Genomic DNA, 48,764 nt, shown 5'->3' with positions numbered 1-48,764 from the left:
CGCACGGCTCGCGTCACTCGTCCGAGTGACCGGTTTGCAGGGTCGGGATATGGACGGTTACGTTCGCCGCGACAACAGCACACAGACTTCGGCCCCCGGCCGGGATTGCCGTCCCGATCGAGGGCCTGACCGATCAGGAAGAGAACACCTTCCCGATGGCTGATCCGCAGTCTAACGCGCCCTCGCGCGCCGACGCCGGAGCTCCGACCTCCGGCGTGATCCACGTCCGCACCCGCCTCATGGCCGACTTCACGGTGATCTCCAACGCCCTCGCCCAGCGACGCGGCAGCGCGGTCACGGTCGGTGTCGCGGCGTACATCTCATCCCTGCCCGATGGCACCCCTGTGACCATCCCGGCCCTGTGCGAGCACTTCAGCGAGGGCGAGATCTTGATCTCCCGGGCGCTCAGGGAGTTGGAAGCGGCCGGGTACCTGGAGCGCCGCCGCGAGCGAACGTCCACCGGGCACGTCCGTACCCGCACGTACTTCTACGACGTCCCCGGCGGCGATCCGGACCCGGACGCGGACGGACCTCCCGAGCCGCCGAAGCCGCGTAGGCCGCGAAAGCAGGGCCCCGCCGCTGCGGTCACACCCGCATCCGCGCCCGCGGAGGAGACGGTGGCCGCGCCAGCGCCCGCACCAGCCGAGACGGAGGTACTGGTCCCGCTCGCTGACGCCGACCCCCGAGCGGTGGCCCTACTCGCCGGTCTGCGCCGGGTCGACCCCCGCCTCATCCTGTCCGCGCAGGAAACCGCCCGCCTCGCCCCGGCCGTCGCCCGGTGGCTCGCGGCGGGACTGCTGCCCACGCACATCACGGACCACCTCACCGCACGGCTGCCGGACCGCTTCCTCACCCGCCCGGTCGGCATCCTCGCCTACCGGCTCAAGGAGACTCCCCTGCTGGTACCAGCCAGAAGCGCGGAACCCTCCGCGCGCCCGGTGGTCGTGCCCATGCGGAACTGCGACGGCTGCGACCGGGGTTTCCGTTCGGCGGAACCAGGCCGTTGCCGGGGCTGCCGGGCTGAGGAGCAACTCCGTGCGGCCGGCTGAGCCGATGACCGGGTGTGCGGTCCACCCGCAGGTGGGAGGCTCGATGTGGCACGATGCGAAATCCGGCGCCAAGAGGAGGTGGGGCATGGTCGACAGGTTCAACGACGGACTTCTGACGCCCGCGGAGACCGCCTCCTATCTTGAGATTCCGCAGTCGACCCTCGCCTCGTGGCTGAAGGGCAAGGCCGCCGGAGCGCCGCTGGTCCACCAGGTCGAGCCGGTACGGAGGGGGCAGCCTTCGGTGCCGTTCATCGCGGTGGCCGAGGCACACGTTCTTCGTTCTCTGCGTTCCCTGGGGCTTCGCATGAGCGAGATCAGGGAGGCGGCCACCGCCGTACGGGACGCCTTCGACACCCCCTACGGCCTCGTGTCCAAGCGGATCGCCACGGACGGCGTGGACATCTTCATCGAGCACGGGTGGGGAGATCTCCGAAGAGCCCGCGACGGCCAAGTCCCCATCCACGAAGTGGTCTCCGACTATCTTCGCTACCTCACCTGGGAGCCGGGCGACGATTTCCCCTCCAGCCTGCGGCTGAGGCAGTACCCGGACTCCGTCCCCGTCGTGATCGATCCGCGGTTCGGCCATGGTCTCCCCGTGGTGGCCGCCAACCGTGTCACGGTCCAGGCCATCACCGACCTGTGGGAGGCCGGGGAGACCGTCGAGGACATCGCGTACGACTACGACATGACGCCTGAGCAGGTGGACGCGCTCTGCCGTGCAGTGGTGCACCTTGTCGCCTGAGTTCTTCCTCGACCGGAACCTCGGTCGCCGTGTCGCGGAAGGGCTGAGAGCCTGCGGGTGGACGGTTCACCGCATCGGGGACGTCTTTCCTGATGACGGGCAGAACGTTCCGGACGAGGAGTGGATCACGTACGGTCTCGACCGGTCCTGGGTCCCGCTGTCGAAGGACGGGCGAATCAAGACCCGGGATCTGGAGATCCAGCCCGTCCTGGAGCGCGAGGCGGTGCTGTTCTACCTGGACAACCAGCAGCTACGCAGCGTTGAGATGGTCGAGCGTCTCGTCGCACGCCGTGATGCCATCCACCGGGCCGTCGAGAAGGGCGGCCCGGCGGCCTACGCCGTACGGCACGACCGTGTTGAGCGCACGTGGCCGTGAGCGGGAGGGCGCCCCTGGTGGCACCCTCCGATGTGTTATGACTTCGCGGCGGGCGCCCAGAGGGCGGCCACGATCTCCATCTGCTTGAGGACCAGGTCGACCGCCTCGCGCTCCTCCTCCGGCGGGTAGTCGAACATCGCCAGCACGCGGCGGATACGGGTGCGGAGCTTGGCCCGGACGGGTTCGCGGGAGAGCCAGTCGACGGAGAGGTTCTTCTGGATGTCCTTGACGAGGGCGCGGGCGATCTTGGCCAGGGTGTCGTCGCCGCCCTCCATCACCTGGGCCATGTCGCGGTGTGCGACGGCGTCGTAGAAGGCCAGCTCGGCGTGGGTCAGCGGCGGGTCGAACCGCTTGCCGCGGCGGGCCTCCGCGGACACCTCCCGTGCCAGGGCGGCGAGTTCGGCGATGACCTGGGCGCTGGTGAGCTGCTGGAGCATGTACCGCTTCATCAGGTCGTTCAGGCGCTCGGTGAAGCTCTCGTTTCGGACGACGTTGTGCTTGGTCACCTCGCGCATCTTCTGCTGGATCATGCGGCGCAGTGCCTCGGTGACCAGGTGCGGGGTCTCGGAGTTCTCCAGCTTGCGCAGCTGCGCCTCGTTGAGGCGGGTGATGTCCAGCCGGCCGATGCCGGCCTCCGCGTACAGGTCGGTGATCTCGTCGGCGTCGACGACCGAGGCGGCGAGGGCTTGGAGATAGCGCTGGACCTCGGCGCTGAGCGGCTCTCCGTTCGCTTCTCGTTGGGCGGCGTCGAGCTTGATCATCCAGGCGCGGACCTCGCTGAAGAAGGAGATGTCACGACGCCAGTCGTCCAGGTCCTCGCAGCGCTCTGCGATCTCCTTGCTCATCGCACAGACACGGTAGAAACGGTCCAGCCGGGCCGCGCTGTCCTTGAAGCGGACGGAGAGCGGCTTGGCGGTGGGCTCGACCTTGTTCCCCGGGTTCTTCGGGTCGCGCAGGAAGTCGGCGGTCAGACGGAGTGCCCGCTTGCGGGTGTCGGGGCGGCCGGTATCGGCCAGCCACTCCTTCCAACGGCTCCCGGCCAGCAGCCCCTTGATGGTAGCCAGCTCGTTCTTGACCTCGGTGACGGCCCGTTCGATGTCCGCGCCGAGGGTCTGGTCCTTGCGGTCCTGGTCCGAGTACTCGCGCAGCGCCTTGGTGAGGTTGTCGGTGAGGGGCGCGTAACCGACGAGCAGACCGTCCTGCTTGCCGCGGAAACGGCGGTTGACGCGGGCGAGCGCCTGCATCAAGTTGGCGCCCTGCATCGGGCGGTCCATGTACAGGGTGTGGATGGGCGGGGCGTCGTAGCCGGTGAGCAGCATCGAGTGGACGATGAGCAGTTCCAGCTCGTCGTCGGCGTTCCTGGCTCGCTTCTGGATGACCTTCTGCTGGGACTTGCGCAGCGAGTGCTTGCGCATGTGCTCGGGGTCGGAGCGGTCGCCGTGGAAGACGATCTTCATGACGCCCTTGTCGACCTCGTCACTGACCCAGCCGGGTCGCCGCTTGGCCAGTGCGTCGAAGACTCGCACGCAGATCTCGCGGGTCGCGCACACGATCATCGCCTTGCCGGGACCACCGATGTCGGGCTTGACCAGCTCGCGGCGCTGCTCCCAGTGGGCGATGAGGTCGTCGGCGAGCTTCGCTATGCGGTCGTCGGCGCCGTAGACGGTGTTCATCGTCGTGGCGTACTTGATGGCGCGGCGGCGCTCGGCGTCGTCCATGCCCTCGGTGAGGGTGTTGGCCTCCTCGTCGAGTGTGTTCGGGTCGACGTCCTTGGGCAGGTCGACCTCGATGACGCGTGGCTCGTGGAACACGCGGACCGTGGCCCCGTCGTCGACGGCGCGCTTCAGGTCGTAGATGTCGATGTACTCGCCGAACACGGCACGGGTGTCGGCCTCGGCCTTCGAGATCGGCGTACCGGTGAACGCGAGCAGAGTGGCGTACGGCAGGGCGTCGCGCAGGTGGCGGGCGTAGCCGTCGAGGCTGTCGTAATGCGAGCGGTGGGCCTCGTCGACGATCACCAGGATGTTGCGGCGCTCGGAGAGGAGCGGATGGGACTTGCCGGCGTCCTTCTCCTCCTTGCTCAGGCCGAACTTCTGGAGGGTGGTGAAGACGATCCCGCCGACGTTGCGGCTCTTCAGCTCGGTGCGTAGCTCCTCGCGCGTGTCGATCTGGTGAGCTTTTGCCTCCAGCAGGGACTCGCTGTCGAGGAAGGTGTCGTAGAGCTGGTCGTCGAGGTCGTTGCGGTCGGTGATGACGACGATGGTGGGGTTATTGAGTGCCGGGTGGCGGAGGACGAGCGCGGCCGTCTCCACCATCTCCTCCGACTTTCCCGCGCCCTGCGTGTGCCAGACGACGCCTGCCTGGCCGTTCGTCCGCGACGCCTCGACGACGGCGTCCACGGCCTTGTTCACCGCGAAGTACTGGTGCGGCTTCGCGATGCGCTTGCCGGAGAGGGGCTCGTCCGGCTTGGGCGGGGGGAAGTTGACGAAGTTGCGGGTGAGGGAGAGGAATCGGTCCTGCGTGAACAGGCCGTGGAGGGCCAGGTTCAGCGCGTCGAGGCCGTCGTAGCCGGGCTCATTGGTGTCGACGGGCTTGCCCTCGTGGTCGACGTTCCAGGGCGCGAAGTGCTCGTACGGCGTGAAGGCGGTTCCGTACTTGGCGGTTATACCGTCGGAGACGAGACAGAGCACGTTGTAGCGGAACGCGATCGGGAACTCCGAGACGTACGTCTGGAGTTGGGCGTGCGCCGACTTGAGGGTCGCGTTCTCGTCGGAGGCGCTTTTGAGTTCGATGACGGCGAGGGGGAGGCCGTTGACGTACAGGACGACGTCGAAGCGGCGGTGGCTGCCGTCGGTGTCCCTGACCGTGACCTGGTTGACGGCGAGGTAGCTGTTCGCGTCGGGATCCGTGAAGTCGACGAGGCGGACGGTGGGGGTTTGCTCGGCGCCGAACTCGTCGGTGTAGGTGAGGCGAATGCCGGTGGTCAGATACTCATGGGCCTGCTTGTTCTCCGGGTACGGCTCGCGGGAGGTGGGGTCGGTGGCGATGCGCGTCGCCTCGTGGACGGCGGTGGAGGTCAGCTCCGGGTTCAGCTTCTCGATGGCTGCCTGGAGCTCGTCGTGGAGGATCAGGTCGTCCCAGTCTCGGCGGTGGCCGGTTCCGGGGGATAGGTCCTTGCCGAGCCTTTTTTCCCAATCAAGTTGCACGAGTTCATCCAGGGCAAGGTGCTCCCAGGTGGCCTCGGTCATTTTGGCGTCGAGGTGGGCGGGCGTGCGCTCGCCGCCGCCTTCGGTGGTCATACAGCGTCCTCCACGATCTTCTCGGCGTCACGGACGCGGAGCTTGCCGGACATCAGTTGGGGCAGGAGGGTGTTGCGGAGGTCAGCCAAGGCCAAAGACTCCCTCAGCGCCTGGTCCGCTCGTTCCTCCAGTGCGTCCAGCTTGGGGCGCAGTTCCTTCTGGCCAGCAGGGCCGGGCAGGGTGAGTTCCAGTTCACCGACTTGGGATCGCCGGAGTTCGGTCTGACCAGTGCTGCCTTCGCCCATCGCCTCGATCTCTGGCTGGGCACGCAGCATGGCAAATCCGGCACAAACGGCGTCGACCTTTTCCTCATCGAAGCGCACGATTGTAATGTGCGAGTCAACAGTCGCATCCAGGTCCAAGGTCCAGCGGGCAACCCGCCCGAGAGTACCAACGCCCGTTGAATTCACCAGCACATCGTTGCGCTGCAACAACTTTGGGGCCTTAACTTTCTCCCGAAGAGTCAGGCGGGAGGGTTCGAGGTTCACACGCCCGTCGCGAACGCACTTCTGATTGAGCACTGTGAGTTCATCTGAAGAGTCCGTGTACTTCGGGGCGACGCCGCGAGTCAGCGCAGTCGTGACTGACTCCACAACTACTTCAGCAGAGTCGTCATCTTGAAGGATCTGAGCATAGAAGGTGAGACCGATTTCACGAGCCGTGACTGCGATGCGCTCATTAAGCGCGATCTTGTCGTCTAGCATACCGACTACAGCAGCAATAGCTCTTTGCTCTGCCAGCTCCGGCAAGGAAATCCGGATCTGAGTGATGTAGTTCCGGTTGAGCATTGGCTGAGCAGCCCCAGAGTTATACCCAGAAAAATCGATCTGATCAAGCAGATAGTAAGTGAACCTGGGGTCATTACCTAGAAAATCTGTGACATAGAGTGCCGTATTAAGTGGCCAGAAATCAACATTACAATACGTCGCTTTCCCCATGGATGCTCCTGCGCGCCCCAGCACGACTCCTGGCGCCTTAGTCATCGCCGTGTCATGCGTACCGCTCTGGCCCGCAGCACCCATGACAGGCACATTTCCGACCCTTCTCTGCGTGCTTGGAAGGTCGTGGCCACGCTGAAGCTTGACCAATTGGTCCAGGGTTGTGTGGCGCCACTCAGCCATCAATCCTCCCCAACTGCTCCCGAACCACAGCGTCCAACCGGGCCGACTCGTCCAACTGCTCGAACAAGTCCTTCGTCAGCCGAGCGATCCGCTCCCCCACCGGCTCCGCGTCTGGGGCGTCCTCGGCCTCCGCTGTCCCCACATAGCGCCCCGGAGTCAGCACATAGTCGTGGTTCTCGATCTCCTCCAGCGTCGCGCTGTAGCAGTAGCCCGGGACGTCCTCGTACGAAAGGCTCTTGTCCCTCGCCGATTTTGTGCCCCGCCACGCGTGATACGTGTCGGAGATCTTCTCCAGGTCCTCCTCCGTCAGGACCCGCTCCGTGCGATCGACCATCGTGCCCATCGAACGGGCGTCGATAAACAGCACACGGCTCCGCCGGTCCTCCAACACCTTGGTGCCCTGTGGTGACTTATCCTTCGTCAGGAACCACAGGCATGCCGGGATCGTCGTCGTACGGAAGAGGTTGCCCGGCAGGGCGATCATGCAGGAGACCAGGTCCGCCTCGACCATCGCCGCGCGGATCTCGCCCTCGCCCGACTGCTTGGACGCCATCGAGCCGTTGGACAGGACCACACCCGCGCTGCCCCGGTCCCCCAGCTTCGACACGATGTGCTGGAGCCACGCGTAGTTGGCGTTCGACTGAGGCGGAACCCCATACCGCCACCGCCTGTCGTCCGTCTTCCTCGCCCAGTCCGACATGTTGAACGGCGGATTCGCCATCACGAAATCGGCCTTGAGGTCCGGCAACTTGTCGTCCGCGAACGTGTCCGCCCAGCGGTCGCCGACGCCCTTCGGGTCCATGCCGTGGATGGCAAGGTTCATCTTGGCCAGGCGCCACGTGCGCTCGTTGGCCTCCTGGCCGTAGACCGCGATGTCGTGGGTGTGGTCCTTGCCGCGCCGCTTCGCGACGAACTTGCCGCTCTGTACGAACATGCCGCCCGAGCCGCACGCCGGGTCGTACACCCGCCCCTCGTACGGCTCCAACACCTCGACGATCAGGCGGACCACGCTCGCCGGCGTGTAGAACTCGCCCGCCCGCTTGCCCTCAGCCCGCGCGAAGCGCTCCAGGAAGTACTCGTACGTCTCGCCCAGCACGTCCTGCGCGGGACGGTCACCATGCCCCGTGAAGCGCGCGTCGCTGATGAGGTCGACGAGTTCCTTCAGGCGCTTCTGATCTACGTTGTCGCGGTTGAAGATCTTCGGGAGGACGCCGGTGAGGGTTTTGTTGGCCTTCATCACCTCATCCATGGCGGCGTCGAGGAGCTTGCCGACGCCGCCCTCCGCGCTTGCCGCGTTCTCGGAGATGTGGTCCCAACGAGCCGTCGCAGGCACCCAGAAGACGTTCTTCTCCGTGTACTCGTCCTTCTCCTCAAGGAAGGCCGCCCGGCGGTGTTCCGGGATCTGGGCCAGCTCGGGGTCGGCAGCCAGTTCCTCGCGGCGTTCGGTGAAGGCGTCGGAGACGTACTTCAGGAAGACCAGGCCGAGCACAAACTCCTTGTACTGGGCGGCGTCCATCGAGCCGCGGAGCTTGTCCGCGGCCTTCCACAGGATGTCCTGGATCTCCTTGGTACTGGAGACACTGAGCAGTTCGCCCTGTCCGGCGGCTGCCGCGGCTCGCTTGCGGGGAGGCATAGTTCCTTCTTCCGACTCATCGGTGGATGGGTGTGGATGGGTTACATACGGTTGCTGGTTCGGGGTTCGCCGAGGGTGAGGGTGCCGTCTGCCAAGCCCGCGATCGTCAGGCGGCGGGCCTCCGCGAGGGCGTCGGCCTGGGCGCGCAGCAGGCGTTCCCGACGTTCGGTCTCGTCCAACAGGGCGTCGAAGCGCAACACCTCGTCCGGGTCGAGGTCGGGGAGCTGGTAGTCCTCGATACGGCGGGCAGGGCGTACCGCGCTTGGGCTGCGGGCGGTGCCACGGGCCGCGCCGAGCAGGGCCGCGAGGACTCGAGGCGTGAGCGGGCGAGCGGCGCTGGCGTTGACGCGGAGGACGCGTGCCGGGAACGCGACGACCGAGAAACCGTCGTGGTCGACGTACACGCCGAGGCGGGGCGTGAGGGTGTAGACGACGTCACCGGGCTCGGTGAGCGCCGCCCGTTCGTACTCCGTCGCCAGCAGCAGGCGGTCGATGCGGCGGTCGCCCACGGGTCGTTCGCCGGTGATCTCCTCGGGACCTAGGACGGTGTGGTGGCCGTCCCGGGTGAGGTGCTTCTCGTCGATACGGTGGCCGGGGAGGCGGGTCACCCTGCGTGCGGTGATCAGCTTGCCGAGGGTGGTGCGCCTGGGCAAGCGGCCGACCCTGCGCATTACGGCACCGCGGTAAGGACCTCGCTCGTCCTCGTACGCTCGAGTGTCAGCTGTCGCGCGCTCCAGGCGGGCTTCAGTCTCGGCAATCAGGGCGGGGCGTTCAGTGACCTTGTCGGACCAGATCACAGAGGCGGGCGGCGCAGGTGGGGTCAGGGGACCGCCGAAGGCCCGGTCCAGGTCAGCGATGGGGACCACACGGCCGTAGCGCGGGTCGTGACCGTCGAGTCCTCGGAAGCCTTCTGCCCGCCAGAGGAGGACGTCCTCGGCGAGCCGCGTGCGCACACCCGGGGTGAGCTGTTCCGAGCTGATGTCGGCCAGTAAGACCATGCCTTCCGCCTCCCGGACGGGACCGCGTGTGAGTGTCCACAGCGCGGGACGGTAGCCGGGGCGGAAGGGCAGGACCCCGCCGGGAAGCGCGATGACCGACTCGACGATGTTCTCGCGCAGGAGGGCCGAGCGGAGCTGGGCGGCCTCGGTGCTCTTCAGTTCGTCGACGAGCGCGTCGGCCGGTCCGAGGACGAGGGCAGTGCAGCCGGGGCGGAGGAGGTAGGCGACGCGTTCGAGCTCCGTCAGGGCGGCGAGTACCGAGCGGTCCTCGCCGGGGCGGTACGGGAGCTGGGTGACGACGAGGTCCGGGTCCGCGAAGCGTTCCTCCAGGTCGGAGCCGGTCTGCACGTCTAGGTCGAGTTCGCTTACGCCCGCCAGCAGGAGGCGGCGGCGGGTGATGCGGGTGAGCCGGTCCTCGGGATCGGCGGCGAGGACGGTGACGCGGTCGCGGTCCTCCGTGTCGCCGAGGAGCGCGGCGAGCAGGTCACCTGCACGGGCGTGCGGGTCGGCGAGGGTGAGGGCCTCGCCTCGCTCGAGGCGGACGCGGAGGTCGGTGAGCTGGGTGAGCAGGCTCCGCAGCTCCGGGGTGACCGCGTCAGCGGCGAGGGAGTCCAGCCCGAGCCGGGAGCGGGCGGCGAGCAGCCACTCGTACGCGCCGCGCTCGTCGTAAGCGGACTCGATCAGGTCCTCGGCGAGGCGGGCGAGCGGGGCTGCCGTGGCGTCGATCGAGCGAAGCTCGCGGAGTACGAAACCGTCTTCGGCGTCGATCCGTTCGGCTCGGCGCATCAGCGCGGACCAGAGGGCCTCGTCGGCTTCGGCGTCGGCCGCGGAGGCCGGAGAGACGTTCGCGTCGTCGCCCAGTGGCCGGCCGTCGAGCTGGCGCAGGCACAGAAGGCTTCCCAGTGTCTCGACCAGCTGCCAGGGTGTGAACCGCTCCCGGAGCGCGATGAGGCCGAACAGGGCTAGCTCGGACCGGAGTTCCGCCGGGTTGGCGTTGCCCAGGCCCGACGCGATCAACCACTCGGACACCTGGGCGCCGTCGAACAGCGGCCTTGCCGAGCTCTCGGACAGGGGAGCGGGGAAGTCCGGGTGGCGGCGACGCCAGGTGGACACGACGGGGCGCTTCACCCGCGCGAAAGCGGCGATCTCGGACATCGACACCGGGAGGGGTGCTGGGGAAGCTAGTGTCGCGTCCGGCGGGTCAGTGATCACGGTGTCCCCCTTCCTCGTCGGTCCCTAGTTGCATCAGTCGCTTCGGCCAGCGGCTTGGTCGGCACTGTCGAACGTTGCCGTCTCCGCTTCTGCGGCCTTCCTGGCCGCACAGAACGATACGACGGCCTCGCGCTCAGTGTCTGCTTGAGATTGATAATGCGGGTTATCAATTATGACTGCTGGCTCCCGGCAAGGTCATCGCAATGATGGCAGTCAACGGTGTTTCAAGGGGTGGCCGTCCCTGTGGCCGGAGGGCAGTGGATCAGGCAACCTTCGTCAATTAGCCTGCCGTCAGAGGCAGTTGACGACCGTCGAGACAGGGGCACACAGAATGGGTGATCTGGCCGAAGCGGTGGCCAAGCTTGAGGAGCAGGTCGAGAACGTCCGTATGCTGCGGCAGATCGTGGAGCGTCTCGACATGGAGATCGCGGCGCGCATGGACGAGATCGAGACGATCGGCGGCGCGGTCCTCGATCTTCACGGTGACCTCGACAACCAGATCGCCGAGCACGACTACATGGCCGTCGAGCAGTCGGTTGCATCCCTGCGGGGAATGGTGGACGTGGAGGAGGTCCTTCCTGCGATCGACGCCGTACTGCTGCTCACTGCACTGCGCGACGACGAACCCGTGCCTGATCTCACTCTGCCTCTGTCGGCGTTCGAGGACAGCGACGCCGGTGAGCATCCTCGCCTCACACAGGAGGACCTGGACCGCGACTTCAAGGCGGACTTGGCAAGAGCGGACCAGCGCTGGGAGGAGTTCTGGGGCGACCACGCCTGGACGGAATCCGACGAGCGGGACTCCCACCTGGCCAAGCACCGTGCCGAAGCCGAGAGGGAAGCGATCAAAGACCGTGCCCGCCGGGCGGCAGCCCATATCGAGAAACTCGCTGACCACATCGGCGACACGCTGTGGCCTGACCTCGTCGAGGCGGTGGAAGCCGGCGACCGCAGGCGCGCGGTGCGAGCGCTGGCGGAAGCGCATGCTGCGGCACGGGAGACCGAACCCGCCTACAAGCTGTACGAGACCAACCTCTCAGTGCAGTACGAGTCGTCGCCCGTGTCTCTCGGCGCCGTGGGAGAGTACCTGAGTGGCTTCGAGACATGGTTGACGGCGCCTGAGGTTGAGTGACCTGAGCAGAGTGCCGTGAACAGCGCCCGCCCGGTGTGCGCCCGCCCGGGCGCCCTCAGCCCGCCAGCGCCTTCAGTCGCCGTACCGCCTCCTCCAGGACCTCCGTCCGCTTGCAGAACGCGAACCGTACGAACGGCGCCCCCGCCTCTCGGTGGTCGTAGAAGACCGCGTTGGGGATGGCGACCACCCCGGCCCGCTCCGGCAGCGCACGGCAGAAGGCGAAGCCGTCGCTCTCGCCGAGGGGGCGGATGTCGGTGGTGATGAAGTAGGTGCCCGCGGGCCGGAAGACCTCGAAGCCCGCCTCCGTCAGCCCCTCCGCCAGCAGGTCACGCTTGGCCAGCATGTCCTCACGGAAGGCCGTGAAGTAGCCGTCGGGCAGGGCGAGCGCCTCGGCGACGGCGTACTGGAACGGCCCCGACGAGACGTACGTCAGGAACTGCTTCGCCGACCGCACCGCCGTGACCAGGCCGGACGCCGCGGTCACCCAGCCGACCTTCCAGCCGGTGAACGAGAACGTCTTGCCCGCCGACCCGATCGTCACCGTCCGCTCCCGCATCCCCGGGAAACCGGCCAGCGGCAGGTGCTCGGCGTCGTCGAAGACCAGGTGCTCGTACACCTCGTCGGTCACGACCAGCAGATCCCGCTCGACGGCCAGCTCGGCGATCACGGCCAGCTCCTCGCGGGTGAGGACCGTGCCAGTGGGGTTGTGCGGGGTGTTGATCAGCAGCAGCCGGGTGCGGTCGGTGACCGCGTCGCGCAGCTCGTCGAGGTCGAGCCGGAAACTGCCCTCATGCGGGCGCAGCGTCACCGGCACGCGGGTGCCGCCCGCCATGGCGATGCAGGCCGCGTAGGAGTCGTAGTACGGCTCGAAGGCGATCACCTCGTCGCCCGGTTCGAGGAGCGCGAGCAGGGTCGCCGCGATGGCCTCGGTGGCACCCGCGGTGACCAGGACCTCGCTGTCGGGGTCGTACGACAGCCCGTAGCGCCGCTCCTGGTGCGCGGAGACCGCGGTGCGCAGCTCGGGGACGCCGGGACCCGGCGGGTACTGGTTGCCGCGCCCGTCCCGCAGGGCCCGCACGGCCGCCTCACGGACCTCCTCGGGCCCGTCGGTGTCGGGGAAGCCCTGCCCCAGGTTGATGGACCCGGTGCTCAGGGCCAGCGCGGACATCTCGGCGAAGATCGTCGTCCCGAACTCGGCGAGACGGCGGTTGAGCAGGGGGCGGGAGGTGGAGGTCATGCCGGTCATCCTGCGCCCAAGCTCTGGAGTTCCTCAACTCTGCTTTGGGCCGTGAGGCGGCCGGGCATCTGACTCCCACGCACCGAGCGGGAGGCGCCCACGGGGGGACGCCTCGGACCGCTTCGGGGGAACGGAAGGAGGCTGACGCCATGACCACAGTCATCGTGGGGGCGCTGGTCGCAGTTTTGTTCGTCGTGATCGTCGTGTCCATCGCTCGCCGCAGCGTAAGTCCCACCCACCGCTCGCACCGTGGCCGGTCGCACTCGAACTCGAGCTCGCACTCGTACGACAGCGGGGGCGGCGCGGCCGGCGGCAGCTGGTGGGCCGGCGGGGGAGGCGGCGGAGGCTCGTCCTGCGGGGGTGGCTCGTCCTGCGGAGGCGGGTCGTCCTGCGGGGGCGGCGGGGGCGGATGCGGTGGCGGAGGCAGCTGACACGGGGCAGCTGAGCTCCCGAGCAGGGGGAACCGCATCCGGACGGAGCGGGGCCGGTACCTGGGACCGGCCCCGCTTTTGTGCGCCCCGGCGCACGCCGGAGTTGAACAGTTGAGCTGATAAGCCCTCTGAGGGATGGAAAGCCCACGAACTTGGGTAAAAACGCTGTGGCGGCGCCACAGTTCATGATTCAGTGAAATTCACCAACGCAGCCCCTCGGAGTCCCGCGGACACCCCTTCTGACCGGCCGACTGGGCTGACCGGGCCGTCCCTCCCGGTGTCGGCCGGGTGCGCCGCCGGAGACCGACACCTCCCTCCCTTTCTTTGCGTGCTTGCGGAGCCGACCCATGCTCACGACCCTGAACACCGCCTATACCGACACGCGCGCGGCCGACCTCGCCTGGGCCCTGGGCCGGGAACCGCAGCCCGCCCTGGCCACGCTCGACCTCGAACTGACCGGCACGAAGCTTCAGTTGAGACTGCTCGGCGCGTCCCACCAGGTGCTCCTCGAGGAGGAGCGCGGCATCTGTTCGGAGACGGTGGCCTGCATGCCCGGCAGCAGCACGCCCCTGCCGCTCGGGGTGGCCAAGCGGGTGGGCGACTGGGAGTACGAGTTCGCGGCCCGGGTCGAGATGCTGTCGCCGGGCCAGTTCGCGGGCCGCGCACAGGAGTTGCTGGCCCTCGTCTCCGACCACCCGCAAGGCCTCGCCGGAGTCTTCCCCGGCAGCCCGCACGCCTTCACCGCGATGCTCGCCCAGCACCACGAGGGACAGGTGCACTGGCGGACCTGGCACGCGTACCCGCAGGACGGGCAGTTGGTGGCCACCCGGACCAGGGTGGGAGTGCGGGCGGTCGCGGCCACGCCACGGCACCGGGCGGGATCTCTGCGGTCCTGACGGTCCTGACCGTCCTGACGGTTCTGACAGTCCTGACGCAAACGTCCCCCGCCTCAACACCACACGTGTGGGTGACCCAGCGTGCCGCAGGCGTAACGTACCGTCGGCAACGTGATCGAACCGCACGCGCCCGCCCCGCCCGGTTCCCCGCCACCCTGGGCCGGCCCCGCGCGGCTCCCGGTCCGGCCGGGCACGGGACGGTTCCTGGTCCTTGCGGGCGTCTTCGTCTGCGCCGCCTGCGGACTCGTCTACGAGCTCGAACTCGTCGCCCTCGCCGCGTACTTGATCGGCGACTCGGTCACCCAGGCCTCCGTCGTCCTGTCCGTCATGGTCTTCGCGATGGGCCTCGGCTCCCTCGTCGCCAAGCGGCTGCGCCCCTACGCGGCGGCCGGCTTCGGCGCCATCGAGGCCGTCCTCGCGCTCGTCGGCGGATTGAGCGCGCTCGCCCTGTACGCCGTCTTCGCCTGGACCGGCGACTGGGGCGGGATGTGGGCCAGTGGCCCCCGCTGTCTCCTCGTCGCCTTCTCCCTCACCATCGGCCTGCTGATCGGCGCCGAGATCCCGCTGCTGATGGAGCTGATCCAGCGCATCCGGCGCCAGGACGCGGGCGGCGCGGTGGCCGACCTGTTCGCCGCGGACTACGTCGGCGCCCTCGTCGGCGGCCTCGCCTTCCCCTTCCTTCTCCTGCCCCTGCTGGGCCAGTTGACCGCGGCCCTGATCACCGGCGCCGTCAACGCGGTCGCCGGGGGCACGCTCGTCCTCGGCCTGTTCCGGCGCGACCTCACCCGCCGCGCCCGCTGGCTCCTGGTGATCGCCAACATCACCGTCCTCGGCGTCCTCGCCTCGGCCGCCGTCCTCGTCGACGACTTCGAGCGCGCGGCCCGGCACGCCGTGTACGGCCGTGACGTACGCGTGGCGCTCCAGACCGGCCTCCAGGAGGTCGTCATCACCGGCGGCACCGACGGCCGCCCCCTCGACCTCTTCCTCGACGGCCGCCTGCGGGTCAGCGGCCGCGACGAACGCCGCTACCACGAGGCGCTGGTCCACCCCGCGATGAGCGGCGAGCACACCCGCGTGCTGATCCTGGGCGGCGGCGACGGGCTGGCGCTGCGTGAGGTCCTGCGCCACCCCGGGGTGCACCGGGTCGATGTCGTCGAGGCCGACCCGGAGGTGGTGCGGTTGGCCCGCCGGGACCCTCCGCTGTCCGCCCTCAACGGGCAGGCGTATGACGACGACCGTGTCCACGTCATGACGGGCGACGCCTTCCAGTGGCTGCGCGCGGCCCCGCGGGCGACGTACGACGTCGTCCTCTCGGACCTGCCCGACCCCGGCATCACGGCCAGCACCAAGCTGTACTCGCAGGAGTTCTACGGCCTCGCCCGCCGTGCCCTGACCCCGACCGGCCGCCTAGCCGTGCACGCCGGGCCGGTCTCCTCCCGGCCCCGTGTCTTCTGGACCGTCGACACGACGCTGCGTGCCGCGGGGCTTCGCACCGCCCGTTACAGCGTCAGGGGAACTGTCACGGAGGTGGGTGTCGGGCGCCGCGACTCCGGCTTCACGGCCGGGCCGGACCGCTCGGCGGGGCCGACGCGGGCACCGGACGACTGGGGGTTCATCCTGGCGGGCCGGGGGGACCGGCCGGCGCTGCGGCTCGGCTCGGGGGAGGGGGCGCCGCGGTTGGGGACGTTGACGCGGGCGGGATTGGTGGCGGATGCGCGGGCGGCGGAGGGGACGCGGGTCGGGGGGCTGGCGGCGTCGACCCTGGTGCATCCGCGGTACGCGGGGTAGCGGGGTAGCGGGGTGGACGGTGGACGGGCGGGAGCCGGGAGCATACGCCCGCGGGAGGGTGGCCGGTGCGAATCCCCGGATGTTCGGGTGCGCTTCTCGCCATGCTGGGTAGGCTCGGGCCTCATGGAGCATGAGGTGTTCGTTCCGGTTGCGGCCGAGCGGCTCAGGGAGGTGCTGGCCGATCCCGTACGGGTCGCCCGGGCGGTCCCCGGGCTCCAGCAGGACGCCGGCGCCGAGCCGGTCGCCGGGCGGCTGAAGGTGCGGGTCGCAGGTCACACCATCACCTATCGGGGTGCCGCTCGGGTGTCCGCGCGGGAGGACGGGTCGTACGCCGTCGAGGGCGACGCGACCGAGGCGCGCGGCACCGGTTCGGTGAAGCTCGCGCTCACGGTGTGGGTTCGGGAGGCCGAGGGCGGCTCGGGGGCCACGGTGCGGTTCGAGGGGTCGGCTTCCGCGGACGGGCGGGTTGCGGAGTTCCCGGCCGAGGCGGTCGAGGCGGCTGTGGGACGGCTGCTGAACCGTTTCGGGGAACAGCTGGGGACGGTGGCGGATCAGGAGAGGGACAGGGACGCGGACGGGACTCCTGCCGACGAGACCGCCGACAGGACCGCTGACGAGACCGCTGACGAGGGCTTGGCGCCGGGGGAGTTCGAGACTCGGGTCACCAGTGACTTCGAGACGACACCGGATGCGGATGATGCTGCGGCGCCCGAGCCGGGGCCTGAGGCGGGCGCGCCTGTGGAGGCCGGTGGCGGTGCCGGTGCCGGTGCTGGTGACGCTGCCGGTGAGCCTCCCGTCGCTGAGGCGGCTCATGCTCGGCGGACGATGATCGGGCGTAGTGCGGAGGAAGTGGACCATGCGCCGCCGCGCGGGCGGTACGCGCCGGTCCCCGCGCCGCAGACGGTGGTGCCGAGTTCGGCGTTGCGGTGGGCGGCTCCGGCTGCGGCGGTGGTGTTGGCTTCGGCGATCGTGGTGAGTCGGGTGATCCGGCGCCGGCGGTGAGGTGCGTTTCCCCGCAGGCCATGAACCCCGCACGCGGAACACGCTCGCCAGTACCGGAACGGGTGCACCTGTGGGCCTCAGTCCGACGTTCGAGGACGAGGCCCTTGGGGCCGAGGCGAGGGGCTGGGGGCGGCAGCCCCCAGGGATGGGACGGGTAGGGGCGGCGGGGGCGAGGAACAACATGCCTATCCGTCGCCGTCCCCGCCCCCATCGACCGTCAACCGCCCCCTGCTCCGCACCCCCTCCAACGGCGGCGCCGTGATCGACCCGTGGTGGAGGCATTCGGGCTTGCGGCAGTCCGGGGGCAGGGGACGCACCGTCGCGAAGGCCACCACGGCCCCGATCACCAGCACCGCCGCACACCACACCATCGCCTGCCCGAACGAGTCGTCGAAGGCGGCCGGCGAGCGATACGCCTCCTCCCCCATCCCGGCGAGCAACGGCAGCGCGGCCACCGCGACGAGGCCCGCCGCTCGGGCCGCCGCGTTGTTGACACCGCTGGCCAGCCCCGCGCGGGCGGTGTCGACGGAGGCCAGGACGGTGGCCGTCAGAGGGGCCACGAGGGTGACCATGCCGAGGCCGAGGACGAGCAGGGCGGGCAGGACGTCGAGGAGGTACGAGGCGTCCGGGCCGACCCGCAGCATCAGCAGCATCCCGGCCGCGCACAGCAGGGGCCCCACCGTCAGCGGGATCCGGGGACCGATCCGGTCGGCGAGGGCGCCCGAGCGGGCCGAGAACAGCAGCATCAGGGCGGTCGTCGGCAGCAGCGCCGTACCGGCACCGAGAGCGGAGTAGCCGACGACGACCTGGAGCTGAAGGGCGCCGAGGAAGAAGAAGCCGCCGAAGGCCGCGTAGACGCAGAGGGTGACGAGGTTGACCGCCGTGAACTGGCGGGACCTGAAGATGTCCAGCGGCATCATCGGGTCGGGGCGATGGCGCTCGACGTACACGAAGGCGACCCCGGCCGCCACGCCTCCCACCGCGGTGAGGGCCACGACCAGCGAGCCCGACCGGGCCTCGATCAGCGCGTAGGTCACCAGGGCGAGGGACAGCGCGCCGAGGGCCGCGCCGAGTACGTCGAAGCGGGCGCCGTGGGCGCGGCCGTCTCCCGACTCGGGGACATGGCGTACGGCGACCGGCACGCACACCAGCGCCACCGGCACGTTGAGCAGGAACACCCAGCGCCAGCCCGGCCCGTCCACCAGCCAGCCGCCCAGGAACGGGCCCACCGCAGCGCCGATCCCCCCGAAACCCGACCACAGGCCGACCGCCCGACCCCGGTCGTCGGGATGGAAGGACGCCTGGATGAGCGCCAGCGAGCCCGGCGTGAGGAGCGCCCCGCCGACGCCCTGGAGCGCCCTGGCCGCGATGAGGACGCCGGCGTTCGGGGCGATCCCGCACAGCAGCGAGGCCGCCGCGAACCATACGACCCCGATGACGAAGATCTTGCGCCGCCCGTACCGGTCCCCCAGCGATCCGCCGAGCAGGATCAGGCCGGCCAGCGTCAGCATGTACGCGTTGACCGTCCACTGGAGCGCCGCGAGGTCGGCGTCGAGGTCACGGCCGATGCGGGGGAGGGCGACGTTGACGACGGTCGAGTCCAGCATCGCCATGCTGGAGCCGAGGACGGTGGTGAGCAGGATCCATTTGCCCTGCGGTGAGGCCAGCCGGACGTCGGGCATGTCCCCAGGTATACAGCGAGCCCGGCGCCATGGGCAGGCGCCGGGCTCGCAGGTCCCCGGATGAAACCCGGGAACTACTTGATCTTCGTACCCGTCGAGCGCAGGTTCGAGCAGGCCTCCGTCACGCGCGCGGCCATGCTCGCCTCGGCGAGCTTGCCCCAGGTCCGCGGGTCGTAGGTCTTCTTGTTGCCGACCTCGCCGTCGACCTTGAGGACACCGTCGTAGTTCTGGAACATGTGGGCCGCCACCGGACGCGTGAAGGCGTACTGGGTGTCGGTGTCGATGTTCATCTTGACGACGCCGTTGTCCAGCGCGGTCGCGATCTCCTCGGCGGAGGAGCCGGAGCCGCCGTGGAAGACGAAGTCGAACGGGGAGGTCTTGCCGTACTTGGCGCCGACACCCTCGTTGAGGTCCTTCAGCAGCTCGGGGCGGAGCACGACGTTGCCCGGCTTGTAGACGCCGTGGACGTTGCCGAAGGAGGCGGCGAGCAGGTAACGCCCCTTCTCACCGAGCCCGAGGGCCTCGGCCGTACGGATCGCGTCGTCGACGGTCGTGTACAGCGAGTCGTTGATCTCGTGCGAGACGCCGTCCTCCTCGCCGCCGGTCGGGGTGATCTCGACCTCGAGGATGATCTTCGCGGCGCGGGCGCGCTCCAGCAGCTCCTGCGCGATGGCGAGGTTGTCGGCGAGGGTCTCGGCCGAGCCGTCCCACATGTGCGACTGGAACAGCGGGTTCTCGCCGCGCGCGACGCGCTCCTCGGACACGGCGAGCAGCGGGCGTACGTACCCGTCGAGCTTGTCCTTCGGGCAGTGGTCCGTGTGCAGGGCGACGGTGATGTCGTACTTCTTGGCGACGATGTGCGCGAACTCGGCCAGGGCGACGGCGCCGGTGACCATGTCCTTGCTGTGCTGGCCGCCGAGGAACTCCGCACCACCCGTGGAGATCTGGATGATGCCGTCGCTCTCCGCCTCCGCGAAGCCGCGCAGGGCCGCGTGCAGGGTCTGGGAGGAGGTCACGTTGATGGCCGGGTAGGCGAACTTGCCTGCCTTCGCCCGGTCGAGCATCTCGTTGTAGACCTCGGGGGTTGCGATGGGCATCTGTCCGCTCCTTGGAGTGTGCGGGTTGACGTGCAGCGTTACTGCTTGTTTCTTACGGCCCTGACCTAGACCTTGGGGGGTGTGTGACGTCGTCGTCGGCCCCATCTTTCCAGACGAACCGGGATGCTCCGAGCGCCTGTACGCCGGGGGTTCAGTCGAGGCCGAGCTCGTCCTTGGAGTAGGCGAACAGGTACGGCACTCGGGCGCCCGCCTGGATCTTCTCGGCGGCGCCGGTGGCCCGGTCGACGATCGTCGCGACGCCGACGACCTCGGCGCCCGCCTCGCGCACGGCCTCCACGGCGGTGAGCGGCGAACCCCCGGTGGTGGAGGTGTCCTCGACGACGAGCACCCGCCGCCCCGTGATGTCCGGCCCCTCGACCCGGCGCTGAAGGCCATGCGCCTTCGCGGCCTTGCGCACCACAAAGGCGTCCAGCCGCTTCCCGCGGGCGGCGGCGGCGTGCAGCATCGCGGCGGCGACGGGGTCGGCGCCCATGGTGAGCCCGCCCACCGCGTCGAACTCCAGCTCGGCCGTCAGATCGAGCAGCACCTGCCCGACGAGCGGGGCCGCCTCCCCGTCGAGGGTGATACGCCGGAGATCGACGTAGTAGTCGGCCTCCAGACCCGACGACAGGGTCACCTTGCCGTGCACCACGGCCTTGTCCTTGATCTGCTGCAACAGCTCGCCACGTACGTCAGTCATGCCGCCAGCTTAGAGGCGCCGCCAGCTCCAGACGGTCGTGGCCTCGAGCGGTTCCAGGAGCGTGACCAGGCGAGGCAGGCTGTTCAGCCCGTTGGGCGGCCCGGTCTGCGGCTCGACGCACACGGCGGCCTCCTGCTCGTCGTACACGACCACCCACTCGTCCCGGCTGCTCACCTTCAGCTCCAACTGCCCCGGCCACGTGAGCGTGACGTCGACCCCGCCCGGCATCCCGAAGCAGTCGTCCCAGGGCCCGGGGACCGGCTCGATCCGCTCCCCGGTGGGGAGGTGATCCTCCCCGCGCTCCTCCTGCCACCCAGGTGTGAAGTCGAGCCGGACGTCCTGCGCCCCCTCCCCGCCGAGATTCCGGTTGAACCAGGGATGCCAGCCGATCTGCGCCGGAAAGGACGTCTCGTACGTCTCGACGGCCATGGTGAGGCTGAGACTGTCCTGCGCGAGCCGCACGACCTGCGTGACCCGGCCGGCGTAGGGCCACGGCTCGACCAGGTCGTACGTGATGACGGCCTCGTCACCGGCGACCCGGACGACCTTCCAGGCACCGTCCCGGACCGTGCCGTGGATGGCGTGCGGCGGCGCGTTCAGCGGCATCTGCCGCACGACGGCGCCGTCCATGAACCGCCCGTCCCGAATCCGCCCGCACCAGGGAACCATCGGAAAACACCCGTACCGCTCCCCCTGCCGCAGCAACTCCCGCCCCGCGACCCGAAGCCCCCCGACCCGCCCGCCGTTCCCCGGCAGCACGTCCACCTCCGCGTCACCCGCGGTCAGCGTGATGTGTTCGTTACTCACGGGATGACCCTACTGGGGCGATCAAGACGACGGTGCAGGCATTCCGGCCTGTCCCGGTCCGAGGACGAGGACACAGCTTTTGAGCTGCGGTGACTGTTATCGCTTCAGCTCGGCGTACGCCTCGGCGCTGCTGTCCTGAAGGAACTGCCAGCAACGCTCCGTCTCGTCCTTCTCGTTGATCTCGCCGGCAGCACGGGCGAGGGCCGCGAGGCAGCGCAGGAACCCGCGATTGGCCCGGTGGTCCCAAGGGATGGGCCCATGTCCCTTCCACCCGGCACGGCGCAGGGAGTCCAGACCGCGGTGATAGCCGGTGCGCGCGTAGGCGTACGACTCGATGACTCGCCCCGCCTCGAAGGCGTCGTCGGCGAGCATCGCCCAGGCGAGCGAGAACGTGGGGTGCTTTGCCGCGACCGCGGCCGGGGGCTGGGACTCCTCGCCCAGCAGGCGGTACGCCTCCTCGTTCTCCGGGAGGTAGGTCGGGTCCGGGCCGCCGAGCAGGTTCTTGTGCGTCGTCATGGAAGCAGTCTGCCACTGGCCGAGTTCAAGCAGGCATGGTCTTCCGCTCCGGTGCTCAGGTGACGGACGGGAGCCGGGGCCCTGATGCCATTCCGGGGAAGTCGGTTCCATCGCCAGGGCGTGATGAACAAGCCATTGTCGATGTTCTGGCTGAAATTGTGCTGCAAGATCGATGTCATGTACGAATAAGGAACACACACCGCGCCTGGGGAGTTGGGGCGCGGTGATTTCACGGTTTCCTGACCCGGAACCCGTTTCGGTATCTCACGGGGAGACAATCGAATGAACAAGGGCATACGTATGCGCCTGATGTCCGGGGCTGCCGCCGCTTTCGCGGCCGGAGCCCTCGTGCTGACGGCGTCGCCTGCGCACGCCACGAAGGCCTCCACTTCGGTGGGCCTCCCGGGCGGCAACAAGATCTCGATCAACGCATGGCACTGCGGTTTCTACGTCACGACCTGTGACTGGAAGGCGTCCACGAAGATGTCGGGGTCGAACCCGGCCAAGGCGAAGTGGATTCAGAACCGCGCCGAACTGGCGGCCCACGGCATCAGCGTCTCCATCACGATCTCCAAGAACCCCGAGGCCACGCTCACGATGAAGAGCCGGTCCCTGGGTGAGGTGCGCTGGAAGAACACCAACGCCAAGATCTCCGACACCTACGGCCAGATGCGCCCGGGCGGTGCCACCACCTACGTGTCGACCAAGAGCTGCGGCTCGGCCAAGGTCACCAACTCGATCAACGTGAGCGAGAAGTGCGCCTACGCGGGTGCCGCTTGATCATCTTCCGCTTCGGCTGAGCTGATGCGGCGCGTGAACTGAGTAAAGGTGTCACACCGTCAGGGCCCGGCGGTGTGACACCTTTTCGTAAGCTTGAAGGACGACGCACGGGGGCGTTCGGTGAAATTCAGTGCGGCGACGCCCGGCGGAAAGCTGGCGTCCCGATTTGTCGGGGCGGTCATGTGTGCCGCCGTCATGACGTCATGCACATCCGCGTCCGATGAATCCGGGAGGCGTGAATCCGCCGCTGCCCGGCAATTCGACCTTCTGGTCAGTAAACAGAACGGCTATTACTACCATCCGTTCCTGCGCCAACAGCCGGCGGGGCCGCAGGCACAGTCTTTCGCGCTGCGGACGCTGTCCGAACTGGGCCGTGACCCCAAGACCAGCATGGCCTCGGCCCAGGTCAGGTCGTTTCGCAGGGGAGCATTGGAGACCTCCTCGCTCTGGGGGCGCGACTGGCTGATCCCGCTGCGGCGGGCCGGCGCCGACGAGGCGCTGGGCGCCGGCGACGCGGCGGAGGTGAACAAGGCCCGGGCCAAGGGCGGCTGGTACGTCGACTCCGCCCTCGGCGGCGACGGGGACGCGGCGCGCCTGGGCGGCACCTGGGCCGCCCTCGAAGTGCTCGACTCCCTCGGGCGCCTGGACGACCTCCCGGCGGCGGACCGGGCCGTCACCGTCGCGTGGCTGCGCTCGCTGGCCGAGAAACCCCGGGCGCTCGACCAGAGCAGCGCCCTGGCCCGCTCGCTCAAGCTGCTGAAGGAGCCCGTTCCTCGCAGCCTCAGCCGGATCGCGGTTCCGCGCACGGACGACTTCGCGGACCTCACGCCCGACGACAGGGCGACCCGGCTTGCCGACACCTACAGCTATGTCCTGATCCAGGAGGCGGCGGGGAAGCGGCCCACCGTGAACCGCCGGGTCTGGGAACCGGTGCTCCGGGACGGCGCGGCGACCCTTCCCTACGAGCAGCTCTACGAGCTGGTCCTCGTGCTGAAGGCGGCCGGTTCGCCGAAGAGCGTGTTCGCGCCGGTGCTGAAGAGGCTCGACGGCGAACGGCTCGACGACGGGACGGTACGCGACCCCGACGCCTACCTCGGTAACCCGGACGCCTCCCTCTTCGTGCAACGTCTGCGGGCGGTGGCGGGCTGGTCGCACGAGGATCCCGGGCTGCTGGCGGCGCTGGAGCGCGAGGAGAAGTCCGGCGACGTCAGCCAGGAAGGCGCCGAGCGGCTGAACCGTGCCGCCCTGCGCAAGGTCACCGCGGGCGGCGACACGAGCGAACAGGCGCGGCACCTGTGCGCCGACCCGCGGGTGCTGCCCACGACCGTGACCGAACGGAACGCCAGGCAGTGGCAGCGCACCGCCCTCATCTGCACCGACGCCGGCGCCTCGACCGCGGCCCCGACGATCGGGACATGGAGTGCGGACACTCCGGACGGGGTGGTGGCGGCAGCCACGGTGGCCGTCGGGCTGGCCGACAGCGGCCACCGCGACCGCGTCCCGTCCTGGATCACCGCCGACGCCCTGAAGCAGTGGGCCCGCAACCCGGACCGGTTCACCTCCGTCTACGACTACACGCTCGTCGTACGGGCCTACGCGCTGCTCGGCGGCGCACTGGACGCGACGCTGCGCGAAGCCCTCGGGCGCGGCGTCACGCCGTACAAGGGGTGCCCCGGGCTGCCCGGCCTGTACCAGGTCGGCCGCGGCGACGACGCCTGCGACCTGAAGACCACCTGGGGCGTGTGGACCCTGGACCGGCAGCTGAACGGCTCCATGGGATGGTTGCCGACCGGTATCCCGAGTGACAGAAAGTGAGCGAGAGTTCGGTGAGCGCATTGCTGCGGGCCGAGGGCGTGGGCAAGTCCTACACCCTGCGGGGAAGGAGGGTCGACGTCCTGCGCGGCGTCGACCTCGCCGTGAGAGGAGGCGAGGTCACCGCCTTGGTCGGCCACTCGGGCTCCGGGAAGACCACACTCCTGCACATACTCGGGCTGCTGACCCCGCCGGACAGCGGCCGGGTGTTCGTCGAGGGCGCCGACGGCACGGGGCTCGTCGACACCTCGGGTCTGGCGGACGGGGCGCTGGCGGATCTGCGCCGCAGCAGGATCGGGTTCGTGTTCCAGTCGTACAACCTGTTGCCGCAGCACTCGGCGCTGCGCAACGTCGTCCTGCCGTTCCTCGGCCGTCGCGGCGACGGCGAGGCACGCGCTCGCGCGCTGCTGGCGCGGGTCGGGCTCGCGGAGCGTGCCGACCATCTGCCCAGTGAACTGTCGGGCGGCGAGCAGCAGCGGGTGGCGCTGGCACGGGCGTTGATCAACGACCCGCCCGTCGTGCTGGCCGACGAGCCGACCGGGAACCTCGACACGGAGAGCGAGGAGGTGCTCCTCGGGCTGTTCCGGGAACTGGTGGACGAAGGCCGGGCGGTGCTGCTGGTGACGCACAACCCGGCGGTGTCGGAGTTCGCGGACGTGGTGCACCGCCTGGACAAGGGAGCGTTCACGTCGCCGGCCGAGGGTTCGCGGACCGAGAACGCGGCCGAGCGAGTGGAGACGGAGAGCGCGGAATGAACATCTTCAGTCTGGCGCTGGCCAATGTCCGTGCTCTGCGCCGCCGGTTGTTCGGTCTCGTGGCGCTGGTCTCGGTCGCCGCCGCCGTCTGCCTCGGCGCTCTCGGCATCGCCGACCGGGCGCAGGGCGCCGCCGATTCCGGCGTCAAGGAGAGCAGCGCCAACCGCAGCATCACCGTCGACAAGCCCACCGACCGGCCCGACACCCCGCAGCTGACGGACCGTACCGCCGCCCGGCTTGCGAAGCTGCCCCGCGTCGAGTCGGTGCAGCCCCGGGCGCAGGTCTCGTTCGGCGTGCTGACCAAGGCGGGCGACACCGTCCTGCTGTATGCGACGACCTACCGGTCCGCCCTGACGCCGCCGGTCACCAAGTCCGTACGCAAGAACCTCTTCCCGCTGAAACCCGGCGAGATCGTGGCCCCGGCCGCTTCCCAGGGCGTGAACCTGAGCAAGCTGGTGGGCCAGGAGATCGACATCGAGACCACCCGGTACGTACGGCAGGGCGAGGGCACCGGAGTCACCAGCCACGCCCGCCTGGTAGGGGTGTACGACCCGACCTGGCAGCTGGACAACCCGGATGCCGCGTACGCCGCCGACGCCACCGTGATCAAGTGGGCGGCGCAGCGGTCCGGGGAACCGGTGGACAGTTACCTGTCCACCGTTGGCTACGACCAGCTGACCGTGGTCGCGAAGACGGCGGCGGACGTGCCGGCCGTGACCAAGGAGGTGCAGCGGCTGGGCTATCCGGCGGTCACCCTCCAGCAGCAGCTCGACGCCCTCCCCGCCGTGCTGGAGATGATCAAGGTCGTCGGCCAGGTTCTGCTCGGTGTGCTCGGGGTGCTCGCGTTCGTCGGCGCCGTCACCGTGACCGGCGCGCTGTCGCGGCAGCGCGCACAGGAGATCGGCATCCTCAAGGCAGTCGGTTTCCGCACCAGGTCGGTTCTGACGATGCTGGTCACGGAGATGGCACTGGTCGGTGCCGTGGCCGCGCTGATCGGTACCGCGCTCGGCGCGGTGCTCGGCGGCGGTGCCGCGGCGCTGCTGCGGGGCAGCGCTGACCTGGCGCCGTACGTCAAGGGCTGGGTGCTGCTGCCGTCCGCGGGCACCCTGCTTCTGCTCCTCGGCCTGACGGTGCTGGTGGTGGCGATGGGTTCGCTGGCCCCGGCACGCAGGGCGGCGAGGATGTCCCCCACAGATGCGATGAAGGACTGGTGAACCACCCCCCATGCCGTACCTCACGACACGTAAGCACCGCACACGGCTGACCGGTCCGGCCCGAGCAATCCTCCTCCTGGCCGCGCTCAGCTCGACGGCCGCGCTGACCACGGCCTGTTCCGGCCCGGGCGGGGTAGACCTGGGTGACGACTGGAAGGGCTCCCGGACCTTCGCGCTCGCCAAGGTCAACGGCCTCGTGACGGTCGTCGGGATCAACCCGGACAAGACCAGGGCGGAAAGCCTGGCCGTCGTGCCCCAGCAGGCCGACGACGACGATTCGATCAGCCCGCACATCGTGCAACTGGCCGACGGGCGCTGGTTGTTGACCGTCCCCCGCAAGGATGGCAAGCCGGACCGGCGGTACGAGATCAACCGCACCGACCACACCCTGGACGGCATGACGGGCGATGAGCGGCTGCGCCGTATCACGCCGGGCAAGACCCTGGTCGCCGAGGCCGCGGGTCTGCCCGACGGAAAGTCGGCGGGCGGCACCGCCGAATCCAGCGTGCTGGTCAAGGACCCGGCAGACTGGACCACCAAGCGCCAGCTGAAGGTCCCCGGCACCATTGAACTCGCGGCCTCGGATCCGGCGTCGGACATGATCTGCCTGGGCAGCGGCTCGGGCAGTGACACCAAGGTCTCCGTAGCGAACCTGACCGACGGCAAGGTCACGCCCGTACCCGTGCCGAGTGGTCTGGAGGTCACGGATCTCGCGTGTCCCTCCGGCCGTCCGGTCGTCGTCGGCTCCCCGGCCTCGGCGAAGTCCCGTGACGTCAAGATCTCCCTCAAGCGCACCGCCGCCGAGACGGTGGTCACGGTGGACGGAGGCCGGGTCGACGCAGTGGCGGCGACGGACTCGTCGATCGTGGTCGCGGCGGCCACAGGCAACGACACCGAGCTGGTGGAGGTCGATGCCGCGAACGGAAAGGAACTGCACCGCGCCCGCGTCAAGGACCTCGCCGCGTCCCTGAGCATCACCCCCACCTCGACCGGCTGGCTCGTCTACGCCGAGCAAACGGTGACCCGGGTGAACCTCGTCACCGGCAAGACCAAGCAGTTCGACCTGCCGGGAACCCTCCTGGACTCCTGACCCTGGCCGTGATCACGGGCTGATCACGCACCGCGCAGCGGGACACGTGCGGACCAGTGCGGACTACCGAGCGTAGTTCTCCCTGGTCCGCAGTGCTTTCGCTGCGAACCCGCAGGTCATCCCCACCCCTCACGGGAATGCGCTGACCCGGGCGGGCCTTGCGATGCGGGGGGAGATACCTGAGGATGCCGGGTGGGGACCGGGGCCCCTTTGCCGATAACGGCAGGGCGGACCGCTACCCGGAGTTACACAGGAGACAGCAATGTCCCACCCTCAGGAGCTCGAGACTCCCAATCTCGACTTCGCCGGCACGACGCCGTACGAGGACTACGTCAAGGCGGACGTGCTCACCCACCTCCAGCACACCCTCTCCGACGACCCCGGAGAGATGGTCTTCCTGGTCACGACCCAGGTCATGGAGCTGTGGTTCACGGTCATCGTCCACGAGTGGGAGACAGCGGCACGCGCCCTGCGCGAGGACCGGCCCGACGTGGCGATCGACGCCCTGAAGCGTTCCGTACGGGAACTGGACGCCCTGAACGCCTCCTGGAAGCCGCTCGGCCAGCTCACGCCGGCCCAGTTCAACGCGTACCGCAGCGCCCTCGGCGAGGGCTCCGGCTTCCAGTCCGCGATGTACCGCCGGATGGAGTTCCTGCTCGCCGAGAAGTCCGCGTCCATGCTGGTCCCGCACCGCGGCGCCCCCCGCGTCCACGCGGAACTGGAGAAGGCCCTGCACGAGCCGAGCCTCTACGACGAGGTGCTGCGCTTCCTCGCCCGGCGCGGCCGCGCCATCCCGCAGAGCGTGCTGACGCGCGACGTGTCCCAGCGGTACGAGCCGTCGGACGCGGTGGAGGCGGTGTGGACCGACATCTACTCCGGTGACCAGAACTCCGAACTCACCCGCCTCGGCGAGGCGTTGACCGACGTGGCCGAACTGGTCTGGCGCTGGCGCAACGACCACCTGGTCGCCACCCGGCGCGCGATGGGCGCCAAGTCCGGCACGGGCGGCTCGGCCGGGGTCGCCTGGCTGGAGAAGCGGGCGCGGAAGAACGTCTTCCCGGAGCTGTGGACGGCCAGGTCCCATGTCTGAGATCGGGGAAGGGATCGGGGAAGAGCCCGGGAAAGAGTTCGCGGAACTCGCCGCCAGGGCGGAGAAGCTGGACGCGGCCGACGAACTCGCCGCCAAGCGCGCTGAGTTCGTGCTCGACGAGGTCGTCTACCTCGACGGGAACTCGCTGGGCGCCCTGCCGGCCAAGGTGCCGGGACGGGTCGAGGACGTCGTCCTGCGGCAGTGGGGCCGGCTGCGTATCCGGTCCTGGGAGGAGAGCGGCTGGTGGACCGCGCCGGAGCGGATCGGCGACCGGATCGCCCCGCTGGTCGGCGCGGCGCCGGGCCAGGTCGTGGTCGGCGACTCGACAAGTGTCAATGTCTTCAAGGCACTTGTGGCGGCCGTCCGGATGGCAGGGGAGGGCCGGGACGAGATCCTCGTCGACGCGACCACCTTCCCCACGGACGGGTACATCGCCGAGTCGGCGGCGCGCATGACCGGCCGTACGCTGCGCCCCGTGACGCCCGCGGAGGTGCCGGCCGCGCTGAACGACCGTACGGCCGCGGTCCTGCTGAACCACGTCGACTACCGCACCGGCCGGCTGCACGACCTGCCCTCCCTCACGGCCGCGGTGCACACGGCGGGGGCGTACGCCGTCTGGGACCTCTGCCACAGCGCGGGCGCGCTGCCGGTCGGCCTGGACGAGCACGGCGTCGACCTGGCGGTCGGTTGCACGTACAAGTACCTGAACGGCGGGCCGGGTTCACCGGCGTACCTGTACGTACGCCGGGACCTCCAGGACCGCTTCGACTCGCCGCTGCCCGGCTGGAACTCCCACGCCGACCCCTTCGGTATGCGCGGCGACTTCACCCCGGCGGACGGCGCGCTGCGCGGTCGTGTCGGCACGCCGGACATCCTCTCCATGCTGGCCCTGGAGGCCGCGCTGGAGGTCTGGGAGGGCGTGTCGGTCGAGGCGGTGCGGGCCAAGTCGCTCGCGTTGACGGACTTCTTCCTGGAGTGCGTCGCCGCCCATGTGCCCGAAGGCCGTGTGGAGTCGGTGACTCCGGTGGCCCACGGGGAGCGCGGCAGCCAGGTGGCGCTGCGGTGCGAGGGCGCCGGGGACGTGATGAAGGCGCTCGTCGAACGGGGCGTGGTCGGCGACTTCCGCCACCCCGACGTGCTGCGTTTCGGTTTCACGCCGTTGTACGTGGGGTTCGCGGACGTGGAGCGGGCGGCTCGGGTGCTGGCGCGGGTGCTGGCTGAGGTGCCGTAGCCCTCGTGCGGCTGTCGTGGTGGTGGGCGCCGTACTGGCCGACGTACACCCCCGCCACGGCAGCCGCGTGCGCGGCCCGCGCGGCGCGCTCGGCGGCGGGGGCGTCGGGGACCAGCCCGGTCGTCAGCAACTGGTAGTAGAGGGGAGCCGACACCGCCCGTACGACCTCCTCGGCGTCCGTTCCGACCGGCAACTCCCCCCGTGCGACGCCCTGTTCGACGCACGGTGCCCACTCCGCCACCCGGACCTCGTAGAACCGGCGGAGCGCCTGCGTCGTACGTTCGTCGCAGGTCGCCGCGGCGATGACGGCGCGGAAGAGGGCGCCCTGGCGGGGATCCGCCAACGTCCGTTGCACCAGTGCGGCGTTGGCCCGCAGGTCCCCCAGCACGGACCCGGTCTCCTCGCGCGGCAGCGACTGCTCGGCCATGTCCGCGAGCAGGTCGGCCACCAGCCCGGTCACCGAGCCCCAGCGCCGGTACACGGTCGTCTTGCCGACGTCGGCGCGGCGGGCGACGTCGGCGAGGTCGAGGCCGTCGAAACCCTGCTCCACCAGGATGTCCCCGGCCGTGCGCAGTACGGCTGCGCGGACACGCGCGGTACGCCCTCCGGGACGTACGGTGCCGGGTTCGGCGGACATATCGGCCTCCTTGGTGCGGGGTCGGTCTGCGGTGCGTGCCGCGATGCCAGCGTAACGAAACAGCAGAACCGTTTACCCCTCACCCAGCGTGACATCCGCGTGTCCACGCACGTCACCCGCCTGATACCGTCCCCGCCAACGGCCGAGTTCCCTGGTCCGCCACCCCCGCTTTCGTCCAAAACCGTTTCTTCGCTGAGAGGTTGGAGCATGCCGGACGACGTCGCAGCAGCCCGGGCCGCCGCCGAAGAGGAGTCCGCCTTCTCGCACCCGCCCGTCGATCCCGACGCCATCGCTACCTACGGTGACCACCCCGACCAGGTGATCGACTTCTACGCCCCGCGCGGCGAGACCGCCCCCGGCGACCTGGCCCCGCTGGTCGTCGTCCTGCACGGCGGGGCGTGGCGGGCGCCGTACGACCGGCGGCACGTCACGCCGCTCGCGGACTTTCTCGCGCGGCGGGGGTTCGCGGTGGCCAATGTGGAGTACCGGCGGGGGGCGGAGGCCGGGGACAGCGCGGGGGGCGCGGTGAGCCCGGGTGGTGAGGGCGGTGTCGGCGGCGGGCCGGTCGCCGGGCGCTGGCCGGACACCTTCGACGACATCGCCGCCGCGCTGGACGCGCTGCCCGCGCTCGTGCGGGAGACGCTCCCGCAGGCCGACCCGCGCCGGACCGTCCTCACCGGCCACTCCGCCGGCGGCCACCTGGCCCTCTGGGCCGCGGCTCGCCATGTCCTCCCCGCCGACTCCTCCTGGCGCACCGACCGCCCGGCGCCGCTGCGCGGCGTGGTCGCCCTGGCCCCGATCGCCGACTTCACGGTCGCCGACAAGCTGGACGTCTGCGGGGGCGCTGCGCGGCAACTCCTGGGCGGAGCAGTGGAGTTCGCCGAGCGTCGGCCCTACGCCGATCCCGCGCTGCTGCTCCCGACCGGCATCGCGACGACCCTCGTCCAGGGCCGCACGGACAACGTGGTCCCGCAGGCGGTCGCCGAGTCCTATGCGGACGCGGCGGCGAAGGCGGGGGAGGTGGTCGGACTGACGTTACTGGAGGACGTCGGCCACTTCCCGCTGATCGATCCGGCGGCGGACGCGTGCGCGGTGGTGGTGGAGGAGATCGCGCAGTTGGCGTGGTGAGGTGCGACATCCGCAGCGTGAGGCGTTGCGCGCCCCCTGCATACCCGTAATACCTGAGAGCTACGTCGCAGGTGAGCTCTCCGGCGTGACGCGGACGACGACGCCTGATCCGTAACTTCCCCTCCAGACAAGCCCGATGGCCGGGCGGACGGAGGGGGAGACGACCGTGGGGCGTACTACGGGGGCAGCCCAGGCGGGTGTGCCGGTCCAGGCGACAGCGCGGGGCAGGGCGAGCGGGCCACGCGAGCCGAAGCAGGGCGGCCGCACCCACAGGCTGCGTCGAGCTCTCCTCGCCACCCTGATCACCGGTGCCGTGGTCGTCCCGCTGTCCGGGGCCACGCGCCCCGGGATACCCGCCCCGGCACCGGCCGCCCTCGCCGCCCCGGTGACCGCGGCGACGCTGGACGAGACGTATGCCGCCCATCGCGCCAACGCCGCCGAGGCGTCCCGCATGGCCGCGGCCCACGGCGCCCGCGAACGCGCCACCGCGGACCGTGCGATGGCCGACCCGGCCCGCCACTTCCTCTCCTTCGACGGCCGCGGCGCCGGCCTGGCGACGGAGGTCTTCGGCGACCTGGCGCACGCCGACCGCGTCGCGGTCCTGGTCCCGGGCTCCGACACCTCCATCGACACATACGGCCGTTTCCGCGACGCCGCCCGCGCCCTGCACGAACGGCTCACCCGGCAGGCCCCGCAGGACACGGGCACCGCGGTGGTGGCCTGGCTCGGCTACGAGACACCGGCCACGGTCAGCACCACGGTCACGACGCCGGGCCGGGCCGAGGAAGCGGCCCCGAAACTCCGGGAGTTCGTACGGCAGCTGCGTGCCGTCACGGCCGGCAAGGGGGCGCACATCTCACTGCTCTGCCACTCCTACGGTTCGGTGGTCTGCGGACGCGCCGCCTCCCACCTCGCCGTGGACGACATCGCCCTGGTCGGCAGCCCCGGCACCGGCGCGGACACCGCCGCGGCCCTGCACACCCCGGCCCGCGTCTGGGCGGCTCGCGGCAGCGACGACTGGGTGGCGGAGGTCCCGCACGTCCGGCTCGACCTGCTCGGCACCACGGTCGGCTTCGGCACCGACCCGGTGTCCCCGTCCTTCGGCGCCCGGGTCTTCGCGGCGGGCACCGGCGGTCACAGCGACTACTTCAGGCCGGGTTCGACATCGCTGGCCAACCTGACCCGCATCGTCCTCGGCAAAACTCCGGAGGCGCCCCATGGCTGAGTCCCCCGTCTCCCTGTGGACGGGCGTGCGGCAGGGCGCCGCCCGCGTCGACGCCGCCACCCCCGCCGGACGGGACCGGGCGGTCGATGCCCTGCGTGCCTTCGCCGTCCTCGGCGTGGTCCTCGGCCACTGGCTGGTCACGGCCCTGGTGGCGGACGGTGACGGAGCAGGCCTGCACACCGCGAGCCCGCTGCGGCACATGCCCTGGCTGGCCCCGGTCTCCTGGGCCTTCCAGACGCTCGCCGTGTTCTTCCTGGTCGGCGGCCATGTGGCGACCCGCGGCTACACCTTGGCCCGGGCGCGCGGCACGACGTACGGACAGTGGCTCCGGTCCCGGCTGTCCCGCCTGTTCAGACCGGTGGCGGCCGTCCTCACCCTGTGGACAGTGGCGTCGGCTCTGCTGTTCCTGTCGGGCACGGACGTCGACACGATCGACACCCTGGCCCAACTGGCCCTGTCCCCCCTGTGGTTCCTCCTGGTGTTCGCGGCGCTGACGGCGGCGACACCTCTCCTGCTCCGGCTCAACCCCCTGTGGCCCCTGGCCGTCGTCCTCCATGTGGACCTCCTCCGATTCGGGCTGGGCGCCCCCGCCTGGCTCGGCTGGGTGAACGTGGCGGCCGGCTGGCTCGTGCCGTACACCCTGGGCGCGGCCTGGACCCGGGGTGAGCTGGAGCGCCGTCGCGCGGGCTGGATCCTGCTGACGGGCGGCGCGGCGGCGACGGCCGCGCTGGTCGCCTGGGCGGGCTACCCGGCGTCGATGGTCGGCGTCCCCGGCGCGGGCATCTCCAACCTCGACCCGCCGACGCTGGCCGCCGTGGCCTTCGGCCTGGCCCAGTGCGGCCTCGCCCTGCTGCTGCGCGAGCCCCTGCGCCGCGCGATGAGCCGCCCCCTGGCCTGGGCGGCGGTGGCCCTGCTCAACCTCTCCGCGATGACGGTCTTCCTCTGGCACCAGACGGCCCTGATGGCCACCACGGCCACGCTCCTGCCGACGGGTCGCCTCCCCGGCCTGCACACCGCCCCCGACCACCTGGGCTGGGTCGCCGCCCGGCTGGCGTGGCTCCCCTTGTTCGCCCTGGCGCTGGCCCTGTGCTGGGCGGCATTCCGTACCTACGAGCAGGGCCCGCGCCGCCCGACCGGCCGCCCGTCCAAGGTCGTCCGATCCCACCCGGCCTCTCGGGGCAGTGACACGGAGGCACACCACCATGCCTAGGGTTGGTCATGTGACGCAGACGGGGAGCCGGCACGCGGTCGTGAGCCGGGTACGGCGCTGGTCGCGGGTGCTGCGCGACGACCTGTGGACCCTCAGGGCGGACCCGCTGCCCCCCTCCGCGTGGTTGCGCTGGCTGCCGCACGGCGTGCTGTGCCTCGCCGCGCTCGGCATCGCGCTCGGCGACATGGCACAGCTCCAGGACAACGGCGGGCTGGCGTTCGGGATCGCGTTCCCGGTCGCCCTCGCGCAGGGCGGCGCCGTGGTGTTCGCCCTGCGGCGGCCTGTTCCGGCCTGGTGGCTGTCGATGGCGGCCACCGTGATCGGGGCCCTCACGGTGCGTCAACGGCTGCTGTCCGGTGACGCGCAAGATTTCACCTGGCCGTGGACGTCGGCCGGGCTCATCGCGCACCTGCTCGTGCTGCTGCTGCTCACGCTTCGGGTGCCCACCCGGGTGTCCGCCGAGGCGCTCGCCCTGTCCGTGCTGGTCACCTACGTCCTCCAGGGCATGCTGGGCGCGCCGGGCAATGTGCGTACCGGGGTGCTCGCCATCTGCCTGTTCACGGTCGCCGTGGTGCTCGGCATGGCGCTGCGCGGTCGCCGCGAAGCCCGTGCCGAACTCGGCAGACAGACCACGATCACCGCCGAGGAGCGGGCCCGGCGCACCGTGCTGGAGGAGCGCAGCCGCATCGCCCGCGAGCTGCACGACGTGGTCGCCCACCACATGTCCGTGATCTCCATCCAGGCGCAGGTGGCCCCGCACCTGGCGGAGAACCCCTCCGAAGAGCTGAAGGAGAACCTCGCCGGCATCCGGCAGAACGCCGTGGACGCACTCACCGAACTGCGCCGCGTCCTGGGCGTCCTGCGCTCCGAGAACCCCGAGACCCCGGCGGACCCCTATGGCCTCGGCGAACCCGGCACCGGGGCCGCTCCCGACGCCCCCCTGCCCATGCTCGACCGGCTCGACGCCCTCATCGACAACACCCGTGCCGCCGGACTGGACGTCAGCACCGACATCAGAGGCGAGGCGCCCCCTTACCCGACGGGCGTCGAGCTGTCCGCGTACCGGATCATCCAGGAGGCGCTCAGCAACGCCCTGCGGCACGCACCGGGCTCCGAAGTGCGCGTCGAGGTCTCGCACGACTTCCACGGCCTGCACCTGGGCGTCGTCAACTCCCGCCCCCAGCGGCCTGTTCCGCCCTCCCAGGGGGCCGGACACGGCCTGCTCGGCATGCGTGAGCGTGCTTCGATGCTCGGTGGCCACCTCACCGCGGCCCCCACGCAGCAGGGCGGGTTCGCGGTCTCGGCCTTCCTCCCGCGCGGAGACACCACGCCGTCTCCCCACACCTGACAGGAGAACCGCCTCCCATGACGAGCAGCCCCATCCGCGTACTCATCGCCGACGACCAGCAGATGGTCCGGCAGGGATTCACCGTGCTGCTCAACACCCAGCCCGACATCGACGTGGTCGGCCAGGCGGTCGACGGCCTGGACGCGGTCGAGAAGGTCGGCGAGCTCGTGCCCGACGTCGTCCTGATGGACATCCGGATGCCCGAGCTCGGCGGCATCGAGGCCACCCGCCGTATCACCGCGGCGACACCGCAGATCAAGGTGCTGGTGCTGACCACCTTCGACCTCGACGAGTACGTGTACGAGGCGCTGCGCGCGGGCGCCTCGGGGTTCCTGCTGAAGGACGCCTCCGCCGATCAACTGGCCGAGGCGGTCCGGGTCGTGGCGGCCGGCGACGCCCTCCTCGCGCCCGGCATCACGCGCCGCCTGATCACCGAGTTCTCCCGCCTGGACAAGCGGCCCCACGTCCCGCTGAAGCAGCGGGTCGGTGAGCTGACCGAACGCGAGACGGAGGTGCTCGCGCTGATCGCCCAGGGCCTGTCGAACGCGGAGATCGCCGAGCGCCTGGTCGTGGCCGAGCAGACCGTGAAGACCCATGTGGGCCGGATCCTGGTGAAGCTGGGGCTGCGGGACCGGACGCAGGCGGCGGTGTTCGCGTTCGAGTCGGGTCTGGTGCGGCCCTCCGGACGCTGACCGCGGGCCTGCCGTCCTCCCCGGCGCCACCAGGCGCGATACCCGTAGTACCTGAGACGGACCGGCCAGGACCCCTCTCACTGGGGACGACCGCGACACCGCCTTGCGCCTACCGTTCTGTACGTGACCGAGACGACTCACCTCCAGACACCGCCACCGGGGGACGGGGCCAAGCCGCCGCGCAGCCCGGAGTTCCGGCTGGCCGCGGACGCCCTGCAAGGGCTGCGGCAGGACCTGATCCACGACGCCTTCGCCTACCGTCCGCTGGAGCGGATGCGGGTGGACGGCCCGCTGACCCGCAGGCTGCCCGGCCGTCTGCGCGAGTACGCGGCCTGGACACCGCACGCCGTGATCGCCACGGCGGCCCTGTTCACCCTGTTCATCGGCAGTGTCGACACCGACGGGCCGGCCCTGCTGGTGGGTCCGCTCTGTGCGATTCCGATCCTGCTGACCATGGCGCGGCCCGTCGGAGCGTTCTGGCTGTCCATGGCCGCCACTCCGATCGTCGCGGTGATCGGCGGCGCGGGCGAATGGCCGTGGATGCCGGGCAGCCTCGTCTGCCATCTGACCGTGCTGACAGTCGTGGCCATTCGCACCAGGCCCCGCACGGCGGCATGGATGTGGGGGGTGACGGGGGCGTACGGCCTCCTGGCGGACGCCGGTGTCGGCGGTGGCTCCTACGGCACGAACACCGGCCCCATGATGGTCATCTCCGCGATGGTCCTGCTCGTCGTCTCCCTGTGGCACATACGCCGGGAAGCGAAGCAGGAGGTCACCGCCCAGCAGACCGTGACCGCGCAGGAGCGTTCCAAGCGGACCCTGCTGGAGGAGCGCACGACGATCGCCCGGGAGCTGCACGACGTGGTCGCCCACCACATGTCGGTCGTCGCCATCCAGGCGGAGGCCGCCCCCTACCGGGTGGAGAACCCGCCGCCGGAGCTGGAGCGGGCCTTCGTCACCATCCGGGAGAACGCGGTGGCGGCGCTCACCGAACTGCGCCGCATCCTGGGCGTCGTCCGCGCCGAGGACTACGAGGCCCCGGACACCCCGCAGCCCACCCTCACCGACCTGGACGCGCTGCTGGCGAACGTACGGGACGCGGGACTGAGCGTCGAGAAGGCGACGATCGGCGCGGTGCGCGAACTGCCGTCCGGGGTGGAGCTGTCGGCGTACCGGATCGTGCAGGAAGCACTCAGCAACAGTCTGCGGCACGCGCCCGGCGCGAGTGCCCGGGTGGAGATCGGGTACGTGCTCGGCGGCCTGGGCCTGCGCATAGTCAACGGCCCGCCGCCCGCGCCGGCCCTGGTGAAGCCCTCACCGGGTGCCGGGCACGGCATCACCGGGATGCGCGAGCGCGTCACCATGCTGGGCGGTGAGATGACGGCGGGCCGGACGGAGGACGGCGGCTACGAGGTGGCCGTGTTCCTGCCGGTCGCCACGACGACAGAGGACGGCTCATGACCATCCGCGTGCTCATCGCGGACGACCAGATGATGGTGCGCGAGGGCTTCTCGGTCCTGCTGAACGCCATGCCGGACATCGAGGTCGTCGGCGAGGCGGTCAACGGCCGGGAGGCGGTCGACCGGGTCCGTGAACTCTCCCCCGACGTCGTGCTGATGGACATCCGCATGCCGGAGTTGAACGGCATCGAGGCGACCCGCGAGATCGTCGCCGCCGACAGCACCTCCAAGGTGCTGGTGCTGACCACCTTCGACCTCGACGAGTACGTGTACCAGGCGCTGCGCGCGGGAGCCTCGGGTTTCCTGCTGAAGGATGCCTCGGCACGCCAGCTCGCCGACGGGGTGAGGGTGGTGGCGGCGGGCGAGGCCCTCCTCGCGCCCTCCGTCACCCGGCGGCTGATCACGGAGTTCTCCAAGCTGTCCGACTCCCCGCGCCTGATGTCCTCCGCGCACGCGGCGTACGGCGACCTGACCGAGCGGGAGACGGAGGTACTGGTGCTGATCGCGCAGGGCCTGTCGAACTCGGAGATAGCGGGGCGGCTGGTGGTCGCCGAGTCGACGATCAAGACCCACGTCAGCCGGATCCTGGTGAAGCTGGGCCTACGGGACCGGACGCAGGCGGCGGTGTTCGCGTACGAGGCCCGCCTGGTCACGCCGGGCTGAGCCGACACCCACCGGTCCGACACTCGCCCGGCCGGACACCCGCCGGTCGGACATCCGGCGGTCGGACATCCGGCGGTCGGACACCCGCCGGTCGGACACCCGCCGGTCCGACATTCGGCGGCCGGATACCCACAGGCCGGACACCCACCGGCCGGACATTCGGCGGCCGGACATCCGCCGGTCGGACATTCGGCGGCCGGATACCCACAGGCCGGACACCCACCGGCCGGACATTCGGCGGCCGGATACCCACAGGCCGGACACCCAACCGGCCGGACATTCGGCGGCTGGACATCCGCCGGTCGGACATTCGGCGGCCGGATACCCACAGGCCGGACACCCACCGGCCGGACATTCGGCGGCCGGACATCCGCCGGTCGGACATTCGGCGGTCGGACATCCGCCGGTCGGACATTCGGCGGCCGGATACCCACAGGCCGGACACCCACAGGCCGGACACCCGCCGGTCGGGCATCCGCCGGTCCGGCACCCGCCGGTCGGACATTCGGCGGTCGGACATCCGCCGGTCGGACATTCGGCGGCCGGATACCCACAGGCCGGACACCCACAGGCCGGATACCCACAGGCCGGACACCCGCCGGTCGGGCATCCGCCGGTCCGGCACCCGCCGGTCGGACATTCGGCGGTCGGACATCCGCCGGTCGGACATTCGGTGGCCGGACATCCGCCGGTCGGACATCCGGCGGTCGGACACCCACCGGTCGCACACCCGCCGGTCGGACACCCGCCGGTCGGACACCCGCCGGTCCGACATCAGCTGCTCCGACACCCCTGGTCAGAGAGGGGGAGCCCGGGCTAACGTCCGGGCATGGCAGCTCCCTCCGCCCTCGCCTTCGACCCGTGGGACCCGGCGTTCCTGGCCGACCCGTACCCCGCCTACGCCGAACTGCGTGCCCGGGGCCGGGTGCACTACTACGAGCCCACGAACCAGTGGCTGGTCCCGCACCACGCCGACGTGTCGGCGCTGCTGCGCGACCGCCGCCTGGGCCGGACGTACCAGCACCGTTTCACCCACGAGGACTTCGGAAGGACCGCGCCCCCGCCGGAGCACGAGCCGTTCCACGTGCTCAACGACCACGGGATGCTCGACCTGGAGCCGCCGGACCACACCCGGATCCGCCGGCTGGTGTCGAAGGCGTTCACGCCGCGCACGGTGGAGCAGCTGAAGCCCTATGTGCGGCAGCTGGCGGGCGAGCTGGTGTCCGGGCTGGTCGAGGCGGGCGGCGGTGACCTGCTGACGGACGTCGCGGAGCCCCTGCCGGTCGCGGTGATCGCCGAGATGCTGGGCATCCCCGAGTCGGACCGGGGGCAGTTGCGGCCCTGGTCGGCGGACATCTGCGGGATGTACGAGCTGAACCCGTCCGAGGAGACTGCGACGAAGGCGGTGCGTGCCTCGGTCGAGTTCTCGGAGTACCTCCTGGAGCTGATCGCGGCCCGCCGCAAGGAGCCGGGCGACGACCTGATCTCGGGTCTGATCGAGGCGCACGACGAGGGTGACCGCCTCACCGAGCAGGAGATGATCTCCACGGCTGTCCTCCTCCTGAACGCAGGCCACGAGGCCACGGTGAACGCCACGGTCAACGGCTGGTGGGCCCTGTTCCGCAACGCCGACCAGCTGGCCGCCCTGCGCGGCGACCACTCCCTGATCCCGTCGGCGATCGAGGAGCTGATGCGCTACGACACCCCGCTCCAGCTCTTCGAGCGCTGGGTGCTGGACGAGATCGAGATCGAGATCGACGGCACGACGATCCCGCGGGGTGCGGAGATCGCCCTGCTCTTCGGCTCCGCCAACCACGACCCCGAGGTCTTCGACGCCCCCCACCGCCTCGACCTCACCCGCAAGGAGAACCCCCACATCTCCTTCAGCGCCGGCATCCACTACTGCATCGGCGCCCCCCTGGCCCGCATCGAACTGGCGGCCTCGATGACGGCCCTCCTGGAACAGGCCCCGACCCTGCGGTTGGCGGCGGAGCCGGAGCGCAAGCCGAACTTCGTGATCCGGGGACTGGAGGGCCTGAGGGTCGAGCCGGCGTAGCCCGGATCTTTCAGCCCGTCCGGCGTTTGAGGACGAGGCCCTTCGGGCCGAAGCGGGGGTCCAGGGGGCGGCAGCCCCCTGGCCGGGGTCGAAGGGGCGGAGCCCCTTCAAGGGATGGGACGGGTAGGGGCGGCGGGGGCGATAAACCCACGCAGCCACCCCCCACCGACCGTCACGCCGTCAAGTCCCGCCGCCGCAACCCCACCAGCCCTCCGGCCGTCAGCACGACCGCCACCCCCAGCAGCACCAGCACCGCCCCCCATTCCATCTCCCCGCCCGGCAACTTCGGCAGATGCCCGAACGGGGACAGATCCAGCACCACCTGCGGAGCATCCAGCGCGGGCCCGACCCACCCGATCAGCAACACCGCCCCGGCCACCCCCCACGCAGCCAGAGCCACCCGCGGCACCACCCCGTACAGCAGCACCGCCAGCCCGCCCACCACCCAGATCGCCGGGAGCTGGACCAGGCAGGCGCCGAGGATCGGGCCGGTCTCCTTGCCGTAGCCGACGGCGAAACCCAGGCCCGCGAGCAGCATGATCAGGGCCGCGCCGGCGAAGGCGATCACCAGATGCCCCGCGGCCCACCGCAGCCGTCCCACCGCGTTCGCGAGGATCGGCTCCGCCCGCATCGAGGTCTCCTCCCCATGCAGCCGCAGCACCGACGCCACCACGTACAAGGCCGCGATCAGCCCCAGCATCCCCACCATCGACGCCAGGAAGGCATCGGTGATCCCGGCCTGCCCGCCCATCCGCTCGAAGATCTCCCGCGCGTTGTCGTTGTCCCCGACCAGATCGGCCACCCCGTCGGTCAGCCCGCCGTAGACGACCCCGGCGAGGAAGAACCCGACGCTCCAGCCGAGCACGCCGCCGCGCTGGAGCCGCCAGGCCAGCGCACCCGCCGTGCCGAGCCGGCCGAGAGCGGGCCCGGGCCGGGCGGGCAGGAAGCTCATGCCGACGTCCCGGCGCCCGGCGAGTTCGTACGCCACCGCGCCCTGCACCAGGGCCGCCCCCGCGAACAGCAGCAGCACCCACCACCGCTCGCTCGCGAACGGCCGCAGGTTCTCCAGCCAGCCCAGCGGCGACACCCACGTCAGCGCCGACGAACCGTCGTCCGACGCCGAGTCGCCCGCCGCGCGCAGCACGAACGCGGCGCCCACCAGCCCCGCCGTCAGCCCCCGTGCCAGCCGCGCGCTCTCGGTGAACTGGGCGACGATCGCCGCCAGCGTGGCGAAGACCATGCCGACCCCGGCGAGACCGAGCCCCAAGGCCAGTGCCCCGGCGGCACCCCGGCCGGCGAGCCCGGCCGTGACCAGCAGCGCCAGTACGGCGTTCGCGACGACCGCCGTCAGCAGCGCCGCCGTCAGGGAGGCCCTGCGGCCCACCATCCCGGACGCCACCAGCTCCTGACGGCCGCTCTCCTCCTCGTCCCGGGTGTGGCGTACGACGAGGAGCATGCTCAGTACGGCCGCGAGCGAGCCCGCGTACACGCCGACCCGCCAGGCCGTCAGCGCACCGATCGAGTCGTCGAAGACCGGGCCGATCAGGGCGCGGAAGGAGGCGTTGGCGGCCGTGTCCTGGACGAGATTGGCGCGGTCGGCGGGGCTGTCGTAGAGGTTCTCCAGGGTGTTCGGCATGGAGAGGATCATCAGCGCGTTCACCGCGACCCAGACCGGGATCATCACCCGGTCGCGGCGCAGGGCGAAGCGCAACAGGGTCGCGGTGCCCGCCAGTTGGCGGGTCCCACCCGGCCGTACCGCGAAAGCCGTGGCAGTCACTTGGACACCTCGCTCATGCCCTCGCTCACGTTCGCGTCCGCCTGGTAGTGCCGCAGGAAGAGTTCCTCCAGAGTCGGCGGCGTCGAGGTCAGCGACCGCACTCCGGACTCGCTGAGCGAGCGCAGAACGGCGTCGAGTTTGTCGGTGTCGACCTGGAGGCGGACGCGGCGGCCCTGACCCCTCTCCATTGGCTGAACGGCCAGATCATGCACCCCGGGAAGGTGCGACAACCCGTTGGGCGGCCCCGCCAGTTCGGCCGTGACGCTCGTCCGGGTCAGATGGCGCAGGTCGGCGAGCGAACCGCTCTCGACGGTGCGGCCCTTGCGGATGATGCTGACCCGGTCGCAGAGTTCCTCGACCTCGCTGAGGATGTGCGAGGAGAGCAGGACCGTACGGCCGCGGTCGCGCTCCTCCTCCACGCAGCGCTGGAAGACCCCCTCCATCAGCGGGTCCAGGCCGGAGGTCGGTTCGTCGAGGATCAGCAGGTCGACGTCGGAGGCGAACGCGGCGACGAGGGCGACCTTCTGCCGGTTGCCCTTGGAGTAGGTGCGGCCCTTTTTGGTGGGGTCCAGTTCGAAGCGCTCGATCAGCTCCGCCCGGCGTCGGGCGTCGAGGCCTCCGCGCAGCCGGCCGTAGAGGTCGATGACCTCGCCGCCGGACAGGTTCCGCCACAGCGTCACGTCCCCCGGCACGTAGGCGATCCGGCGGTGCACCTCCACCGCGTCCGCCCACGGGTCGCGGCCGAGTACCTGCGCGCCGCCCGAGTCGGCGCGCAGCAGGCCGAGCAGAACGCGGATGGTGGTGGACTTGCCGGCGCCGTTGGGGCCGAGGAAGCCGTGGACCTCGCCCGTCTCGACCTCCAGGTCGAGGCCGTCGAGCGCGTGCGTCCGGCCGAACGACTTGTGCAGTCCGGAGACGGTGATTGCCTTCGTCATGTTTCAGAACGTACGCTTCTTTCAGAAATTTGTGAAGTTAAGGAAGCGTATGAAGTCCGGTTAGGGTGAGGGCATGACGGAATCAGCCGGAGCCGGCCGGGACGCGGAGTCCGTGTCGAAGTTCGTGGAGTCCTTCGCGGCGCAGCTCGTCGAAGCCGGGATGCAGCGCATGGCCGCCCGCGTCTTCGCCGCGCTGCTCGCCTCCGACAAGGGCGTGCTGACCTCCGCCGAACTGAGCGAACAGCTCCAGATCAGCCCCGCGGCGGTCTCCGGGGCGGTGCGCTACCTGGCCCACGCGCACATGGTGTCCCGCGAGCGGGAGCCCGGTTCGCGCCGGGAGCGCTACCGGGTGCACGGCGACCAGTGGTACGAGGCCCTGACCAACCGCGAAGCCGTCCTCAAGCGGTGGGAGGCGGCTCTGCGCGAGGGCGTGAACAGCCTCGGCGCCGACACTCCGGCAGGGCGGCGCCTGGCCGAGACCCTCGCCTTCTTCGAGTTCATGGAGGGCGAGGTCGTGGCGATGATGGAGCGGTGGCGGGTGCACCGGGAGAAGACGTTCGGGCAGGGCTGATCTTCGATTCTGGAAATCGACTTCGCAGGTGTAGTGGAGTCGCTACGCCGAGTTGCGGCTGGTCCGAGCCGATACCTGACGTCACCCCACCCCCGGCACCGTAAGCCCCCAAGCCCCCTCCCGCACCACCCACGTCCGCGTCCGCACCGGCCCCGACACCTCCGTGTCCGCCCGGTACCGGAAATGCGCCCCCGACACGGTCACGGTCCGCCCCGCGCCCAGCAGCGGCGTTGCCTCCGCGCCCACCGACAGCGGACGCACCTCCACCTCGGCCACCCCGTCGGCGCCCGGTGTCACCGACACCGCTTCCACTGGCTGGTCCAGGTCCACCAGCATCGCCCCGTCGACCTCGACGCGCAGCCGGGACGGCCCCGATGCGGCCGGGGAGGCGCCCCGCGCCGGCACCAGCGTCCGTACGAGCGACTGGCAGGTCCGCAACCACGGCCGCCCCGCACCCGACCCCGCCGCGCCGGCCCCGTCCGGCGCGGCGGGGTCCCGTATCGGCGGGATCCGCAGCCCGCCCAGCACCACACCGTCGCTGTCGTCCACAAGGAGGTCCAGGCGCCGCTCCACGCCGTCCAGGACGGCCCGGGCCGCCGCCACCGCCCCCGTGGGCACCCCGAGGGATTCGGCCAGCGACAGCGCGCCGCCGACCGGCACCACCGACAGCACGCATTCGGCCAGCTCCCGCTGCCGGTGCAGCAGGGTCACCGCACGGGTCAGCGCCCGGTCGTCGCCGATGACCACGGGCCGCCGTGACCCTCTGCGGGTCAGCGCGCGGGCGAACTCGTCCGGATCGTCCGGCAGACACACTTTCGTCGCCGCACCCGCGCTGAGCACGTCTTTCGCGATCCTGACGGACTCCCCGTCCGTCCGCCGGGCAACCGGATCGATCACCACCAGCAGCTGATCGGACATCGCGAAAGTCGCCACCTCGGCCATGCCTCGCTTCCTCGGGTAGCATCTTTGTGCAAGAGCCCCTTGCGCTATTGCGCCAGGGGCTTCGTCTATTCCGGGGCCATCCGGTCCGACGGTTCACGGCCAACGACGGTCGCGACCTGTCGTGGTGTACACGGCGAAGACCCTCCGTGTACACCCCTGACCTTGGACATGCCCCGCCCGGAAGGGGTGTACGCGCGTGCCCGCACTTGTGCTGCTCGGTGCTCAGTGGGGTGACGAAGGCAAGGGAAAGGCGACGGACCTGCTAGGCGGATCCGTCGACTACGTGGTGCGCTACCAGGGCGGCAACAACGCCGGCCACACGGTAGTCGTGGGTGATCAGAAGTACGCCCTCCACCTGCTCCCTTCCGGAATCCTCTCCCCGGGGTGTACCCCGGTCATCGGCAACGGCGTCGTCGTCGACCCGTCGGTCCTGCTCTCCGAGCTGAGCGGTCTGAACGAGCGCGGCGTCGACACGTCCAAGCTCCTCATCAGCGGAAACGCGCACATCATCACGCCGTACAACGTGACGGTGGACAAGGTGACGGAACGCTTCCTCGGCAAGCGGAAGATCGGCACCACCGGTCGCGGCATCGGCCCGACCTACGCCGACAAGATCAACCGCGTCGGTATCCGTGTGCAGGACCTGTACGACGAGTCGATCCTCACGCAGAAGGTCGAGGCGGCTCTCGACGTCAAGAACCAGCTGCTCACCAAGCTGTACAACCGGCGCGCCATCGCCGTCGACCAGGTGGTCGAGGAGCTGCTGGACTACGCCGAGAAGATCAAGCCCTACGTCGCCGACACGGTCCTGGTCCTCAACCAGGCCCTTGAGGACGACAAGGTGGTCCTCTTCGAGGGCGGCCAGGGCACTCTGCTCGACATCGACCACGGGACGTACCCGTTCGTCACGTCCTCGAACCCGACCGCGGGCGGTGCCTGCACGGGTGCGGGCGTCGGTCCGACGAAGATCAGCCGGGTCATCGGCATCCTCAAGGCGTACACGACCCGCGTCGGCTCCGGCCCGTTCCCGACCGAGCTCTTCGACGAGGACGGCGAGGCGCTGCGCCGCATCGGCGGCGAGCGGGGCGTCACCACCGGCCGTGACCGGCGCTGCGGCTGGTTCGACGCGGTGATCGCCCGCTACGCGACCCGCGTGAACGGCCTGACCGACTTCTTCCTCACCAAGCTGGACGTCCTGACCGGCTGGGAGCAGATCCCGGTCTGCGTGGCGTACGAGATCGACGGCAAGCGCGTCGAGGAGCTCCCGTACTCCCAGTCCGACTTCCACCACGCGAAGCCGGTCTACGAGATGCTGCCGGGCTGGAGCGAGGACATCAGCAAGGCCAAGTCCTTCTCCGACCTCCCGAAGAACGCCCAGGCGTACGTCAAGGCGCTGGAGGAGATGTCCGGCGCGCCGATCTCCGCGATCGGTGTCGGCCCGGGCCGGGACGAGACGATCGAGATCAACTCGTTCCTGTAGGCCCGTAAACATTGAAACTGCGCCGCGTCCGAACTCCCGGACGCGGCGCAGTTTCTGTTTGTACAGGGGCCTTCTCGCCTACCGGCCTACCGGACGGCGGCCAACCTCAGTCCGCGCACCTGAGTCGTGTAAAGAGCCGCAGACCACCAGTACAACGCGGCTCCCCAAATCGCCAGCGCCCATCCGAAAATGCCCGCAAAGTGAGCCAACGAATCTCCTCCGTCGGCCAGCAGAAGCAGTGGGAATGCGTACATGAGATTGAAGGTGGCCGCTTTGCCGATGAAATTGACCTTGAGAGGACCGTATCCGATCCGCCGCAGGGTGGCGATATTGAGGGCCATGAATACGTCACGCGCGAGAAGCAGGGCCAGGAACCACCAAGGGACGATATCCCGCAGGACCAGCGCGAGCAGCGTGGAAATCGTATAGAGCCGGTCAGCCGCCGGATCCAGCACCTGACCGAGGCGGGTTATCTGGTTCCATCGGCGAGCCAGTTTCCCGTCGAGGTAATCGGTGACGCCGCTGACCATCAGCAGGACGATCGCCCATCCGTCACGACTCGGATTTCCGAAGTAGGGCTGGAGGACGAGCCACAGGAACACCGGAACTCCGGCAACCCGCAGGGCACTCAAAGCGTTTGGGATCGTCAAGACCTTGTCAAGGTGATCCTTTTCCACTTCCCTGCCTCCAGCTGGGGCGCCCAAAGCCCAGAATTTTGATTATAAGTAGCCTAGCATTCGCTAGCCGACCGGTAGCGCGATGAACGCGGTCCAGGCCTTGCCGGAGACGGTGAGATTTGGGCCGTCGGGGTTTTTGGAGTCGCGGATGTGGATGGTGGTGGCAGTGGCGTGGGGGCAGGGGGCGACTTCGACGCAGTTGCCGCCGCCGCTGTCGCTGTACGAGGACTTGCGCCAGGCGTAGGCGACTTCGACGCAGTTGCCGCCGCCGTCGTCGCTGTAGCTCGACTTGAACCAGCGAAGGCTTCCGGTGCCGGTCATCGTTCCTCTCCTGCCAACCGCTCGATGAAGGCCAGTGATTCGTCGGGACTCAGGGCCTGTGAACGGATCCTCGCATAGCGGTGCGCGAGATGGGACACCTCCGCCGGGTCGCTGACCAGAATGGCCTGGTCCTCGATCTCCATGTAGACGACGTGCTCGTGGTCCTTGGTCTCCACGAGCTTCATGGGGCCGCGAGCGCCCGCGTACGTTCCGCGCAGCCCACGGTCCAGGGGCAGCACCTGCACGACGACGTTCTCCCGCTGGGCGTCCTCGGCGAGCGAGCGCAGCTGCCCGCGCAGGATCTCCCAGCTGCCGAACGGCCTCCGCAGCACGCTCTCTTCGAGGATCAGCTCGATGTGCGGGGCCGGGTCCCGGTCGAAGAGCGCCCGGCGGGCCAGCCGGGCCTCCACCAGTTCCTCACGCCTCTGCTCTGACACGGGTGGATAGCCGCCGCCGATCAGCGCCCGCGCGTAGTCCTCGGTCTGGAACAGACCGTCGACGACCAGCGTCTCGTACGAGCACAGTGTGATCGCCCCGGACTCGATCTCCGAGAACCCACGGAACCGAGCCGGGTACTTCTCCAGCAGCATCCACTTGCGCGCCTTCTCGAAGACACCCAGCCCGCCCCCGATCTCCGCCTCCAACCCCACCAGCATCTGATCGCTCGCGGGCTGCGCACACGTCTCCATCGCGCTGACGGCCGCGGCCGTGTACCCAAGCCTCTTGCCCAACTGCTCCTGCGACAGCCCCTGTTGCGCCCGCAACGCTTTAGCCAACGCGGCGACCAAATGGGCCGTACCGCCTGCCTCCGTCTTGTTCTCCGCCCGCGCCATTGCGGTCACCTCCGAACTCAACCGAACTCAACCGGTCACAACTCGCGGACCCCGGTGTCCAACCGTGGTCGACCGGCGACTCAGAGTCATGGATCACGCTAGCTCCGTGTGCAGACACTGTCCCTGTGAATACGCAAAGTGAGCTGACCTGGCTCCCGGAATCCGGCGTCCAACTCCGCAAGGCAGGCGTCCAGTTCGACGCGATCAGAGTCGACGGTGAGGAAGGGCGGGACGTCGCCGACTGGCTGGCGCGGATGACCGGCGGTGATCCGGGTCCGATCGTCGAGACGGCGACGGGCCGGCGCGGGGTCTATTTCCTCGTGGCCGTCGGCAGTACGTCCCACCGCGCCTGGCCCGACAGCGTCACCCGCTTCACCGCCGGTCCGAGCCGTGTCTCGTACATCCCGGTACCCGCGCTCGACGGTCTGACCTGGCCTTTGAGTTGGCGCTACCGCCCCACGACCCCCGACCGCCTCGTCCACACGCGTCTGCTCTGCACCGCCCTTCACTCGCAGGAGTGAAGAACGCGAACTTCCGCCTGGGAAAAGGCGGTTTCGACTTGCAATCGTCGCTCTGCGTGGCCTTAGAGTCACGCCAACAAACGAAATGCCCCCGCGGTGCGCCAACACCCGGGGGCTCGACACCCAGGAGCTGAGACCTCCGGATGCGTTCTCATCGTACGACGCCTGCGCGCGTCTTTTCAGGCCTGTCCGCCGCTCTTCTCCGCGACCGGAGCATCTCCTGGCCCGCGCTGAGCGTACTGGCGTACCTGTTGGCCCTCCCGATCCACACCCGCGTCACCCTCCGCGCGCTCACCGCGCCCTGCGTCGAGGGGCGGTCGCGGGTCGTCGCCGCCCTGCGTGAACTGGAGGAACGGCGGTATCTGCGGCGGGTGGTGCGCGACGGTGGCGAGGGCGGGGCGGCGAGGCAACTGTCCGTCGTTTACGAGGTGTTCGACGCTCCGTACGAAGCCGAGCCACCAATGGGTGAATTCGAAAAAGTCGGGGACCGGCACGCGCCGAGCAGGTGGACCGTGCGTGCCGCGCACTTGCTCATCTCGCTCAGGAACATCGACCCCCGGCTCACCCTCGACGGCGCCGAGGCGCTGCGGCTCGCGCC

The 48,764-nt window shown here is 70.1% G+C and carries 42 protein-coding genes and 1 pseudogene (1 of these 43 cut by a window edge); 26 read left to right on the top strand and 17 right to left on the bottom strand.

Going from position 1 to position 48,764, the window contains the following annotated elements; all coding sequences use genetic code 11:
- Positions 1 to 155: 155 nt before the first annotated feature.
- The 3 genes from KUM44_RS21555 (at position 156) to KUM44_RS21545 (ending at position 2,167) form a co-directional block, all read left to right on the top strand.
- Positions 156 to 1,049, top strand: coding sequence for a hypothetical protein (locus KUM44_RS21555; RefSeq protein WP_217209970.1), 894 nt, complete (start codon positions 156 to 158; stop codon positions 1,047 to 1,049).
- Positions 1,050 to 1,134: 85 nt separating this feature from the next.
- A complete protein-coding gene (locus KUM44_RS21550) occupies positions 1,135 to 1,791 on the top strand; it encodes a DUF433 domain-containing protein (RefSeq protein WP_217209968.1) in 657 nt (218 codons plus the stop codon).
- Positions 1,781 to 2,167 carry a toxin-antitoxin system, toxin component, PIN family protein gene (locus KUM44_RS21545; protein ID WP_217209965.1) on the top strand — a complete coding sequence of 129 codons (387 nt, stop codon included), beginning with the start codon at positions 1,781 to 1,783 and terminating at the stop codon, positions 2,165 to 2,167. Before KUM44_RS21550 ends, KUM44_RS21545 begins: the two co-directional genes overlap by 11 nt.
- 35 nt (positions 2,168 to 2,202) lie before the next feature.
- On the opposite strand, the gene KUM44_RS21540 is transcribed toward KUM44_RS21545, so the two are convergent.
- The 4 genes from KUM44_RS21540 to KUM44_RS21525 are packed head-to-tail and all read right to left on the bottom strand — an operon-like array spanning position 2,203 to position 10,373.
- Positions 2,203 to 5,466 (bottom strand): type I restriction endonuclease subunit R, encoded by a 3,264-nt coding sequence (locus KUM44_RS21540; RefSeq protein WP_217209963.1) that lies wholly within the window; start codon positions 5,464 to 5,466, stop codon positions 2,203 to 2,205.
- Positions 5,463 to 6,587, bottom strand: a complete 1,125-nt coding sequence (locus KUM44_RS21535) for a restriction endonuclease subunit S (RefSeq protein ID WP_217209961.1) — start codon at positions 6,585 to 6,587, stop codon at positions 5,463 to 5,465. The genes KUM44_RS21540 and KUM44_RS21535 overlap by 4 nt, the downstream gene beginning before the upstream one ends.
- On the bottom strand, positions 6,580 to 8,220 hold the full coding sequence (locus KUM44_RS21530; RefSeq protein ID WP_217209959.1) for a class I SAM-dependent DNA methyltransferase: 1,641 nt from the start codon (positions 8,218 to 8,220) through the stop codon (positions 6,580 to 6,582). The genes KUM44_RS21535 and KUM44_RS21530 overlap by 8 nt, the downstream gene beginning before the upstream one ends.
- Before the next feature lie 41 nt (positions 8,221 to 8,261).
- Positions 8,262 to 10,373 (bottom strand): hypothetical protein, encoded by a 2,112-nt coding sequence (locus tag KUM44_RS21525; RefSeq protein WP_217209957.1) that lies wholly within the window; start codon positions 10,371 to 10,373, stop codon positions 8,262 to 8,264.
- 358 nt (positions 10,374 to 10,731) lie between these two features.
- Here KUM44_RS21525 and KUM44_RS21520 point away from each other — a divergent pair, with 358 nt between their 5' ends.
- Positions 10,732 to 11,562 carry a hypothetical protein gene (locus tag KUM44_RS21520; RefSeq protein ID WP_217209955.1) on the top strand — a complete coding sequence of 277 codons (831 nt, stop codon included), beginning with the start codon at positions 10,732 to 10,734 and terminating at the stop codon, positions 11,560 to 11,562.
- A gap of 55 nt (positions 11,563 to 11,617) precedes the next feature.
- Here KUM44_RS21520 and KUM44_RS21515 read toward each other — a convergent pair whose 3' ends face one another.
- Positions 11,618 to 12,808: a pyridoxal phosphate-dependent aminotransferase gene (locus KUM44_RS21515; protein WP_217209953.1), complete on the bottom strand. Its 1,191-nt coding sequence runs from the start codon at positions 12,806 to 12,808 to the stop codon at positions 11,618 to 11,620.
- Positions 12,809 to 13,577: 769 nt separating this feature from the next.
- Here KUM44_RS21515 and KUM44_RS21510 point away from each other — a divergent pair.
- The 3 genes from KUM44_RS21510 (at position 13,578) to KUM44_RS21500 (ending at position 16,916) form a co-directional block, all read left to right on the top strand.
- Complete coding sequence (locus KUM44_RS21510) at positions 13,578 to 14,126, top strand: DUF2617 family protein (RefSeq protein WP_217209951.1); 549 nt, start codon at positions 13,578 to 13,580, stop codon at positions 14,124 to 14,126.
- A gap of 111 nt (positions 14,127 to 14,237) precedes the next feature.
- A complete protein-coding gene (locus KUM44_RS21505) occupies positions 14,238 to 15,914 on the top strand; it encodes a polyamine aminopropyltransferase (protein WP_217209949.1) in 1,677 nt (558 codons plus the stop codon).
- A gap of 123 nt (positions 15,915 to 16,037) precedes the next feature.
- Entirely contained in the window at positions 16,038 to 16,916 is an 879-nt protein-coding gene (locus KUM44_RS21500; RefSeq protein ID WP_217209947.1) for an SRPBCC domain-containing protein, read from the top strand.
- A 185-nt stretch (positions 16,917 to 17,101) separates the two neighbouring features.
- Here KUM44_RS21500 and KUM44_RS21495 read toward each other — a convergent pair whose 3' ends face one another.
- From KUM44_RS21495 to KUM44_RS21475, 5 genes are all read right to left on the bottom strand, one after another.
- Positions 17,102 to 18,598, bottom strand: coding sequence for an MFS transporter (locus tag KUM44_RS21495; protein ID WP_217209945.1), 1,497 nt, complete (start codon positions 18,596 to 18,598; stop codon positions 17,102 to 17,104).
- A 74-nt stretch (positions 18,599 to 18,672) separates the two neighbouring features.
- A complete protein-coding gene (gene fbaA, locus KUM44_RS21490) occupies positions 18,673 to 19,695 on the bottom strand; it encodes a class II fructose-bisphosphate aldolase (RefSeq protein WP_217209944.1) in 1,023 nt (340 codons plus the stop codon).
- A gap of 151 nt (positions 19,696 to 19,846) precedes the next feature.
- Positions 19,847 to 20,395, bottom strand: coding sequence for an orotate phosphoribosyltransferase (pyrE, locus tag KUM44_RS21485; RefSeq protein ID WP_217209943.1), 549 nt, complete (start codon positions 20,393 to 20,395; stop codon positions 19,847 to 19,849).
- Positions 20,396 to 20,404: 9 nt separating this feature from the next.
- Positions 20,405 to 21,202, bottom strand: coding sequence for an aldose 1-epimerase (locus KUM44_RS21480; protein WP_217209942.1), 798 nt, complete (start codon positions 21,200 to 21,202; stop codon positions 20,405 to 20,407).
- A 96-nt stretch (positions 21,203 to 21,298) separates the two neighbouring features.
- Complete coding sequence (locus tag KUM44_RS21475) at positions 21,299 to 21,718, bottom strand: DUF3151 domain-containing protein (protein ID WP_217209941.1); 420 nt, start codon at positions 21,716 to 21,718, stop codon at positions 21,299 to 21,301.
- Between the two features lie 282 nt (positions 21,719 to 22,000).
- Here KUM44_RS21475 and KUM44_RS21470 point away from each other — a divergent pair, with 282 nt between their 5' ends.
- The 7 genes from KUM44_RS21470 (at position 22,001) to kynU (ending at position 29,690) form a co-directional block, all read left to right on the top strand.
- Entirely contained in the window at positions 22,001 to 22,498 is a 498-nt protein-coding gene (locus tag KUM44_RS21470) for a hypothetical protein (RefSeq protein WP_254389851.1), read from the top strand.
- A gap of 429 nt (positions 22,499 to 22,927) precedes the next feature.
- Positions 22,928 to 24,313, top strand: coding sequence for a hypothetical protein (locus KUM44_RS21465; RefSeq protein ID WP_217209940.1), 1,386 nt, complete (start codon positions 22,928 to 22,930; stop codon positions 24,311 to 24,313).
- Positions 24,314 to 24,324: 11 nt separating this feature from the next.
- Complete coding sequence (locus KUM44_RS21460) at positions 24,325 to 25,065, top strand: ABC transporter ATP-binding protein (RefSeq protein WP_217209939.1); 741 nt, start codon at positions 24,325 to 24,327, stop codon at positions 25,063 to 25,065.
- Positions 25,062 to 26,279, top strand: a complete 1,218-nt coding sequence (locus KUM44_RS21455; RefSeq protein ID WP_217209938.1) for an ABC transporter permease — start codon at positions 25,062 to 25,064, stop codon at positions 26,277 to 26,279. Before KUM44_RS21460 ends, KUM44_RS21455 begins: the two co-directional genes overlap by 4 nt.
- A gap of 10 nt (positions 26,280 to 26,289) precedes the next feature.
- Positions 26,290 to 27,369, top strand: coding sequence for a hypothetical protein (locus KUM44_RS21450; protein WP_217209937.1), 1,080 nt, complete (start codon positions 26,290 to 26,292; stop codon positions 27,367 to 27,369).
- 262 nt (positions 27,370 to 27,631) lie between these two features.
- Positions 27,632 to 28,459 carry a tryptophan 2,3-dioxygenase family protein gene (locus tag KUM44_RS21445; RefSeq protein ID WP_217209936.1) on the top strand — a complete coding sequence of 276 codons (828 nt, stop codon included), beginning with the start codon at positions 27,632 to 27,634 and terminating at the stop codon, positions 28,457 to 28,459.
- On the top strand, positions 28,452 to 29,690 hold the full coding sequence (gene kynU / locus KUM44_RS21440; RefSeq protein WP_217209935.1) for a kynureninase: 1,239 nt from the start codon (positions 28,452 to 28,454) through the stop codon (positions 29,688 to 29,690). Before KUM44_RS21445 ends, kynU begins: the two co-directional genes overlap by 8 nt.
- A gap of 40 nt (positions 29,691 to 29,730) precedes the next feature.
- Here the strand turns inward: kynU and KUM44_RS21435 are convergent.
- A pseudogene (locus tag KUM44_RS21435) lies at positions 29,731 to 30,327 on the bottom strand (TetR/AcrR family transcriptional regulator); the annotation flags it as partial.
- A 207-nt stretch (positions 30,328 to 30,534) separates the two neighbouring features.
- Here KUM44_RS21435 and KUM44_RS21430 point away from each other — a divergent pair.
- The 8 genes from KUM44_RS21430 to KUM44_RS21395 all read left to right on the top strand — a co-directional run bounded on the left by KUM44_RS21430 (position 30,535) and on the right by KUM44_RS21395 (position 40,109).
- The gene (locus KUM44_RS21430) at positions 30,535 to 31,455 is read left to right on the top strand and encodes an alpha/beta hydrolase (RefSeq protein ID WP_217209933.1); all 921 of its coding nucleotides are present in this window, start codon (positions 30,535 to 30,537) and stop codon (positions 31,453 to 31,455) included.
- 274 nt (positions 31,456 to 31,729) lie between these two features.
- Positions 31,730 to 32,680, top strand: coding sequence for an alpha/beta hydrolase (locus tag KUM44_RS21425; protein WP_254389873.1), 951 nt, complete (start codon positions 31,730 to 31,732; stop codon positions 32,678 to 32,680).
- Complete coding sequence (locus tag KUM44_RS21420) at positions 32,673 to 33,890, top strand: acyltransferase (RefSeq protein WP_217209929.1); 1,218 nt, start codon at positions 32,673 to 32,675, stop codon at positions 33,888 to 33,890. Before KUM44_RS21425 ends, KUM44_RS21420 begins: the two co-directional genes overlap by 8 nt.
- Positions 33,883 to 35,238 (top strand): sensor histidine kinase, encoded by a 1,356-nt coding sequence (locus KUM44_RS21415; RefSeq protein WP_217209927.1) that lies wholly within the window; start codon positions 33,883 to 33,885, stop codon positions 35,236 to 35,238. The genes KUM44_RS21420 and KUM44_RS21415 overlap by 8 nt, the downstream gene beginning before the upstream one ends.
- 17 nt (positions 35,239 to 35,255) lie before the next feature.
- Positions 35,256 to 35,930: a response regulator transcription factor gene (locus KUM44_RS21410; RefSeq protein WP_217209925.1), complete on the top strand. Its 675-nt coding sequence runs from the start codon at positions 35,256 to 35,258 to the stop codon at positions 35,928 to 35,930.
- Positions 35,931 to 36,053: 123 nt separating this feature from the next.
- Complete coding sequence (locus KUM44_RS21405; RefSeq protein ID WP_217209923.1) at positions 36,054 to 37,391, top strand: histidine kinase; 1,338 nt, start codon at positions 36,054 to 36,056, stop codon at positions 37,389 to 37,391.
- A complete protein-coding gene (locus KUM44_RS21400; protein ID WP_217209921.1) occupies positions 37,388 to 38,053 on the top strand; it encodes a response regulator transcription factor in 666 nt (221 codons plus the stop codon). Before KUM44_RS21405 ends, KUM44_RS21400 begins: the two co-directional genes overlap by 4 nt.
- An 829-nt stretch (positions 38,054 to 38,882) precedes the next feature.
- Entirely contained in the window at positions 38,883 to 40,109 is a 1,227-nt protein-coding gene (locus tag KUM44_RS21395) for a cytochrome P450 (protein ID WP_217209919.1), read from the top strand.
- 172 nt (positions 40,110 to 40,281) lie between these two features.
- Here KUM44_RS21395 and KUM44_RS21390 read toward each other — a convergent pair whose 3' ends face one another.
- Both KUM44_RS21390 and KUM44_RS21385 read right to left on the bottom strand, forming a co-directional pair.
- The gene (locus tag KUM44_RS21390) at positions 40,282 to 41,886 is read right to left on the bottom strand and encodes an ABC transporter permease (protein WP_217209917.1); all 1,605 of its coding nucleotides are present in this window, start codon (positions 41,884 to 41,886) and stop codon (positions 40,282 to 40,284) included.
- Complete coding sequence (locus KUM44_RS21385) at positions 41,883 to 42,821, bottom strand: ABC transporter ATP-binding protein (RefSeq protein WP_217209915.1); 939 nt, start codon at positions 42,819 to 42,821, stop codon at positions 41,883 to 41,885. Before KUM44_RS21385 ends, KUM44_RS21390 begins: the two co-directional genes overlap by 4 nt.
- Positions 42,822 to 42,894: 73 nt before the next feature.
- Between KUM44_RS21385 and KUM44_RS21380 the strand changes: the two genes are divergently transcribed.
- Positions 42,895 to 43,392, top strand: a complete 498-nt coding sequence (locus tag KUM44_RS21380) for a GbsR/MarR family transcriptional regulator (protein ID WP_217209913.1) — start codon at positions 42,895 to 42,897, stop codon at positions 43,390 to 43,392.
- An 81-nt stretch (positions 43,393 to 43,473) separates the two neighbouring features.
- Here the strand turns inward: KUM44_RS21380 and KUM44_RS21375 are convergent, their stop codons facing one another.
- Positions 43,474 to 44,334 carry a diacylglycerol kinase family protein gene (locus tag KUM44_RS21375; RefSeq protein ID WP_217209910.1) on the bottom strand — a complete coding sequence of 287 codons (861 nt, stop codon included), beginning with the start codon at positions 44,332 to 44,334 and terminating at the stop codon, positions 43,474 to 43,476.
- Positions 44,335 to 44,530: 196 nt separating this feature from the next.
- Between KUM44_RS21375 and KUM44_RS21370 the strand changes: the two genes are divergently transcribed.
- Entirely contained in the window at positions 44,531 to 45,814 is a 1,284-nt protein-coding gene (locus KUM44_RS21370) for an adenylosuccinate synthase (RefSeq protein ID WP_217209907.1), read from the top strand.
- Positions 45,815 to 45,900: 86 nt separating this feature from the next.
- Here KUM44_RS21370 and KUM44_RS21365 read toward each other — a convergent pair whose 3' ends face one another.
- The 3 genes from KUM44_RS21365 to KUM44_RS21355 form a co-directional block, all read right to left on the bottom strand.
- On the bottom strand, positions 45,901 to 46,491 hold the full coding sequence (locus KUM44_RS21365) for a CDP-alcohol phosphatidyltransferase family protein (protein WP_308402684.1): 591 nt from the start codon (positions 46,489 to 46,491) through the stop codon (positions 45,901 to 45,903).
- Positions 46,492 to 46,554: 63 nt separating this feature from the next.
- Positions 46,555 to 46,812, bottom strand: coding sequence for a DUF397 domain-containing protein (locus KUM44_RS21360; protein WP_217209903.1), 258 nt, complete (start codon positions 46,810 to 46,812; stop codon positions 46,555 to 46,557).
- On the bottom strand, positions 46,809 to 47,645 hold the full coding sequence (locus KUM44_RS21355) for a helix-turn-helix transcriptional regulator (RefSeq protein WP_217209901.1): 837 nt from the start codon (positions 47,643 to 47,645) through the stop codon (positions 46,809 to 46,811). Before KUM44_RS21355 ends, KUM44_RS21360 begins: the two co-directional genes overlap by 4 nt.
- Before the next feature lie 125 nt (positions 47,646 to 47,770).
- On the opposite strand from KUM44_RS21355, the gene KUM44_RS21350 reads away from it, so the two are divergent.
- Both KUM44_RS21350 and KUM44_RS21345 read left to right on the top strand, forming a co-directional pair.
- Positions 47,771 to 48,166, top strand: coding sequence for a hypothetical protein (locus tag KUM44_RS21350; protein WP_217209899.1), 396 nt, complete (start codon positions 47,771 to 47,773; stop codon positions 48,164 to 48,166).
- Between the two features lie 143 nt (positions 48,167 to 48,309).
- Positions 48,310 to 48,764, top strand: the 5' portion of a protein-coding gene (locus tag KUM44_RS21345; RefSeq protein WP_217209897.1) for a hypothetical protein. 268 nt of this gene lie beyond the right edge of the window; only the first 455 of its 723 coding nucleotides appear in the window; the start codon lies at positions 48,310 to 48,312; its stop codon lies beyond the right edge, outside the window.

It is taken from the genome of Streptomyces sp. AC550_RSS872, assembly GCF_019049285.1.
In the GTDB taxonomy this organism is placed as follows: domain Bacteria; phylum Actinomycetota; class Actinomycetes; order Streptomycetales; family Streptomycetaceae; genus Streptomyces.
Note: the sequence above shows the minus strand (reverse complement) of the source record. Positions and strands in the feature narration are given on the sequence as shown.

What these genes read in the sequence shown, in the direction of transcription:
- KUM44_RS21510 (WP_217209951.1), top strand. Translation starts at nt 13,578, where the DNA reads ATGCTCACGACCCTGAACACCGCCTATACCGACACGCGCGCGGCCGAC.
- KUM44_RS21550 (WP_217209968.1), top strand. Translation starts at nt 1,135, where the DNA reads ATGGTCGACAGGTTCAACGACGGACTTCTGACGCCCGCGGAGACCGCC.
- KUM44_RS21495 (WP_217209945.1), bottom strand. Translation starts at nt 18,598, where the DNA reads ATGCCCGACGTCCGGCTGGCCTCACCGCAGGGCAAATGGATCCTGCTC.
- KUM44_RS21530 (WP_217209959.1), bottom strand. Translation starts at nt 8,220, where the DNA reads ATGCCTCCCCGCAAGCGAGCCGCGGCAGCCGCCGGACAGGGCGAACTG.
- KUM44_RS21380 (WP_217209913.1), top strand. Translation starts at nt 42,895, where the DNA reads ATGACGGAATCAGCCGGAGCCGGCCGGGACGCGGAGTCCGTGTCGAAG.
- KUM44_RS21540 (WP_217209963.1), bottom strand. Translation starts at nt 5,466, where the DNA reads ATGACCACCGAAGGCGGCGGCGAGCGCACGCCCGCCCACCTCGACGCC.
- fbaA (WP_217209944.1), bottom strand. Translation starts at nt 19,695, where the DNA reads ATGCCCATCGCAACCCCCGAGGTCTACAACGAGATGCTCGACCGGGCG.
- KUM44_RS21470 (WP_254389851.1), top strand. Translation starts at nt 22,001, where the DNA reads ATGAACAAGGGCATACGTATGCGCCTGATGTCCGGGGCTGCCGCCGCT.
- KUM44_RS21395 (WP_217209919.1), top strand. Translation starts at nt 38,883, where the DNA reads ATGGCAGCTCCCTCCGCCCTCGCCTTCGACCCGTGGGACCCGGCGTTC.
- KUM44_RS21360 (WP_217209903.1), bottom strand. Translation starts at nt 46,812, where the DNA reads ATGACCGGCACCGGAAGCCTTCGCTGGTTCAAGTCGAGCTACAGCGAC.
- KUM44_RS21445 (WP_217209936.1), top strand. Translation starts at nt 27,632, where the DNA reads ATGTCCCACCCTCAGGAGCTCGAGACTCCCAATCTCGACTTCGCCGGC.
- KUM44_RS21415 (WP_217209927.1), top strand. Translation starts at nt 33,883, where the DNA reads ATGCCTAGGGTTGGTCATGTGACGCAGACGGGGAGCCGGCACGCGGTC.
- KUM44_RS21500 (WP_217209947.1), top strand. Translation starts at nt 16,038, where the DNA reads ATGGAGCATGAGGTGTTCGTTCCGGTTGCGGCCGAGCGGCTCAGGGAG.
- KUM44_RS21475 (WP_217209941.1), bottom strand. Translation starts at nt 21,718, where the DNA reads ATGACGACGCACAAGAACCTGCTCGGCGGCCCGGACCCGACCTACCTC.
- KUM44_RS21525 (WP_217209957.1), bottom strand. Translation starts at nt 10,373, where the DNA reads ATGTCCGAGATCGCCGCTTTCGCGCGGGTGAAGCGCCCCGTCGTGTCC.
- KUM44_RS21535 (WP_217209961.1), bottom strand. Translation starts at nt 6,587, where the DNA reads ATGGCTGAGTGGCGCCACACAACCCTGGACCAATTGGTCAAGCTTCAG.
- KUM44_RS21375 (WP_217209910.1), bottom strand. Translation starts at nt 44,334, where the DNA reads ATGGCCGAGGTGGCGACTTTCGCGATGTCCGATCAGCTGCTGGTGGTG.
- KUM44_RS21430 (WP_217209933.1), top strand. Translation starts at nt 30,535, where the DNA reads ATGCCGGACGACGTCGCAGCAGCCCGGGCCGCCGCCGAAGAGGAGTCC.
- KUM44_RS21515 (WP_217209953.1), bottom strand. Translation starts at nt 12,808, where the DNA reads ATGACCGGCATGACCTCCACCTCCCGCCCCCTGCTCAACCGCCGTCTC.
- kynU (WP_217209935.1), top strand. Translation starts at nt 28,452, where the DNA reads ATGTCTGAGATCGGGGAAGGGATCGGGGAAGAGCCCGGGAAAGAGTTC.
- KUM44_RS21385 (WP_217209915.1), bottom strand. Translation starts at nt 42,821, where the DNA reads ATGACGAAGGCAATCACCGTCTCCGGACTGCACAAGTCGTTCGGCCGG.
- KUM44_RS21455 (WP_217209938.1), top strand. Translation starts at nt 25,062, where the DNA reads ATGAACATCTTCAGTCTGGCGCTGGCCAATGTCCGTGCTCTGCGCCGC.
- KUM44_RS21420 (WP_217209929.1), top strand. Translation starts at nt 32,673, where the DNA reads ATGGCTGAGTCCCCCGTCTCCCTGTGGACGGGCGTGCGGCAGGGCGCC.
- KUM44_RS21555 (WP_217209970.1), top strand. Translation starts at nt 156, where the DNA reads ATGGCTGATCCGCAGTCTAACGCGCCCTCGCGCGCCGACGCCGGAGCT.
- KUM44_RS21400 (WP_217209921.1), top strand. Translation starts at nt 37,388, where the DNA reads ATGACCATCCGCGTGCTCATCGCGGACGACCAGATGATGGTGCGCGAG.
- KUM44_RS21410 (WP_217209925.1), top strand. Translation starts at nt 35,256, where the DNA reads ATGACGAGCAGCCCCATCCGCGTACTCATCGCCGACGACCAGCAGATG.
- pyrE (WP_217209943.1), bottom strand. Translation starts at nt 20,395, where the DNA reads ATGACTGACGTACGTGGCGAGCTGTTGCAGCAGATCAAGGACAAGGCC.
- KUM44_RS21450 (WP_217209937.1), top strand. Translation starts at nt 26,290, where the DNA reads ATGCCGTACCTCACGACACGTAAGCACCGCACACGGCTGACCGGTCCG.
- KUM44_RS21355 (WP_217209901.1), bottom strand. Translation starts at nt 47,645, where the DNA reads ATGGCGCGGGCGGAGAACAAGACGGAGGCAGGCGGTACGGCCCATTTG.